Origin of the sequence: Halobacteriovorax sp. HLS (genome assembly GCF_004006665.1) — a bacterium.
Taxonomy (GTDB): Bacteria; Bdellovibrionota; Bacteriovoracia; order Bacteriovoracales; family Bacteriovoracaceae; genus Halobacteriovorax.
In genome coordinates this window covers 57453-115123 of the sequence record NZ_QOCL01000003.1, presented here as the reverse complement: position 1 = coordinate 115123, position 57671 = coordinate 57453, and the positions used below count along the sequence as shown (strand labels likewise).

The window sequence follows — 57671 nt, the reverse complement described above, 5'->3', positions numbered from 1 at the left end:
TCTAGACTTTCTCTAGAGAGCTTTTCATGGCTAAAAGAAATTTATGAAACTCCAGAAGGAAAGAAGAAACTTGAAATTGCGGCCAACCTCTTAGAGTTTTCGGCCGAGCTTGGGACAAACTTGGCCCAACTATCTCTTGCTTGGTGTCTTAAGAATCCAAATGTAAGCACCATTATCTTAGGAGCAAGCAGACTTGAGCAAATTGAAGATAATATTAAAGCACTTGATGTAATAGACTTGTTAACAGATGAAGTGATGGAAAAGATTGAAGAGATAACAAACAATCGACCAGAGCCTCACATTGACTGGAAAGAGCACTAGTGAAAAAAGTAAATTCTCAAGAGTTTGACGACTCCATCAAGTCAATTCAAGGACCTTACCTTTTAAAGTTTGGCTCTAAATCTTGTGGCCCATGTAACACCATGGGCCCAGTCCTCGAAAAACTTTCTCAACAAAATCCTGAGTTCAATATCTTAGAAGTAGATACTGATGAATCACCTGAACTTGCGGCGCTTTTTAATATTCGCTCAATTCCGGCACTTCACTTCTGTAAAGATCGAGAAATAATCTACTCTCTTAACGGCATTACACCTTTTAGAGATCTTCAATATATTATAGACAATATTGAAAGTGAGTACTTCAAAGAGCATGGAGAATTTGAGAGCACTCCAGAAAAAAAGAGCTACTTTAACGCCATTCTTACTTGCTCAATTCTAGCATTTATTGTGCTACTTATGGTTATCTAGTGAAGTTTTTAGTCTTTGGAGCAAGTGGACTCGTGGGAAAAGAGCTTTCGTCTCAACTCGCAAACAAGCATGACACTTACCTCGCCCTAAGAAACTCTCACGAGAGCTCTTCTAATATACGTATCGTTGATTTTGAAAAAGAAAATATATTACCACCAGAGAAGTTTGATGGGGTTTATTGCTGTCTTGGAACAACAATTAAGAAAGCAGGATCTAAGGAAGCTTTTCGACGTGTTGACTTGGACTACGTCTTAAAATGCTATAAATTTGCAAAAGAGGCCCAAGCTAGCTTCTTCTGTGTCATAAGTTCTCTAGGCGCAAATAAAGACTCTTCGCTCTTCTATAATAGTATTAAAGGCGAGATGGAAGAGCTCTTAAACGATACTACCATGAAGACTATTATCGTTAGACCAAGCCTTCTGGTTGGGGAACGTTAGGAATTTAGATTTGGTGAATACCTAGGAATAAAACTCTTTGCACCGCTAGGAATTTTATTTCCTAAAGGGCTAAGAAAATATGCACCCGTCAAAGCAAGTATTGTCGCCGAGACAATGATAGAACTTACTTTGACGGGAAACACCTCTAATCCTTTAGAGTATATTATAAAATAGCACTTTTCTTTCCCTTAGATGCTTTTAGACTATAGTAAAGCGCAATATTAGGAAGCTCCATATTTTGATAAATTTTAAAAAGAAGCTCATAAATTTTGGATTCTTCAGACTCTTTGGCAAATCGAACTAACTCTTTTACCGCTACCCCAAATTCTTGCAGAGCAATCTTAACTAAGACAAAGTGTAACTTAGAGATATGACAATCTACATTCAGCTTTATTGATTCTTTAATATAATATTCACTAAGCTTTAAAATTCTATTTTGTTTTTTGAGGTCTTTTTCATTTAAGGCCCTTTTAAAATAGAAAATTCCCATTGCAAGATGAATAAGCTGCTCACTTTCACTACCCAATTCATCACAATTAAGTGCGTGATCAAACATATCGTGAGCATTGTGGGATACTTCTGTTTCGTCACTAAGCATTTTAATTCCTAGAACTAATGCTTCATTTGAACTTAGATATTGATGATGAACGGACTTCCACTTAAGAGTCACGCTACGATTCTCTAACACAGAATCAAAATGAGTGACTTTACTATTGCAAAGAATACCAAAGTACTTATTAATATTCTCAGTATAAAATCTTTGAACAGAAGTATTTCTCATAAAGGCCCCCACCTGAAGCCATTATGCTTTAAACTTGAGTACTTTGTTGATTTTTTATAAGTGTTTAAAAATAGGAATTCAGGTGGCACATTTCTGTGCACACCAATTTAGATCAGCTGCCTAGAACTATTGACAGTCTCGTATTTCTTCAAGCAAAGATGCATCATATTCTTTTACTAGAGCTTTAACTTTGTCTACAGCAATTCGACTATGCTTGATAACGTTTACAAGTCTACAGAAGTTTTCACTTCCAGCGACTCTAAGTAGTGACCAAGAAGTTACGTCGAACTTTGTGCTGTAGAAAACTTTGTACAATAGTTCTCTATATTCTAATTTTACTTGCTGCCCCGTTTTCTTTACAAGGGCCTCTCCTAACTCATTGTCGTGGATTGAGAAATTCCAAGTTAACTGATCACCAGAACCTAAATCAAGAGTTCCTTCCCATGTCTTAATTACGGCCCCTTTTCTAGAGAGCTTAACTAATTTTCCAGAACGATAGCCATTTGAGTAATTATAATTAAGCAACGCATATGTCGCACCAGCTAGTATTACTAAAATGAGTATACAAAACGAAATGATCTTCTTTTTCACTATTGCTCCGAAATTGAGGTATTTAAGTATTTTAAACAATAAAAATAGTAAGGTAAACCCGATATTTAGGTAAAATGAAGCTTATATTGGCCTTCATAAATTGATGAAATTGCAAAATCAGTTATAATTTAGTCTAAATTAGTTATGAGGATACTACATTGCAATCTCAAGAAGTGGGGCTAGCTATTATTGAACAGAAGATCCCTATCTTGGGACTAGCATTAATAGCGTCATTAATATTTGGGAAATTCTCAAAAAAACTAAAAATTCCAAAAGTTACTGCATTTATATTCACTGGTATTTTACTTGGTCCGACAGGCATAAACCTACTTTCCACAAAACTCGCAGACAGTATTCACTTTCTCTCAGATATTGCGATGGGACTTATCCTCTTTAATATTGGCGGGGATTTTGACCGAGATCTTATAAAAAAACTTGGTGGGAAAAGCATCAAAGAAATTGCAACTGCAGGAGCATTTACTTTTATTCTGGTCTTTAGTCTTACATTTGTAAGCTATAGTTTAATTACCAAGGACTTTCAGCTAGCACTTATTATTTCAATCTTCCTCTCTTTTGTGTCTCTAGAGTGCGCTCCGCCAACAACATTACTTGTGATGAAGGAGTATAATGCCAAAGGACCTTTGCAACGCTCCATTTTAACTTATCTTGGGCTTGCAACAGTTGTTGCTCTAATTGGTACACAGGTTATAGAAGTTGTTTTAAAAGTTTTACATATATGGCCAAATGAAAGTAGCTCAACTCCGCTTATCCAACTAGGGATGTTGGTATGGTCTCTACTTGGCTCTGTTATCCTAGGCTTTCTACTAGGTTTTTTTCTTTCGTATTGGGAACAGAAAGAAAAGAAATCATCTGAATTTCTCATGCTAGTTGGTTCAACTATACTCTTTGGACAAACCCTATCCTACTATTTAAAGACGGATCCTCTCATTATCTCCACTGTCATAGGCTTCACAGTGGTAAATGCATCTAATTCTGGAAAAGAAATTCATAAAGGTATAAATGAAATGGGGCTTTCAATTTATGCCATCTTCTTTGTTTTAGCAGGTGTTCATATCAATTTGCGAGAGTTCACACCGACAGTCCTTTTAATGGCCGTTGTCTACATCGTTTGCAGAACAGCGGGATTCTACTTCGGTTCGAAAATAACTGGAAAGGTTGTTAGTTCATTCGAGTCAAAATCAAAATACTTTGGTCTCTGTACCCTTTCCCATGCGGGAATTGCTCTTGCAATTGTAACTAAGATTATGCCTATTGAGACGCAAAGTGCACAACTCATAGTAACAATCATCATGAGTTCTATTTTTGTCTTTGAGATCATGGGACCTCTTCTTTTAAAACACAATCTTGTTTTGGCCGGAGAAATTAAGGAAACGACAGCGGGTGGAAAGAGTTTTACTAAAAAGGCCGATCTAAGCGTGGGTCAAATTATTGATAATCTCCAAGAAAATCTCAACATAAAGTCTTCTGAGGAATCCTTAATCGATACAACTATAAAGTCGCTAGTAAAGACAGATATAACCTCAGTTAAAGTCAGTGCTAATATTGAAAATGTAGAAAAGTTTGTCTATCAAAATAGCTCACCTTTCTATTCAATAATAGATGATGATCAAACCTTTTTAGGCGTGATTGACCTTAAGCAATTAGTAGAGATATCTAAAGAGGAAGATAATAGTTTTATCACAGCTAAATCACTTATTAGTGAATATCCGGTTATTTATCATGATATGAGTAGAAATGAAGCTCTCGCAGTTTTTCAAGAGCACTTGTACCAGAGTCTTCCAGTGGTAAATAGAACAACGAGAAAGATCTTAGGAATTATAAATCAAAAAGACTTACTTAAAGATATTAGTGACAACTCTCCGAGTGAAATAATCAACTAAAAGCCTTAACATATTCAAAATATTTTCCGATAATAGAGCAAAGGAATTATTGTGAATAAAGAAAATGATACAGAAAGTTCAGTAGAAAGCTCTACGACTACAGAAGCTCCTAAGGCCACGGCCACAAGACATGATCTTCAATTTCCTAGAAGGTTCTTTCATCTTTCAATGGGAACTGGAGCAGGAATCATTTACTATATGTTTCTTACTCACCAAGCAGCAGTTTCAATTCTAGGGACAGCAGCTTGTTTAGTATATATTGTAGAACAGCTCAGACTTAACTACCCTGAACATGCTTCGACTTTTTCAATCCTCACTAAGTATTTATTACGAGCAGAAGAGCAGCTTAAAGAATCTGCAGGAATGCCTTTTGTAATGGGTCTTTTACTAACATTACTAAGTTTTCCAAAGGTCGTGGCCTTAACATCTATTTTCACTTTGGCCATAGCAGACCCAATGTCGGCCGTTATCGGAATTAGATTTGGAAAAAATAGAATTGTAAAAGGAAAGAGTCTTGAAGGCTCTGCCGCATTTTTTATCTCTACTTTTTTAATTATCTTTGGAGTATTTGGATTTCTATTTGATAACGATATGTCGCTAGTAACACTCTTAGCAATTATTGTTTCACTAGTTATGACAGCTTTTGAGATGCTACCGATAAAGTTAGATGATAACTTAACGATCCCAATTGTAATGGGATTGATTACTTGGTTTTGTACAGGCTTTTTAGGTATTCCAACAGTCTAGTGATCAGTGGCTTTCGAGGAAAAATCTTAATCCACAAAGAAGCATTATCTTCTTTGATTAATTTAACCTTCTTGCTTGAAACAAGGGCCTTTAATTCATTTTCAAGATCCTCACTTGTTAAGGATTTATTCTTCATTAGAAAATCATTATCCAGATCCAAATATATTTTTTCCAGACTCATTGGCTCTAGAAAAGATAATGTTTCTAATAATTTTTCTCTTAATTTCACTTCTACACTCTACTCTTTATGTTTTTATTCTATTACTATTGTTTCATGAAAACTGATAGAAAGAAAATAAATATCGATTTCCCATTTGACTATAAACTCATAAAGAGAAATGGTTCAAAGCTAGTAATTCTACTACATGGGTTTGCCCAGAGTGCTCAGGAAATATCCACAGAGCTACTAGAGTCTATCCCAGAGGGTTTTGATGTCTTAATTCCCAATGGACCATTCCCAATTCCTAAAATTACACCAGAGAAGGTAATAGAGCGTTATGCCTGGTATTTTTACAATAGACACTCGAACTCATACAAGATTGATTATAATTTTTCGGCATCACTTATTAGTAAACTGATTGATGAACTTGATTATAAGGATACTGAGAAGCTCATTATAGGATATTCTCAGGGTGGATATCTCAGTCCATTCTTGGCCCAAGAGCTTACTAATGTAAGTCTAGTCCTAGGACTATGCTGTACTATAAAGTGGCAATTTCTCCCAGAAAAGTTAAATTTTCCATTAATTCAGATTCACGGAAAAGAAGACTTAATGGTTGATTACAAGAATTCTTTTGAGCACTATTCAATTATTAAACAGAGACTACCTAATTCAAGCTACATAGTAGTGGAAGATGAAGGTCATAGGCTCAAAGATCCATTTAAGCGAGAAATTGAAAAAATTTTGTTAAATCAATAATTTAAGTCTGACTGACATATAAAAGTGGCGAGTTTTAGATATATTCACATTCTATAAAATTTGATGAAAAAACCTTTTTTTTAAAGGCTAACTATCTGAAACACATACAAAACCGACCTTTTTACCCCAATGCTAATTTACATCATTTTTCAGTTTGCTATTATTTAGGCACCGAAAGGGATTAGATAACTTCTTCGATTTTGTTGCTGTACGTTCGTTCTCTAAGCATGTAAGCCGCTCACAAAATCTCAGAAAAGCCGGATATGGCACGATCAAGCATATTAAATGATCTTGCTACCGTTATTGGAGACGGTGATGGTTTTTTCAACTTCATGGATTAGAAAGTCTATTTGTTTTATTTTTATTTTATCTGCTATGACATCTTGTAATGAACAAGAGTTCTACGAGAAGAAATTTCTTGATGGAGCTGGTGTTGCCGACAAGGACATACCTACAGAAATAGAAATACCAACGGACAATATTACAAACCCTGCTGACATTATACCTACTCCACCAGTTGTGGATAATGGCGGAAATAATGGTGGTGGAACTACAACTCCTACTGACCCAGTTGTTGATAACGGTGGAAACAATGGTGGTGGAACTACAACTCCTACTGACCCAGTTGTTGATAACGGTGGAAACAATGGTGGTGGAACTACAACTCCTACTGATCCAGTTGTTGATAACGGTGGTGACAATGGTGGTGGAACGACAACTCCTACTGATCCAGTAGTACCTGTTGAGCCAGTTGGACCAGTGCTTAAGCCTGTAGTTGAAAACTTTAAACAAGAGGCGGCCAAAGAAGGTAAAGTTGATATTCTTTGGGTTGTTGATGACTCAGGTTCTATGGGTGATGAACAAAAGGCCCTCGCTTATAACTTTGATGTATTCATTCATGAATTCTTAGAAAAGAAGATTGATTTTAAAATGGCCGTAACGACTACGGATGCAACTAGTAGCAAAGATGGTAAGTGGTCATGTGATCCAAGACTTCTTGATGCCGCTGCAGCAAAGACTAATGAAGCTAATTTTGTAAAGAACTTTAGTAACTGTATTAAAGTTGGAACTAGAGGTTCAGGTAGGGAAAAAGGTCTTCATACTTCAAAGTCATTTATCGAGAGATATGACGGACAATGGATGAGAGATGATGCTTACCTAGTCGTTGTTTATGTGAGTGATGAAGAAGATCAATCTGAAAAGCTAGTTAGTGAGTATGTAAACTTTCTTAAGAGCAAGAAGAATAAGACTGGTCTAATTAAGCTCTATAGTATTGTTACTAAAGAAAGTACTAAGTATAGATGGGAAACTATTGGTACAAGATACTTAGAAGCAAGTGCTAATACTGGTGGACAGACTGCGCATATCAAAAAGGACTTCTATAAAATCCTACGTGAGATGGGTGGAAAAATTGTAAACCTACTCGATAGCTTTGCACTTTCTCAACAACCTATTGATGACAAAGTAAATGTAAAAGTTAATGGTTCAGAACTAGCAAGTGGATACTCATATGATTCACAATCGCGCTCTATTAAATTCCTTGACGGTCATATACCTACAGAGGGAGCAAATATAGAGATTAGTTATTCAATTGTAGCACAGGAGCTTAATTAATGTATTTTTCTAGGGGTAGGATTACAACATTTTTAGTATCGACGCTTCTTATGGGAGCGTCAATATTAGAAACAAAAGCTGATGAGAAAGATCTATATAAGTTCCTTTGGCTTGATCCGGATAAGAAAGTATATGTTCTTCAAAACAAACTATATAAGAAAGAAAGAACAATATACACTCAACTAGGATACCTTGCCGGTCTTAGTGGTGAGTATCAAGACACAATGGGTTTTAACTTCAAAGCAGGTTACTACTTCAATGAAGAATTTGCAGTAGAGATGTTCTACAATAGTTACTCAAACTCTAATAATGATGCTTATGAAAACCTTCAAAGAATTAACCAAAGTGTTCCGTTCATTAGAAGAATAAATAGCAGTTACGGAGCAATGGGAGTTTGGTCACCATTCTATGGAAAAATCAATACTTTCAATAAAATTATTTACTTCGATTGGAACTTTGGTCTTGGTTTAGCAAAGATTAATGCTGAATCAAATAAGGACACAGTCTCTGATCCAAACGCATCGTCTACATTTAACTCTGAATCATATGTTGGTGGTGTTGCCAAAACTGGACTAAGAGTACATGCAACGAAGAAACTTTTCATAGGAATTGACCTGCAAAGAACATTTTATCAAGCGCCTGGACCAACAATAAATGGTGCAACAGCAAGCGATAAAATGCGTGGAACATCTGATTTAATTCTTTCAATTGGTTACAGCTTCTAGGAAAAATGATGAAGAATATAATGATACTACTTACATTCATGCTATCTTTTTCTAGTCTAGCTGACTTTAGAAAGGCCGAAAGAGAATTTAATTCGAAGAGAAAGTCTAACTTAGTTATCTTCAATGAATTATTTAAATCTAAATATTACTTCTCAGCGGTACCGTTCGCTGCTGAACATATTATTGAGTCACAGAAAATAACTGAGGATTTTGAAGAGCAATTAGAAGTTCTCTTACTTAAAACAGGTACCAACACTCTAGCAGGACTTCCAAACAAAGACCTTCTAAAGCATAACTCTGCAACGTTACAATTAGTTTACGCGCTTAAGATGTTTAGAGAAAAAAGATATAAGAACGCCAGAATCGTAGCGGAGAGAATATCTCTAAAGAACAAATTCGCTCCAGAAGCGCTATATATTGCAGGTACTAGTAGAGAATTATTAAATGATTTATCTAGAGCTCAAGATCGTTTTAACAAGTGTATTAAAATATCTGAAAAGTTCATGGGTAATGCAGATAAAGAAAAATTAAAAAGATACTATTCAGTTATCAATGAATCATGTGTAATTCACAATGCTAGAATTCTTTATAAGCAAAAGCTATATGCTAAAGCAATCGAGATGTATAATTCAATTCCAAAGTCATCATACCGTTGGCCATACACATTAATTGAAAAGGCCTGGGCAAATTACTATCTAGAGGATTTTAATAGATCACTTGGACTAGTTGTTACTTATAAGTCTCCTCTACTGAGCAGCTACTTCTTTCCAGAGGCGGAAGTACTAAATGCACTAAGTTACTATAGACTATGCTTATACAGCGATACTCTTTCTACCATCGATCAATACTATAAAGTATACAAATCAAGAAGTGATTCATTAAAAAGTGTCATTCTTCCTAACAAAGACTCTCATGACTACTTCATTAAGCTTGCTTTTGGCTCACTTAAAGAAACAGAGAAGATTAACCCATACGTTAGAAATCTAATCACGCAAATTAGAAAGAAAATAAAGTTTAGTGTTGACCTTGTAAGCTATAAGAAAGCAAAGAATGAACTTAAGTACCTAAAAAAACGTAAGCAAACTGCTTTTTCAAAGAAGCTAACAAGAAGTGTTGAGCACTCAATCCACTGGAGAACGCAACAGCTTAATCACTACGTTAAAAAACAGATGTTTATCTTCATAAATGACATTCATAAGTATTCGTATGAGATGTTTAATATAAAATTGGAAGTAATGTCTAAACAAAGAGACCTTATATACCGAAATAAAGAACTAATATCTAATCGTAGCAGAGGTAGCTTAGAAAATGTAAACAGAAAAATAGACGAACATTTTTGGAACTTTGAAGGATCTTTCTGGGCCGATGAATTAGGTGACTACTCTTACGGTCTAAAATCGAATTGCAAAACTGTAAAAGTGAGCAAGAGGTAAAAATGAAAATTATAATGGTTCTACTGTTCTCAGTAAGTATATTTGCAGCAGATAAGAATGTCATTGTTGAGTATAAGAAATATGAAAGCTTTGATTTAGGAAATCTGGAAGTTGAAGGTCAAATCTTGGCCCCAGGTGATTTATCTGTAAAAGAAAGAGATCGTAAAGTTTTCGAAAGAGCACTTTATGAAAGAATGGATTTTGATAAAGAATCAACACAAGATATCAGAAATTTAAGATAAGGGGTATATATGGAAAATCAAGTAGCACAAGCAGTTTCAGATCCATCATTCTTACAAACACTTGCTGTTTTTATGGATGAAGGTGGAATCTTTATGTGGATTATTCTAGCAACTTGGACTTTTGGTATTGCTATCGCATTAGAGAGAATCAAATCTTTATTCACATATGATATTGATGGATCATCACTAATGAATATGATCAAAAAACATGTTCTAAATAATGATGTTCAAAAGGCAATTCAGTCTTGTTCAAATACAAACGCACTCTTACCAATGGTTTTAAAGTCAGGACTTAAAAGAGCGAACCAAGAAAAAGATCAGATTCAAGATGCTGTAGACTCAACAATATTAGAAGTAGCACCAAAGATTGAAAAAAGAATGAGTTACTTAGGTCTCGTTGCAAACGTTTCAACCCTCATCGGTCTACTAGGAACGATTTATGGTCTTATCGAATCTTTCGCGGCCGTAGCCAATGCAGATCCTTCTTCAAAGGCAAAACTACTAGCATTAGGTATTTCAAAAGCGATGAACACTACTGCATTTGGACTAATATCAGCGATTAGTATCATGGTTATACATAATATTCTTTCTAACAAAAGTGACAAGATTATATCTGAAGTAGAAGAATACTCACTAAAGTTGGTAGACCTTCTAGGAACTAAAAAGAGACAAATGCCTCCTGTTCCAGCTGTTCCAGAGACACCTAAAGCGGCCTAATACTAGATACTAGGGGTAGTATTATGAGAAAGAGAATTGAAAGAAAAGAAATTCCAAAGTTAAATCTCATTCCAATTCTGGATGCTGTATTCATCTTTATATTCTTCCTATTGATGAGTGCTCAATTCGTTGAAATCTATGAAATCGGAAGTGATGCTCCAGCTATAGCAACAGTAGATACAGAAAAATCTGACAAGCGTCCTCTTAATCTTACTCTTGCGATAAGCTCTACGAGTATAGTAATCAAAACTGGTGTAGACGGTGTTGTTAATACAACAATACCTAAAATCGGCAACGAATATAATCTGGAAAAGCTAAAATCAGTTTTAACTAAGATCAAATTAGAAAATATTGATGAGCGTTCAATTATTCTAAGTCCAACGAAGAACACTAACTACAAAGAAGTTGTTCGTATAATGGATGCGGTTACTGCAATAGATAGCAAGATGTCACCTCTTGTTGCTAAGTCAAAAAAGGGAAAAGTTATTAAAACTCATACCCTATTTGATCAAATTATTTTCGAAACAGTAATATAGGAGAATGACATGTCATCTAGAAATAGAAGAAAGTCAGTATTAAATAGAAAAAAGAAAGAGCTTGATATTGATATCACTTCTCTACTTGATATTCTTGTTATTCTTTTAGTTTTCCTACTAAAAAGCTATAACCCAAGTGATCTAAAGCTAGAAGTTAAAGACAATCTAGAAATGCCTGAATCTATTAGCAAGAAGTTGGGAAATATGTCAGTAACTATACAAGTATCTAAGGATAGAAAAGTATTTGTAAACAACAAGGAAATTGGAAGAATTTCTAAGGGTTCTGGAAATGTTGCATTCTTAGAAAAAGAACTTAAGAAATTCAGAGACCAAGATTTAGAGGAATATAAGAAGTTTAAATCCAGAGCAATCTCTTCGCTAGATAAAGAGGCCCTTGAAAAGAAACAAAAATCCCAAAAGCAAGTAAATATTGTTATGGATAAGAACCTTTCTTATGAAGTCATGCAACAAGTTATGCACTCGTCAGCAACTGCTGGTTATCCAAAGTTTAAATTTATTGTAATGGGGAAAAACTAGAGTGAAAATCTTTGTATTATTCATATTCATTCTTTCGATGACAACACACGCCTCAAGTGATGTAGCGAAGAGAAATAAGCTTTTACATATGATTAACAAAGAAATCAAAACGATAAAACAAATAAAGAACAGAGGTCCAAACTTAGAGTTTAGATTACTAGAGCTGTATACAGAAAACCTAAAAATCATAAAAGAAGTCGAGAATTCAAAGTTCTTAAAAAATAAGAACCCAAAATTAAAGAAGAGATCTTTCTTCACTCAGTCGATTAAACTAAATAAGAAAGTTGAATCCCTAGGTCTCTATATAACGAAGAGATGGAAAAATTATAGATCAAATGCATCGATCTACTACACTCTTGCCCTCAATGAGAGAGACTTTAATTCAAGTAAAAAGACTGAATACTACCTAATTAAATCACTAAGAACAGCACCAAATGGATCACCTATTGTACATAGTATTAAAACAACTCTTGCGGAGATGTATTACAACGATAAGAAATACTCTAAGGCCGTAAGATTTTACAAAGATGTAATCATTAATATGGGTGATGAATGGTACGCAAAGCACCACTATAATTATGCATGGTGCCTACTGAAAACTAAACGCCTTGCTAGTGGACTTGATCACATGCTTAAAGCTTTTGCGTATAGTAAAAATCCTCGTTATGTAAGCGTAGAGTCCCAAGTTCTTGATGCTATTAGTATATTCTATATTCAGAATGATAAAATACCTCAAGGTACAGAATTCTATATAACGAAGGTTGATGAGCCTGCTGAATATATGACGAAGTTTGCGACAAGAGCACAAACAACAAAGAAATATGAAGAGGTAAATACAATTCTAGACGCTGGTGTACAAAATGCGATCACAAAGAAACAAAATAGTGAACTTGTTCACTATTACAACTATGAACTTGAGTTTTACAGAACCTACAAGAAGCTTAACAAACACTTAGCTGTTTCTAAAAAGTTAACAGAACTTTACATGAAAAATCACTTAAAAGGTGAAGATCTAGATGAATCAATACAGAAGATAAAGAGTTATGTTGGATTTTTACAAATACAACTATCTAAGAACTTAAAAATTAATATTGGTGATTATGATCAGAACTTACTTGCAAGCGCGCTTAGCTATTTTGATCACTTGATGATCATTGATTCTAAGAGCAAAGATCAATACTTATACTTCCAAGGTGAAACTCTATTTTCTGTTGGTGAGTTCAAAAGGGCATATGGAAAATATGCCAGAGCTTTAGAAGATATGAAAAAGAGAAAAGTTCTAGAACAAAAGATCGCTAAGAAAAACAAAGTTGCTCCTAAATACTCCTGGGACGATGTTTTTGCTAAAAAGGTTATCAATGCACTCCTAGCAAGTTTACAAAAGTTCGAAGAGTATAATTTGAGTAATGTTAAGTATAAAACTTATGTATATAGTAACCATGTAAATCTATGGCCAAAGGACGAAAAATCTAGACTTATCTACCCTAAACTATTCAGTATCTACTTTACTAAGAAGTCGTATGACAAATCAATTGTAGTTATAAAGGAATATCATAAGAATTTCCCTAAAGATGTTAAAGCTCAAAAAGGTATGTTTGCGAAGGTTTTTGACCACTATGTGGCCATTAAAGATATTCCAACTATTGCAAGCTTGATACAGGAGTTCAACAAAGGTTTCTTAAGTTACGAACCTCAATACATCAAGAAGGCCACAATCATTCTTGCAAATTTACTATTTAATAAGATTGATAAACAAATTGAACTTGGTGACACTAAGTCTGCCCTAGCAGAATATAACAAAATTCTTGAAAATAAGAATTATCCAAATAAAATTCATACTCAAGCAACTTTTAGAAGCGCTCTAATCTATGTGAAAGCATTAAATACAAAACAATCCTACAAGCTCATTACTAAGAGCTACAAAATGGATAAAACCAATGAGATGTTCAAGCAAGTTGATGTAATTGACAATATTATTAATGAATTCGCCCTGGCGCAGGATTTCAACAGAGCATTATCTCTAAGCTATAGAACTTTACACAAATTCTGCAAAGATACTTACAAAACAAAAACAGATATGTTCAAAAAATCAATTCACTATTCTTTAATTGAAAATAATATGAGAGCAGTAGATAAAATCAATAAGCTAGCTCAAAAATGTAAGATTAATTCAAAGTCTGCAAATCCAATAGTAAAAGATCATCTGAATATAATGGCCCTTGAAGGAAAGATAGCCAAACTTCAAACCCTTAAAAAGATATACCCTACAGTTGTTTCTTCAAAGATCATTGCCAAAGCAGCAGAGAATAAATATTGGTACTATAGAGGCGAAGGAAATAATTCAAAGTCACAAGAAATGTTTAAAATAATGAAAGACAATTACTCTACAAGTATAATTAGCATAGAACAATATGAACAATTAGATAGAGAGTTAAATAAGCTTAGCTTTAATTTTACAACAGACAAATTTGATGGTGAACTATTTAATTCAGAAATTGAAAAAACGCTAAATTCACTTAAAGAAATAACTAAGAAATCACAAGATATACAAAAACATAAACATCCGATAATTACGCCTAGAGTTAGTATACTTATATCTAAGCAGTACGACAAAGCAACAAAGAGTATCTCTTCATTTAAGCCTTTTGGTTTTAATAAGCAAGAAACTGATATGTTTAAACAGCAGATATCTCCACTTATAGCAACTTTAGACAAAGAGAAGAGTGAGTTCTCGCAAGCTGCTGTTGACACTATTCGCGCTAATACAATTTTCTCATATGACAATCACTCTCATGGCAAGAGTACTAAGACGAAAGCAAATATTTTGAAGAGATATCCTGCTTCAATGCTTTCACTATCTTTAGACCTACAGGGGGCCCAGTAATGAAATTTATTTGTGTCCTAGCAATACTTTCAATAATGACTTCTTGTGGTTCACATAGAATCAACAATTCTCAAAAGAGCAAGAGCGATACCTTCTCCGATGAAACATTTATGCGCTATGGTCATGCTCGTTTAGATAAATTAGATAAGCTTAATCCTCTAGAGAGTGCTCTGGCCAACTGTTATAAGGGTAAGTTTAACTCTGGACTTTCAAGTCTTAAAAAGAGTTTAAATGCTAATAGATCTAATTCTAAGTACTGGCTCTACCTTGGAAACTGTTACAATCTTTACGGTAGTACTCATAAGGCCAACTACTACTATGATTTTGCTTTATCAGGTCCAAAAGAAGTACAAGCTGCAATCTTAAATAATAGAGCACTTCTTGCAATGAAGGGTCTAAATTACAACGAGGCCAACGAGCTATTGCAAAAGGCAATTAAACTTGCTCCAGGTGTAAAAGTTCCTAAGTACAACTTGGCCCAGCTTTATATTAAGTTTAATCATACTCAAAGTGCTAGAGACCTTCTTAGAGAATATCAAAGCTCTTCTACTGATAAAGATGTAATCTTTTCGATGATGTCAATTGAGTTAATCGAAGGAAACCTAAAAGAAGCAAAGAAGTGGGAAGAGAAGTTTTCAAATAATGACCTAAGAAGAGAAGATATTTCACTTTATAGATCACTTCTATATTTTGAAATGAAAGAATTTAAAAAAGCAAAGGATGCTCTTGGACTTCAACGTCCAACTATAATCGAAGAGATAAAAGCTGCTTCTATTGAATTACAAGATAGAATTAACTCTGAACTGAAAAGAATTCAAGAAGAGTTAGACAGCAAGGATGCTAAGGTTAGAAAAGGGGTAAATAGTGTTGCTGTCAAAAACTAAAGAGACAAACAGATTACAACTAATTGGTCATGAGCAAACCTTTGTACTTTCAAAGAAAAAGCTCTTAATTGGTAGTAGCGAGAAATGCGATATTATCATTAATGATAGTGGAATTTCTTCCTATCATGCCATATTAATTCTAAACAATGACGGTGGGGCCAAGCTACTCGATCTTGATAGTAATAATGGTACATATATTAATAATGAAAAAATAGAAAATGGTGTTATCTATCCTGGTGATAATATCCAATTTGCAACTCAAGTATTCAATGTAGATGAAGTTATACAAGAACTTCAACGGAATGAAACGATCATTGAAGATGAGGATAAGGATGTTCAACAAATCCAGGAACAGGAGATGAAAAATCCTACCCCGGTTCTCCCTCCTGTTCCTGGCCTTGTTATAATTGACGGTGAATATTGCGATATTACTTTTAACGAAGAAGATTTTACTCCAATCAATGATTTAAATCATTTAGATGGATTTAATAAAGACCTATATATTGATACTATTGAGCAAGAGAAGTTTATCCCGATTGCAAGAAAGAATGATGGAAAAGCTGTCCAAGTGACTGTGCTTTCAATGGGAACCGTTCTGTCTGTAGACTACTTCCCTCTTAAAAAGAGTGAGATACGTGTTTCTTCTGACCAGAGAAAGAAAAATACTATTGTACTTAATAGTTATGACTCTAAAGATAATGCAACTTTTATCAATATTTCAGACTCAGCTGTTGAGGTTCATCCAATAGAGGGACATGAACTTAAAAGTATTAGCTCAGGTGCAATAATTGAAAAAAGTCACTCTTTAGATAATAACGAAGTAATGAGCTATAATTATAAGACTGTTCAGGTCTTAGTTAAAATTACCGATGCTCCTCCTTCATTAAGAACGACTCCATTCTTTGGAAGAGATAGAGAATTCAAGAAACAAACGGCAAAAGTATTTTCAGCGGTAATGAGCTTAATGCTTTTACTCCTATTTATTGATCTTCCACAACAGGAAGAAGAAAAGAAAGTTGCTATTATTTATCGTCCAGCTGTTAAGGCCAAGACAAAAAATAATACCAAGACTTCAGAAAACCCAAGTAAGGTCGAAGTGGATACAGGTGTAAAAAAAGAGCAACAGGATAATAAGAAACCACAATTTGCTAAAAAGAACCCTAATCCATCAAAACAAAAATCAAAACCGAGCAAGAGTGCTCCTAAGAAACAGCAGAAAGTTGCTCAAAAGTCAGCTCCTGTAAAGAGTCCAGTAAAACTTAAATCTTATGCATTTAAGATGAATAAATCTATGGCAAGCTACTTTGGAAATAATGGAGCGAAAACGGCCCAAAAAGTTAATAAAAACACTGCCACATCGGCAATGGGGACAGCAACGGCCAAAAGTGCAGCAGCAAGTAATTTAAAGGCCTCATCTAATAACTCTGTAACAGGACTTGGAAAAGACTTTAAAGGAAGTTTTGATTCATCGTCTGGTTCTAAAGGTCTGGCGAGTAAATCAGGTATTGATACAACATATACGGATCAAAAAGCTGTAGTTCTTGGTTCTATGGACCCTGAGTTATTAAGAAAAATCCTAAGAGAGTATCTTCCACAGTTCAAACACTGCTATCAACAAGAGCTCGAATATAGCAATGAGCACGCAAAAGGTGTAATGGATCTATTATTTAGAATTAATAAAGATGGTAGAGCAAATAGAATAAGTATCAAAACGAAAGGCAGTAAGTTTTCTAAGAAGGGAACTGATTGTATGAGTAATGTATTAAAGCTAATTCAATTTCCTAAGCCTAAAGGTGGTGGTATTGTTGATGTGAAACAACCACTTAACTTCCTTTCTCAAAAATCAAAAATATAAAATAGAATGGAGCACACACTTTTGTGTGCTCTATCTTTTTGAAATCAAAAAAAATCAATTAAACTATATCGTGTATCGTTTTTTTAAGAGAGCTATCTGATTCGATTGTAGCAATTATCTTATTAATACCGTAAATAACAGAAGTGTGATCACGGTTAAATAATGTCGCAATACGGGCAAGACTTAGACCGTTTCTCTCTCTAAGGATATACATGCACAGATGCCTAGCAAAGGCGCACTCTTTCTTTCTATTTCTAGAAAAGATTTCTTCGAATTCAACTTTGTAGAGTTCACATACTCTAAGAATAATTTTCTTTGAATTAATTTGTGAATCCAGAACAGGACCTAATAACTTCAACTCTTCGAGAGCTGTTTTAATATCTACAGCTTTACCAAAAGTATCGCTATAACTTTTGAGTTTAAGAACGGCACTTTCTAGTCCATAAACATGATAGTGAAAGCAATCTGCTAGCAACTCTTTTACGTCGTTAGAGAGCTCAAACCTGTTGAGTATTACAAGATTATCGATGATCTTAAGGGCAAGATCTCTATCAATCTTACATATCTTTTCAACTAAAGCACCACCCACTCTTGAAGAGTACTTTGGTATGGCCATTTTCATATTCTTTGGCAGGATAGATCCGGCCATTACAATTTTGACTCCCGATCTTTTTAAATAATCAAATCTTCTACAAAACTCATTTTGAATTCCTGAATCACTAGTGATTTCATCGATATCATCTATGAAGACAACCGAAGGAATTGACTCTTCTTTTGGTGAGGGTCCGTAAATGAATTCTTTTCCATGAAAGTATCTAATAGGAGAATCATACTTGGCAAATAACTCATTCGCACATGCATAAAGTAGATGACTCTTACCTAAACCGCTTAGAGCATTAATATAAATAACAGAAGCACCGTCATTTGGGCTTTCAAAAAGTCTTCTTACACATTCTCTGGCCCTTTGATTAGACTCTCCAGAAATGAAATTTTTGAACGTTTTTGATCTATCGACACTTAACGGCAAAGTATTAGCTCTAGACTTATTAACGGGCTTTGGAGATCTAGCAGAACTAATACGACGAACTTTATTAAGAGTTGACACATTAAGAGAGTCATTTGAGACAAAAGTTAGTAAATCGAGCTGCTTAGAAGCTGAAGAACTAGTGACAGGTCTCACCCTTGGAAGTTTTGTTATAGTCGTTTTCTTACTCATCTATTCCTTAAAATTCAGTATTTTGAGATGTTGAGTTTAATGACTTAAATGTTTTCGTCAAATAATTATTTAATTTTCTTTTTCTCTCAGTGTCATTTTGCTATCAGTGTCGAATCGTCATTAGTTAAATATATGTAATTACGATACTTCCCTTGGCCATAGATTGGCATAGTAATAATTAAGCAGATCTCATGATGAGATCAAAAGGAGTACAGTATGAAGAGTCTAATTCTATTACTTGCTTTACTAACAGTATGTTCATGCACAACAAATAAAGCACTAAAAAAGGCCACCTCTACAGATTGGGCCCCTACTTCGATGGCGTTTCACTCTAATATGTCGATAATGCCCAGTAGATAAGTTTAATTAACTCTAGCACTGAGAAGACCTCAATCAGCACGACGCCTTTATTATTAAGTCGAAATCTTAAGGGTCTAGTTACGTAGACAGAGATAAATGTTAATAATATTGAACAACTCAGAAATAGAACTAACGTCCACGCTTGTGTTACTGAACTAACCGCCAATGTTGAAATATTTAAATATAGTAAGAAAAAGAATAAGAAGTAGATTGAACTAAACATAGTACTTCTCTTAAAGAGGTAGAATTGCTTCTTTTTTCTTAATTCAAGTTCAGACTTTTCCATTTTGCTCGATATGTTTCACTTTCTTTGATAGGTTAATAGAATGATTATATCAAAGAATTTAAAAAATATCGTAGTTTTGACAGGGGCAGGAATATCTGCAGAGTCTGGTATCGATACCTTTAGAGACCAAAATGGCCTATGGGAAAATCACGATATTATGGATGTTGCTTCTCCTCAGGGTTTTGAAAGAAATGCCCAATTAGTATATGAGTTTTATAATCAAAGACGAAAACAACTTTTGAGTGATACCGTAGCTCCAAATGCTGCACACATAGCTCTAAAAAAGCTTGAAGATAATTTTGATGGCGAATTTTCAATAATTACACAAAATGTAGATGACTTACATGAAAGATGTGGAACTAAAAGTGTAATACACATGCATGGAGAACTTCTTAAAATGAGATGTGTAAAAACAAAGGAAGTTTTCACAACTAAGAGTAATTTTGATGAGTTTACAAACTGTCCTTGCTGCCTTGAAAGTGGAAACCTTCGTCCACATATTGTCTGGTTTGGAGAAATTCCTTTTCAACTAGGAAAAATAGAGCAGTTACTATCCCAGTGCGATCTCTTTATATCCATTGGTACGTCTGGCAGTGTCTACCCTGCTGCCATGTTTGTACAACTTGCTAAGAGTAATAAGAACTGTCTTACAATCGAGCAGAACTTATCTGAAACCCAAGTCTCTGAAAATTTTGATACCTTAATTCATGGTAGCTCATCAATCGAGATACCTAAGCTTGTCGAAGAAATTCTTAAAAATAATAACTCGTAGGATTTTTTAAATGATTAAAACTTTAGCTCTTCTTATTACATTTTTATTTTCTTTTGCAAATGCAGAACTAGAAGAGCAAAAAATCAACTACCTTCTAGATGAAGTTGAAAAATCTGGTCTAACATTTTCTAGGAATAATGAAACTCACTCTGCCAAAGAGGCCAGAGCTCATTTAAAATTTAAATATCATAGTGCGAAAGGCTTCTTTTTTTCTTCATCATCAATTACTGCAAGAAACTTTATAGACAAAATTGCCTCAAGCTCTAGTACTACTGGAGAGCTCTACTATATTATCTCAAAAGATGGTAAGAAAATTCCGACTAAAGAGTGGCTAGACGAGAAACTTAAAAAGTTTGCTCCTCCAAAAAAGAAATAAAAAGATCACTATACTTTTTCACTTTAGCTGCTCCAACACCGTGTAGATCGCTAAACTCCTGAGCATTTGCTGGCCTCTTTTTAATCATTTCAACCAAAGTAATATCGTGAAGAACCTTAAACGCTGGAATACGCCTCTTCTTGGCAAGTCTTTGTCTAAAGTCCTTTAAATTTTTAAATAGCTCTTGCTCACTACTATCAAGACTAGGAAATGTTTTTTGAATAATGAACTTCTTCTTCGGAGCTGTCTTAGTTTTGGCCTTGGCCTTCTTTCTTGTTCTACTCTTACGAACAGTTGTTTTCTTGGCAACAGTTGGTCGTGAAAGTGCTGAACGCATAAAGACTTTTTCGCTATTTTCAATAACCTTTAAACTTTCTTGAGTAAGCTTTATAGCTTGTCCCCTATCGAAGTCTACAGTTATAAAGCCTGAAGCAAGTGCAATTCTATGAATATCTCTCCACTGATTTGGACTAAGATTGCTTCCTTGTCCAAAGTGAGTAGAACTAATAAATTCTTGAAGTCTTAAACTTTCATCACCTACAAGGAACTTAAAAATAGAGTCAAGCGCAAGTTTTTGACCACTCTTATATATTGAACTTAAATAGAGCATCATCTCATCAGTGATATCGACAAGATCTTCATTCTCCAGAGAGCCTTCACAAATATCACAATTACCGCAATACTCGGGGTAGCGCTCGTCGAGAAAGTGCAGGATAACTTGGCGACGACACAGAGTAGATTCGCATAGACCATACATAAGATCTATATGGTGCTCTTCTACTTTTCTCTGGACTGCATCTCTTGTTCCTTTACGAACCAGGTGTCTAAGGACAGCGGCATCTCTTTTTCCGTATAACATGAGAGCGCTAGCATTGAGGCCATCTCTTCCAGCTCTACCAGTTTCTTGATAATAAGACTCAAGACTCTTTGGTAAATCCATATGAGCGACAAACCGAACGTCTGGCTTATCAATCCCCATACCAAAGGCGATGGTTGCAACGATTATGACACCCTCTTCTAAAAGAAACTCATTCTGTGCTGCCTTTCTTACAGAACTACTCATTCCCGCATGGTAGCCATGAGCATTGAAACCATTTTCTATAAGAAACTGAGTTGTCTCTTCCACTTTTCTTCTTGAGAGACAGTAAACAATTCCAGAATCGTTAATATCGAATCTTTCTAGAAAGTTTAATAATTGTGACTGAGGGTCTTTATCTTTAAGATCTATTTCGTATGATATATTAGGTCGATCAAAACTACTTAGGAAAACTCTTGCTTGAGTAATATCTAACTCTTTAACTATTTGTTTTCGAGAGTCTATATCTGCAGTTGCCGTAAGCGCAATCCTAGGGACTTCAGGAAATGCCTTCTTTAAAACAGAGAGCTTCATATACTCAGGTCTGAAGTCTGGTCCCCACTTTGAAACACAATGTGCTTCATCAATCGCAATAACTGAAATAGTAAGGCCTTGTAACAGCTCTAGAGTTCCGCTTTTTAAAAGTCTCTCAGGAGCTAAATATAGGATATCAATTTGTCCGTCTTTCAGTTGCTGTCGAATCTCACGAGACTCAGTAATTGATAATGTGCTATTTAAGAAGGCGGCATTCACTCCTAATTCATTGAGCGTCGAGACTTGGTCTTCCATCAAAGAAATCAGTGGAGATATTACAATACCAACTCCCTCTCTCACCAGAGCAGGAATTTGGTAACAAAGTGACTTTCCCCCACCTGTAGGCATTAAGGCAAGTACATCCCTGCCATCTAAAATCTCATGAATAATTTTTTCTTGATGACCACGAAAGTCATGATGTCCAAATATATTCTTTAGAATGGTCTTTGCATCTTCTCTATACTTATCTGAATTATAAAAAGAAAAGCTGAGGTTTTCTTGCCCTGAATTAAGTTCCATACAAGAATGGTATCACTTAATTAATCTCTCTAAAAGAATGTTATACATTCTTTCTGGCATAGCATGGTCAAATTTGACGCCCAGCTTACTAATACCGTACTTTATTGCACCGTCTGTGTAAGGAACATCCTTAACATAGACAACTTCGGCCTCCATAGGAACATCCATCTTGGTCTCACCAATATTTTGAATAAGGACAACATCTCCTTTATTAAAGCACTTCTTGTCTTTAGCTTTGATTACAAAAGAAGCTCCGCTCTGACTGATATCGAATAGTCGGAAGCTGTAGACCTTTTGGCCTAAGAGATCATCTACAACTCTTTCTACATTGCCATAAATTGCCGAATTATGACCATAGTGTGTTCTTTGATAATTTCTTAGCTCTAACAGCCTTACTTCATCTGGAAGGTGAACTGTTACTAAGAAATCATTAACATTTACTATTGGGCTTTTAAAGAGCAGAGATCTCTCATCTAATCTTCCATAAAGAAGCTCGTCTGAGTTAAATCTATACTTCTTTTCCATATCTTTAAGACAGAAGGTAACAGTCTTATCTAGAAAATTCACATCATGAACGACACTTGGGAATAAGCTTCTACGTCCATTAATATTTTGCCATAGTAATATGGCCTTAAAGTTCTCATTTGCTCTCAAGAAAGTCTGAGAAATAATTTTACTTTCTTTTTCCCATATTAAATCTAACAAAACTCACCTCTTCAAAATTACAAACTATATTGTACACAATTTTGAAGTTAAATGAATTTTATTTCACCTAAGATGCAATATTTGATTGATTTTGAGAATAGGCAAGAGAAATAACTCTCTCATAGAGTTCAGAATCGAGAACTTTAATTTTAGAGATTTCCATTATAAGTACGTATTCCTCTGAAGAGACTTGAAGGGTTGAGCCTGCACTAAGGAATCCCCAGCGAGGTTGATCTCCACATGAGTAATAAACAGTATCAATACCAAAAGAGAGTTTATTAGCGAGGGAAAGTTTTTCCCAAGAAGAGTTCTCTAAGAAGTAATTATAGGAATCATCAGATAGCTCTCCAAAGTAATCACTCCAAATATCTTCTTGAAGTATTTCAGTTTGTTTTCCATCTGCGGAGAGATTTTTATTCCAACTTATAAGATGAACTAAAACAATAGCACTGGCCCATAACTGCCAGTAAGTCCCCTGTGGTGATGTTAAAGTGAAATAGCTCGCAAGACATAAGCTTGCACATATAAGTGTAACACGTGAGAATTTAGACATCCTCATGAGTGCATTCACGAATAGAAAAGAGAAAGCTAAATGAAAGAACACAAACCATGTATCCATACGACCTCACCTATGAGCCAACTTCAAAACTTTGAAGCTATATACTTAAGTATATCTAAAATCGTGACAATTGATATAGGGAAACCTTCTTGATTAGCGACTATGACACTTCTGTACTTAAATTTCGACATATTATTCAATGCAACGGCAATTAAGTCCTGCTCTAGGAGTTTATGAGGGTCTTTTGTCATAAATTCCCTAATCGCGACAAGTTTAAGATCGTCAAAGGTTAGAAATTTTCTAATAAGGTCACGTTCTGAAACGATTCCTCTCATTTCTGTTTCATACTCCATGACAAGTATACTTCCCTTTCGTTTCTCAACCATAGACTTTACGGCTTCATAAAAAGGAGTTTCGGCATCACAATAGTGAGCATCTCTAAACATGATTTTTCTTAAAGGTGTCTCAAAGATTCGAGGAGATATTTCTTCTTCTAGGCTCTCATCTTCCTCATTGTAGTGGATAAACTCTTGGAGATAAACTCCATCTCTACTCCACTCAATCTTTGTTCCGTGAACTTCTAAATCACTATGAAAGTGATCTAAAAAGTAATAGAGTAAGTCATTTACGCCAATCATTGCATGACCATCAGACTTCTTAATCGGCAAGTGACGAAACTCTTTAGCACACATCAATTTAATAATATCTAAGACAGTATTATCTTCACTAAGTGTTAACGGATTAGCAGTCATAATACTTGAAACAGGATTATCTTTAACTAATTCAAAGTTTAACACTGCTTTATGGAGCATATCTTTTTCAGTGATAATTCCTTCAAGCTTTGATGAAGTTCCGATGAGTAGTGCTCCGGCCTGAGAAGAGTTTAAGCTCTCCAAAGCTTTTTCAATACTACAGTCCCCAGGAACAAATGTAGCATCGGCCAAATCTAGCTCTTTTACAGGAACTGAAAAGTCATCAGCACTTACAACGGTATAATCTCTTTGCTCACTTTCTAACATACTTATCTTTCAATAATTGCAGTCACACCCATACCACCTGCTGTACATACAGAAATGAGACCTCGAGTACCATTACTCTGTTCTAACATTTTTGCTAAGGAAGTTATAATCCTCGCCCCAGTCGCTGCAAATGGATGCCCTAGAGCAACACTTCCACCTTTGACATTGAGCTTAGAACGATCAATTTCTCCAAGAGCACCATCAAGTCCAAGTTTTGTTTTACAAAAATCCTCACTCTCCCATGCTTTCATAGTACATAGAACCTGAGCAGCAAAAGCTTCATGAATTTCATAAAAATCAAAGTCTTGAAGAGTAAGACCTGCTTGCTTTAATAGCTTAGGTACAGCATAGGCCGGCGCCATCAAAAGACCTTCATCATCAACATAGTTTACTGCTGCAGATTGTGAATATGATAAATATGCCATAACGTTTAGGTTATTTTCTTTCGCGTAATCTTCGCTACATAGAAAAACACAAGATGCGCCATCTGAAAGCGGAGAACTATTACCCGCGCTCAAGGTTCCTTTATCAGATTTATCAAATGCTGTTCTTAGTGAATTAAATTTTTCTAAAGTCGTCTCTGCGCGAACAATATTATCTTTCTTAATTCCTGCACACTCAGTAATAAGATCATCATAGAAACCTTCATCATAGGCCTTCTGAGCATTTTGATGTGAATCATAAGCAAGCTTATCTTGTTCAAAGCGAGAAATATTCCAAGTCTTCGCCATATCTTCACAACTTTGTCCCATCGACTTTCCAGTTCTTGGTTCCTTAATTGCTGGTAATTTCGGTAAAAGCTCTTTTGGAGAAAACCCCTTAAACGCTGAAAGTTTTTGTTGAAAAGTTTTAGCACCATTAAGCTTTAACAGACGGTCTGAGAATTTCTTCTGAAACTCAATTGGAACATCGCTATTAGTATCAACTCCACCTGCAATAGCACAATCGATTTGCCCCAGAGCAATTTTATTTCCTAAAATGATTGCGGCCTCTAGAGAAGTTCCACAGGCCTTTTGAATATCAAAGGCCGGAGTACTAAAAGATAGACCACTTTCAATAACACATTCACGAGCGAGAGAAAAATCCGCGGCATGCTTAGAAACGGCGCCAAGTGATACTTCTCCAACTTCCTTACCTTGTAGTGATAACTTTTCGACCAAACTCTTCATCGCAGTTGTCATTAATTGCTTATTCGATAGCCCCATATAGGCCGAACCACTTCTACAAAATGGAATTCGAGAACCGGCAATGATACAAACCTTTTTAATTTCAGACACTTAAAACTCCTAAAAAATATATAAATAATTATTACTTAATACTAATTTAATTCAATCTAAAGCCGAAAAGTCTAGTATGAAACTACTCGCAAATGAAACATCAAATGAAGAGAGCTGGAAATACAAAGTTGCCCAAATTGGGCTAGGCTTTGCTAGTTTAATTCTCTTTCTAAGGTTCATCAGCGATATGGCCTTAATTGGTACTGGTGTTAGTTCAAATTATATCACTCTTTTGGCCAGTGCTTTATATAGTGGATTATTTTTTCTAGTAAAGAAAACTCGCTCCTACAATACTCCAGTATTCTTTGGAATTGTCTGTGCCTTTCCAATTATATTTCTTAAGGCAGAAATGACAGGAGGCCTTAACTCTCCTATTATGTCATGGTTTCCTGTACTGCCGATTATTTCAACTTTTATACTATCAAAGAAACAAACTTACATAACTGCAAGTTTATCTATTTTTACAATTGCTCTACTTACTTCAAAAGTTTTTGGTCCAATTTTTGACTTTGAAATAGTTGAACTCCCCGCTTTTTCAAAGGTAGTAATGTACTGCTCTATAGTCACACTCAGTACTTTCATCTGCCTAATACATGAAGAAAAAAGAAAGAAAATGCTCTCTCAAATAGAGAGACAGAAGTTAAATATGCTTAGCTCATCTCGCTACACGGAACTTGGAGAAATTGCCGCAGGAATTGCTCATGAGATCAATAATCCATTAACTGTACTTAGAGTAAAGGCCAAGAAGATAAAGAATAATTGCCAAGAAGGTGTACGGCTAGAAGAAATAGAAAACTCAGCTGATAAAATTCTTTTAATGACAGAACGTATTCACAAGATCATCAAGTCGATGAAGAATCTATCTAAAAATCCATTTGAAGAATCAGTAATAAGAAAAGAAAAGTATAGTGACATTCTGGATAATGTAACGACTCTATGTGAAGCTAAAGTGAAGTACTCAAATATCGTTTTAGAGTTTAATAAAACTAATCAACAAGTAATGAACTCATTAATCCCTTCCCAACTAGGCCACGTATTTCTAAATCTGATCAACAACGCTTGCGATGCAATCGGTCAGAAAAAGGAGAAATGGATAAGAATAAATGCTTCTATTGAGGGAAAATCCATACACTTTACGATTACTGATAGCGGAAATGGTATTGAAGGCGATGACCAAGATAAAATATTCAACCCATTTTACACGAGCAAAGATGTCGGGCAAGGAACTGGACTTGGTTTAAGCATTAGTCGAAATATTATCGAGTCTCTCGGTGGTAGCTTCTACTTAGACACTAATAATCAAAATACAAGCTTTAAGATTACCATTCCATATGAAGAGTACGATCAAAAGGACCCATCTCTAGCCGCATAAGCTAATAAATGTCATAAAATATTATAATATTGTCAATTCCAACTCCTCTTTTGGCCGTTAATATTAATTAACAAACAATGAGGAGGTCCAAATGAAATGTACTATATCTTTTAGAAACTTAGAACACACTGATGCTCTTGATCAAAAAATAAATGAAAAATCAAAGAAACTTGAAAAGTTCCTAGGACCGGATGCAAAAGTTGAATGGGTTTGTTGGGTTGAAAATTCTGACCAATTTGCAGAAGTAAAAGTGAATGACGGAAAGAATAAATTCATAGCTAAGGCCAACTCAAATAGCCTATATAGCTCCCTAGACTTAGTTCTTGGTAAAATTACAAGTCAAATAGGACATAAGCATTAATTCTTAATATTAATTTAACTAAACCCTAATTCACCCTTGAAGTAAGATTGATATGCTCTAGTTAGCTTTAAATCTTACTCTGGGTGGAATATGAAATTAATAGAATCTATATTTGAAATTCTCTGTCAGACATTGGCGACGATCATTATTTACATTGTTGATGAGGAACGAGACCATTTCTTCATAAGTAACTCAAAAGAGTTAGAGACTTTTTCAATAATTAATCAAGATTAACACTTGATGGAAAGTCCGTTCCTATAAAATCGACACCCATTTCAACAAAGTGAGCTAACTCACTTAACTCATTTACATTCCATACTGTGACTTTGTAGTTATTGTGTTTGCAAAGGTCCACTAAGGCCTGATCAACTGTTGAAGTGGATATTGAAATACCATCAGCTCTTGCATCTTCAATTATATTTACAGCATTTATCGGAAGTCCATAAATCAAACAAGCAGTTCTAATTTTAGGATCAAGTTCTTTAATCTTTTTAACGATTCTATGATTGAAAGACTTCACAATGACTTTGGAGTAAAGGTCTATTTCACTTGACGAGATGAGCTCTACTAAGAGCTTTTCACAACCAAGAGACTTTACTTCAATAAATAGTGTAAAACTAAACTCGTTGAGTAGCTCTAATACCTCTTCTAAAAAAGGTATCTTCTCACCCATTCCAGCATCTAGCTCTCTTAGCTCAGAGCTAGACATCTCTTTAACGACCCCTTGTGAATTTGTCGTTCGATCCACTGTATCGTCATGAATAACAACTAAGCGATTATCTTTTGAAAGATGGATATCTATTTCTATTGCTTTAACACCGAGTTCAAGAGCATAACGAATTCCTAAAATCGTATTCTCTGGTCTTTCACCCTTAGCTCCACGGTGGCCTAAAATAACGGTATCAGCTCTCATATTATCTCCTCGATTAGACAACTACTCTACCTTAAGTCATTAGGAAATGAAACTTAGCTAATCGAAATTTTTTCAAGAGATTCTACTATTTTTCTATAACTTGGTAAGCTGAATTCTGCATATAATTTATTAAAGATCTCCATCTTCTTATCGCTCGACAAAAGGTCATCTGATTTCATCTCTAATATATGGTAAGCGTACTTTTCAACGACAATAAAGGCTATCGCCATTGGAGAAATATTGGTTGTAAAATTCTGAGCGAATCCCACACCGGAAGTCGTCCCGTGGTGCTGTTTTATGAGTAAATCGACACCCCCAGGAGTTCTTGGAAAGGACTGAATTAGACTGGCCGCTTTATTTGCATGATTAAGTACAAGTTCACTCGTTTGTAGATCCAACTCCTTGACTTGCTGATTTGAGAATATTTTAAGGTGCTGTTCTTCTTTTATGAAAATATCGTGAAAGAAACTAAAGAAAGTCATTTTTTCAATTTGAAGATCAAGTTGATCGCCAGAGCCCCACTCCATTAAAGGTGCAAGTTCACAGCACAGGGCAGAAATAAGGTAGTTTCTCTTGTAAGCATAAGAAGATGGGTTCGACAACAACTCCTCTAGCATACTTTTTAAATTACGACTTCCCCTCACAGACTTGACCATGGAGGCAATAGATGCATTTGCCAATCTAATAGTGTGCTCCGTAACACCAATAGCATCGATTAAATTTTGACTGATGCCATATGTCTCAGAGTTAATCTCATGGATACTTTTAGAACTCTGCCCTACCTTAACAATCTTTTCAAGAGATTGCTGTAGAAGATGATTCAAAAGATTGGGATGATCTTCTTTTTTTACGTAGAATGATCTAACTCGATTATTTTGATACTTTTCTATAACCTCTCGATCAATTGATTCTTGTGAATTAATTCGCTTAAGGAACCTCTCTCCGTCAACTGAAACAATTTTAATATAGAAATCACATGGGGCATGATCTATAAGAAAGAAGTTTTCAATTGCCAAGGAAACATAATCTGGCAATTTAAAATGCTGTATTTGCTCAGGTGTGATCTCCAAAACTTTGATCACAGTACGGTACAATTCCTCTATTCTAAATCTATCAGGTAAACTATCAAAGTGCTGTCCGACAAATTCAAACTCTCCTAGAACAATTATTGGAGGTCCTTTTTCAAGATCATAAACCAAGTTCATTAAAAGCTTAGCTGCCTGAATATCCCTCATATTAAGTTCGAACGAATTACGAACAATAACTAAGTCAACGGACTCAGTATTTAGAATTTGCTCGACACTATCAAAGTCAAATTCAGTGATAATATTTGCATCAAATTCGTTGCCTAAACCTTGAGTTAGAAGATCAAGTACCCGCTCATCTGATTCTATTATTAAGAAGTTATACATAGAACTATTATAAACTATTTTTCATGTAATAAACTATTCATTTTAATGGATAAGTTGTTTAAAATAGGATCATGAAAATATCACAAACTGTCCTAGGCCTCAAAAAGAACTATCCTCACTTAATAACTGCTGTTGTTTTTCTATCAGGATTTCTTTTCGATATTTTTACAATTGGTAGAGTCGATGACTTCCTAAATCTAGTGAGTCATTTGATTTATCTGTGCTTGAGTATTTATCTTTTTACAAAACTAAATACAACCTTTGAACATAAGAGACTTCTTTTTTTAAATAATTATTTAAATGATATTTTTCACTTCTTAGCTGGAGGTCTTCTTAGCGCCTTTACTATCTTCTTCATCTTGAGTAGTTCAATAACTCAATCTTTTATTTTTATACTATTTATTTTGGCCTTACTTGTTCTCAATGAAGCAGAAGTTTTCCAAAAGAGCAGTGACTGGGTAAAACTTCTTTTATTGCAGTTTTGCATTACTTCATTTTTTATAATCTACTTACCAGTAACATTTAAAGTGACGGGAACAATCATCTTCATTTTTGCCGTATTAATTTCATCACTACCAATGCCTCTTTTTTTAAAGAAAATAAGTAATGAATCATATAACCATTCAATCCTGTCTTCTGTTTTTATAACCCTCGCATTTACCGTTATGTATATTTGTAACTTCATTCCACCAGTTCCACTTAGTGTCAAAGAGATAGGTGTTTATCATAATGTTGAAAAGGTCGAGAATGTCTATAAGCTCTACAGCGAGACGAGCAGGCTAAAATTTTGGTCTCAAGGAGATCAAGACTTTGAAGCAAGAGAGAACGACAAAGTTTATGTCTATGCGAGAATTTTCGCTCCAAAAGGATTCAATGAGAAGATTTATGTCCAATGGGAAAAGTGGGATGGAGACTGGAAAAAAAGTGATAAGATTGCCCTAGATATATCTGGAGGCAATAGCTGGGGCTACAAGGCCTATTCCTATAAGAAGAATTACACTGAAGGAATATGGAGAGCTAAAATTATTAATGAAAGCGACAAGGAACTTGGGCGCATAAATTTTCAAATTACTAAAAGCAATGAAAACACTCCTAGGCAGTGGCATATTGCTACAAAGAAATAGTGTCACATAGGCCACAGTGGCATCTTGCCAATATGCGCAAAGCGTCTTCTGCCTGAAATCTAATACGTCCCCTTTGGCATATTTCTTGCTTAATTTATAAAATGGACAAAATGAAATACCAAATACTCATTTATATAATGCTACTTTGCCCTGTGCAAATCCTAGCATCTGTATCAAAGAAGATGGTCATTTCAACAAATATGGAACAACCTCGTGTTTCAATAACTAGAACTTTTTCCCTAAGTTTAAATAGAGTACGAACAATTAATTTTAAAAGTAAAAACCAAATCGAATTAAAAAGTCTCTCCTATGAAGACTCCAACGGACATATTATTTCTATTCAATTAAAAGATACAATTGGAGAGAATATAGTTTTTTCCAAGACTATTGGTAAAACCAGTATTAAGAATTTGAGTTTTACAGCTGTTTCGTTAGAGAATAAGAAAAATGCTCAAATTGAAATTGAGCTAATCCCCTAAGCTCGGTCCGAAGACCGAGGTTGTCTCTATATATCTTTCTTATTAATGAGAAAGCATAGAAATGCAAAGAGTAGAAGATAAGTAACTAAATAATGTCCCAAGAAGACAAGATTACTAAAATCGACACTCTTTCCTGTAAGGATAATATTAGTCAATGAGTCCATTGAGCCTAACCGAGGAAAGAGAAAGTGAAAGAAGCCCGTAAATATTCTTCCAAATCCAATAGCTTCTTGTCCTGAACTCGCTCCCAGAGAGTCAAAAGCTGCATTTGAACCAGTTATTAAGTACCTTAAAATAAAAGTTAAAATGAAAGCAAATAACTTTGGTACATAAAGAGATAGTATACAGGCGATAGTGATAATACTAAGCATATTTAAACTACTCGTTGCCAGAGCAAATATTATATTTAAAGAAATCAAATTTGTAGAACTTGAAGATGAAATTAGAATTGCAGTAAAGAGAATTGAAAAAAGAAAACAGAAAAAAGCAATAATCCAAGATCCAAAAATTCGTGAAGCTATATACTCTACTCTTCTAATAGGAAATGAAAGGATCTGATTAATTGAAGTTGATTCAAAGTCAGACTTAATACAATTCGTTCCCAATACTGTGGAAATTAAAGTCATAATAAACGCAATGATAGCAAATAATATAAGCAGTCCCTTATCTCCAATTAGGGCCGTGGCCCCATCAGTCTGGTTAAAAGACTCATTAAAGAATTTAATAACTAAGTGACCTCCTGTAATTATGAAGAAGATAAGTCCTACGAACATCAACAAGGCCTTACTTCTGTACTCTTTAATGATCGTATTTAATATTAATGCCTTAATTTGTATTATATTCACGCTAACCCCATGATTGTTTTTTCAAAGAACTGCTCTAGGCTGCTACCTTGAAGTAACTCTTCTTTTGACCCAAAAGCTGCTATTTTTCCTTTATTTAAAATAGCGAAAGAATCACAGATTTGATCCATCTCAGAGAGAATATGAGAGTTTATAAATATAGTCATAGACTCATCACTAGAAAGCTTAGCAAGTAGCTTTTTTAATTCGATCATTCCAATTGGATCAAGTCCTGAAAAGGGCTCATCTAAAATTAAAAGGGAATTTTCAGAAACTAATAATGTCGCTATTCCAGTTCTCTGTAGTTGTCCTTTTGAGATCGCATCAAGCTTCTTAGAAGCAATATCTGTAATCCCAACGAGATCAAGGGCCCTATCGATTCTCTGTTCTAGCTCCGAAGAACTTAGACCATTCATTTGCCCAAAAAATGAAACACAACCTCTTACTGAATAATTTGTATCAAAAGAAAATTTTTCAGGCAGATAGGCTACACCAGAACGAGAAGTAAAATCATTCACATTCTTACCATTCAAAAGTAACTCCCCAGACTTTAACCTAACCAGACCAAGTAGAGATTTTACAAAAGTTGTCTTACCTGCACCATTAGGACCAAGAAGAGCAAAGACTGAACCTGCCTTAACATGTAAACTAACATCATCAAGAGCAAGATCTTTTCCATAATATTTTTTTAAATTCTGTGCACTAATAATATTCATACTTACTCCTGCGACCCTATTTTAATTGGTCGTCCTTCATCGTTAATATGAACATAAGTGAAGACGGCTTCTGTCACTTTTGACCTTTCATCTTTAAACCTTTTTACAATATAAACTTCAATCTTAATTGCTATAGAAGTATTTCCAACTTTAACCGTATCAGCATAGCAGCAAACAATATCACCAACATTAACTGGAGCATGAAAGACCATTGAGTCAACGGCCACTGTAACGACTCTTCCGCCGCATCGCTTCATAGCATAGATACTACCAGCAATATCCATTTGGGACATAAGCCAACCACCAAATATATCACCATTCGGGTTAGTATCCCCAGGCATAGCTAGCGTTCTCAGTGATAATTCACCATTTATTTGTTCTTTTGTATTCATATAACCTCAATCGAAAAGACTAATTATCTATACTATGATATCAAAAGTTGTGAGTTTTTCTAATAAATGTGCATATTACTTTGATAAAGATATCAAAAAAGAAGGAGAGGAGATTTTTAGCCAAAACCTCCTTAGAGTTTTTGATGCCAAAGGTATTTCTCTTAAGGCCTATACTTTAGGTAATACCACTCATAACCCCCAACTAGAGTGGGTCGAGCTTAAATCTTACTTAGCAATCAAAACAAAATGCGACTGTCGACGATACAAAATAACCGAGTCGTGCGCTCACCTATGGTCACTCATCTTATCGGCAGAAAACGACTCGTTCTCTTCTAAGGCAAAAAATCTCTCCAAAATAGAATTCATTAGTAGTTTTGAAAAAGAGTTAGATCTACCAATTGTTGAGGCCCAATTTTCACAAGATATTCAGCAAAGAGAAACACTAGATCACTTATCAAAAGCAATTGAAGTAGATCACAATGATATTAAACTTATTTCTTCCATTGAAGACAATAAAGAAAGAAGCCTATACTTCAGATTATTTCCAAATTATGAAATGCAAACTGGCTTTCTTCGAATTGAGTTTGTTATTGATGATAAATCTCTAGTCCTAACTGATTCTGTAATAAGAGATTTAAAGAGTGAAGACAGAGCGATTGTGGAGATTTTAAGAAGATTAAACTCAGTACAATCTAAGACTTATTGGTCTCGAAAAAAAATTAAAACGAAGGGTTCCTACTGTGAGATCCCTGTTGAGAGTTTAGATATACTTCTACCAAGTATTGTCGCTAAAGGACTTGTGACTCAAGATCATGGAAGACTAGAGTTTAATCCCAAAGAAAAACTTATCTGCCATAATAAACTAGATCATACTAATTCTTGGAAATTTATCCCCTACTTTAAGTTCTATAAAACAACTGTCACAATCGATGAAATCACCTTAATTAATAACTTATCTCTAGCAATCTATAATGGTCGCATAATCAAGATTGAGTACCGTGGCCTTAAGGCATTTGTTAGTGAATACAAAAAAGGTAAAACAGAGTTTAAAAAAGAATCCTTATCCAATGAGGATATTCAAAACTTTGTTCATAAATACCCTCAACTCTCAAAAATAGATCTCCCTAAAGAACTGAAGATTACTAAGAAGAAGGTATCTCCAATCATTAAAATGAGTCTAGATCTTTCGGCCGGTGTCCAAGGAGTAGTGCTTTGGGCCCAATTCACCAGTGCCTTTAATGAACAGTGGCACTCTCCTCTCAGTCCTATGCCTCTAAAGCAGGATGATAATCGTTTTATTATAGAGAAGGATGAAGATAAAGAGATCGAAATTTATGAGAAATTATCTCACATTCTTAACATCAGAGTTAACCATAAAGACTTTACTAGAAAGGTTAAAATTGAAACAGACAACTTCAATGAAACCATCACAAAGCTAATTGAAATAGGTGTCGAAGTTTTTGCAAAGAATAAGAGAGTCTCTGTTCCAAATACTTCCAATATTTCGCTTAAGACAAAAGATGACTGGTTTGAAGTAAAATCATCTATCGAGTTTGATGAAGAGAGCTTATATACTCCACAAATTCTCGCCCTTGCCAAAAGTGGTCAAAACCTCGTTCCTCTTAAAAATGGAACCTTGGGCCTACTTCCAGAGGAATGGCTGAGAAAGCATCTTCATCTTGAGTATCTGGCAGATCAAAAAGATGAAAGATTTCTGATTGCCAAGGATCACTCGCTCTACTTAGATTTATTATTTGAAGAGAAACTACTTAAAACAGATAGACCTCAATATAGTGAGCTTATCTCAAAGTTAAAGAAAATAAAGCAAGCTCCATCTGTAGTGGTACCTAAAACATTCAAAGGCGTTCTTAGGGATTATCAACAAGATGGAGTGAATTGGTTAAACTTCCTAGACGAGCTAGGTCTAGGCGGATGCTTAGCGGATGAAATGGGTCTTGGTAAGACCGTACAGATTCTCGCTCATTTAGAAAGACTAAGAACACTCAAAAGATCGAAACACCTAATTGTTGTCCCAAAATCTCTTACCTATAACTGGCTTAGAGAATGTGAAAAATTTTGTCCCAAAATAAAAGTAAAAGTCTATGAAGGAACAAAAGAGCAAAGGGCCAGTCTTTTAAAAAAGAAGTTCGACTTACTTATTTGTACTTATGGAATCATTCGAAATGATATTCACGATTTAAAAGAAATTGAATTTGATACGATTATTTTAGACGAAGCACAACATATTAAAAATGAGAACTCCAGAACGGCAAGGTCTGTTCTACTATTAAATGCTAGGCAAAGGTTTATTGCAACCGGTACCCCTGTAGAAAATAGCCTCGCCGAGCTATTTAGCTTATTTAAATTCTTATCTCCTACAATATTTGGTCAAAAGAAAATATCCAGAGAAAACCTAACCGATGGAAATGAGTCAGTCGTTACCAACATTCTAAAGGGACTTAGACCACTCATCCTTAGAAGATTAAAGTCTGACGTTCTTAAAGATTTACCCGAAAAGACAGAATCTATCCTACAAGTGCAACTTAGCGCAGAACAAAGAAAGATCTACCAAGACTTAAAAGATCACTATCGTAGTAAGTTAATGGATAAGGTCGAAAAGTTTGGTATAAAGAAGAGTAAAATTCATATTTTAGAAGCACTACTTAGGCTTCGACAAGCGGCCTGTCACCCAGGTCTTATCAATCCAACTTATAAGGATAGTAAGAGTGCAAAATTGGATGCGCTAATGGAGAAGTTGAATATTATTTCTAAAACTGGTGAAAAGACACTCGTATTCAGTCAATTTACACAATTCCTAAAGCTACTCGAGGCAAGACTGATAAAAGAAGGCATCAAGTACAGCTATCTCGACGGTCAGACGAATAATCGACAGAGCGTTGTTGATGACTTTAAACAAAGTGACGAAAAAGTAGTATTTCTCATTTCTCTAAAGGCCGGTGGTTATGGGCTAAATCTAACTGAGGCCAATTACTGTTTTCTACTCGATCCTTGGTGGAACCCTGCTGTAGAAGGGCAGGCCATTGATAGAATACATAGAATTGGGCAATTCAAGAAAGTCTTTGCCTACAAACTACTTAGTGAAAATACCATAGAAGAAAAGATTATCATCCTTCAGAATAAGAAGAGAAAACTAATGGATGACTTACTATATTCTAATGACTCGGTGATTAAGGATATCGACTCATCGGACTTAACGTTCCTATTTTCATAATTTCCCCCTTTCTAAGATTCAAAAGTTTGATTAAAATAGACTATATTTAATTAAGGAACTATTTTGAAAATTAGTGATAAATTTATTCATCTTACTAAGGCACTCACCTATTCTATAGGATTCACTTTTCTCATGTCAGTCGGTCATCATATGACCGAGGCCAAAATACCAAAAAGACTATTTATTCTATTTGGAGGAGACTTCTTCAATGGTGGATACATTCAACTTCTTACATATATAGCATTTTTTTGGTCATTACTTGAAATATTTCATATGCTGAAAAATATTGCCAAAGAAAATAAATCTTTTAAAAAGAAGTTACTTCCAACTGAAGAAAGACACCTAATCCTACCTTCACAAATAAATGAAATCTATCTGAAGGCCTCAGAACTATCTCTAGAAAAGAAATCCCTTCTCTTTGAAATGGTAAAAAAAGCATGCTTAAAGTTTAGAGCAACAAAATCAATTCCTGAAATGATAGAGATTATTTCAATACAAACAGAAATCAATAAAGAAATCTCAGAATCCGATCAGTCAAATATTAAATATCTGACATGGGTTATTCCATCTATTGGTTTTGTGGGTACTGTACTTGGTATTTCCCAGGCCCTAATGATCGCAAATAGTGGTGATATGAATCTCATAACTGCGACTCTAGGTGTAGCTTTTGATACTACTCTCATTAGTCTAATCTTAAGCATTATTGTTATGTGGTATTATCATGAACTCATGAAAGAAACTGACTATCTTCATGCAAATCTTAAAAGTTATATTATTGAAAATTTAATCAATAGAATTGAAATCGAATAATGGCAAAACGTCGAGAAATTAATATTTTCAGCATCTCCTTTCTTGATTTACTATCAGGGGCACTTGGAGCTGTTATTATTCTATTTGTAGCAATACCGAAAGCGAAAGATATAGAACCGAAGAAGCTCGCTCCCCCTTCTCAAGATGTTAAGATGATAGCAAAGAATCAGGCATTAAAAGGTGAAGTCGAACAGCTTAAAGCACAAGTCCTAGAACTAGAGAAAAAAATAGAAAATACTGTAGCAGAGAAAAAGAAAGAGCTTGAAAAGATAGTAGAGAAAAAAGAAGCTAAGCCAAGTGAAACATCTACGGCCAATGGTGTTCAAGATGTTGACGTAGGCTTTAAATTTAAAGGAAAGAATATTGTATTCTTAATAGATGTCTCAGGCTCAATGGTTCAAGGTGGAAGAATTGGACAAGTAAAAGCAGGTTTAAAAATGCTTATTACTTCAATGTCAAAAGACTATAAAATCGATGTTATTCACTTTCCAGGAAAAAATGGTAATGCTTACTATGCTCACTGGACTTTTCTACAAAACCTAGCATCTGATCAAAAAGAAGAGGTCTATAAGTTTCTAGAAAACTTGAGGCCAAGAGGAAAGACACCTACTAGGAGTGCCTTAAGATACGCCCTGTCTCGCTACAGTGAAGCGACTGACATTGTTGTTCTATCAGATGGCTCACCTACAATTGATGGTGGAAAAGGATATGATGATATTCAAAATATACTAGATGAAGTAAAAGCAACAAATACTAGAGGTGTTAGAATTAGTGCCATCGGTGTTGGGGCACTATTCTTATCCAATCAAAACAGTAATCGCTACAAGTTCCTTCATGGCCTTGCCAAAGACAATAATGGCTTCTTCTTTGGCTTCTAACTTACTTCACTAAAAATTTCACTGGCCGAACTTCTCATAACTCTTTGCGTACCAAAGTACGAAATTACTGCACTCATTGCAGGAACTAACACTAAGGCGAAGAGAACTGTTTCAAGTTTAAAAATAAATATACTTTGGAAAATAAACTTTGAAAGCACAAATGAAATAGTCGTACTAGAAATTATTCCACATAGTGTAGCAAAAAAAGAAATGATAAGAAATTCTCTACTTATAATTTTATTCAATCTGCCTCTATTGAGACCAAGTACTTTGAATAGATTGATGTTCATTTTTCTTAACAAGATTTGATGACCAACAATTGAAAAAAGAACCATGATACCAACAATGAAAACGAGATAACTCATCGATTTAAGAATAAGGGACATACTCTCCATAATGATTTTCACCTTATCAATTATCCTTCTGATATCGACATATGAGACATTTGGAAATTTCTTAAATAACTCCATCTGTAACTTCTGATCTTCTAGAGTATTTGTCGAACGAATAGCACTTAGAAATGTCTTAGGGGCATCTTCAAGTACACCTTTTTGAAAGAGAATAAAGAAATTTGGACGAAAACTTGTCCATCTAACCTCTCTGATACCAACAATCTGAGTGGTCACAGGGATTCCTAAGATATCAAATTCTAGCGAGTCACCAATTCCAACCCCTAGCCTTTGAGCATATCGTTTCTCTAGTGTTACCTTGGCAACAGCGTCAAGCTCAGGGTTATATACTTCTTGCGGCCATTGTCCCTCAACAAGAGTTTCAGAAGGATCTAGCTGATCTCTATAACTGAGATTAACCCCACGATTACGCATACGAACTTCTCTTTCTTGCTCTCTGGTCATAACAGCTGTGAGCTTTGTTTCAACCGGGCGATCATTAATTTTTATTAGCCTAGACCTAACCATAGGAGACATAACGAGAAGATCATTGGAATTACTTAAAACACCTGTTAACTCATCAACTTGTTCTGGTTGAATATCAAAGAGAAATGCCGTTGGTCCATTTTCTTTAAGCGGTCTTTCGACCTCATGTAAGAGCACATCTTTAATTTGAGGAATTAAAGTCATCATCATCGAAGAGATCATTAAAGTTGAAAATATAAAAAGAGTAGAATTCTTATAACGAGTCAAAAATCCCCAAGCAAGCTTAGTTTCTAGCTTACCAGTATGTGATAAATAAGACAGCTTACTCAAAAGAATATTTCCAAACGAAAAAGTAAGGACAATTAATACTACTAATACAGCAGTGAACATTGATCCTATGATAAATGATTTACACAGATAAATCGCGGTAAGGTAAAAGAAAATAAAAACTGGTAGGAAATGGTACCATCTGGAGTGATTAACACTTGTATCATCTTCAAATGAAAACAAATTACCAAAGCTGGCCTTGGAGTATGGCAAAATAAGTGGTAATCCAATAAGTGTCGATCCAACAGTTCCAATAATAAACGGCGCTAGTAAAGACTCAATTGAGAAGTTGAACTGGAGGTTTAATCCAAGTAATTGATTCAAAGAACTAAGGACCTTAGGCAAGAAGATGGGAGTGATAGAAACACTTATTAAAGAGCCTATCAAACTCATTAAAAGTAATTGTCCAATGAAAACCTGCATGACCTTTGCATTACTCATCCCTAAGAATTTAGAGATAGAGATATCTTTCTTTCTTTTAAATAGAAAACTTCTATATAAATACATGAGACCCATGGTTGCTAAGAATAGGCCACTTAAGCTGACAAGTCCTAGAAAGTCATTGAGATACTTGAGGATTCTTCCTACCTGAGCAGAAGATTCCTTAGGTGTTAACACTTCAATACTTGTATCATTAAGTTTATCCTGAATTTGACTTTGCTGTGCAGAGTTTATAGGGGTCTGTAGCTTAAAGAAGTAAGAATACCAGGCGGTGCTTCCTTTTTGTAAAAGCTCTGCTCCCTTAAGTGCTTCATTAGATATATAAATACGTGGAGCAATTGAGCCCATTCTAAAGCTCTGTTGACCATCATCTTTTATAGTATCTCTTAGCGTAAAGGTCTTCTTTCCAAGTATAAATGTATCTCCAATATTAAGATTCATCTGTATTAATACTTCAGGATACACAAATGCATCATATGGATTAATAAATTCGAATTTTTCGGCGGAATTTAACTGAATCTCACCATAAAAAGGAAATTCTTCTCCAACAATTCGTACTGAAACCAACCTCGAATTATCTTTTGAACTGGCCATGGAAAAAAGACTAATATTCTTAGTCATCATATTTCCAGGTAACATATCAGAGACTAATTCAATTTTTTCTTTAGAAATATCGACTCTTGAATTAAGGGCAAGATCGGCACCAAGAATTCTCAGAGAGTTTTTATTTAACTCACTTAAAAATGACCCCTTAAATCCTTCAATAACTGAAAGTCCACTAAGCCCAATTATAATATTTATAATGAAAATAAGAACAAAGCGTGGAGAACTCTTCAGCTCTCTATACATCATTTTAAAAACCATCATTTATCACTTTGATTGAGGATACCTAATTCCAAAGAACTAGTATTATCACACTTCTTAGCTAGCTCAGTCTCATGGGTAACCAAAATCATAGACATGTCATTTTCTCGAACTAAGTTAAAGAGTAAGTCCATGATTTTCTCACCAGTCTCTTCATCTAAGCTTCCACTTGGCTCATCAGCAAGCAGTAATGCTGGCTTAATGGCCATTGCTCTAGCGATTGCGACTCTTTGCTTTTCACCACCACTTAGTTGGGCCGGAAAATGAGAAGCTCTATCAGATAGCCCTACTGCTTCTAATAATGCTAAGGAAGTTTGCACTGCATTCTTGTCTCCAAGAATTTCTAAAGGTAGAGAAACATTTTCGAGAGCATTCAAATGTTCAATCAAATGAAATTGTTGAAAAATAACACCAATAGATTGAGAACGAACTTTAGTAAGCTGCTCTTGAGTGTAATTTGTTATATCTTCGCCATTAAAAATGACACTACCAGCGTCTGACTTCTCTATCCCAGAAAGGATTGAAAGCAGCGTAGTCTTACCGCTTCCAGATTTCCCTAGAATTGCTAAAGTCTTTCCCTTTTCAATAGATAGATTTATATCTCGCAAGACATCTATCTTACGGTTTCCTTGCAAAAAACTTTTTTGCACACTCTTACACTCTAGGATCATAATAAAGGCCTCAAATACTTAACTAGATTTTTAGCAATAACTTCATGACCATTCTCATTAGGATGAATTCCATCAGAAATATTCAGGTCTTTATTGGCAGCAACCCCATCTAAAAGAAAAGGGATAAGAGTTAACTTATATTCTTTTTCAAGAGAGAGATACATCTTTTTAAATTCACTAGTATACTTAGGTCCATAATTTGGTGGTATATACATACCTGCCAAGACAACCTTTATTCCATTTTCTTGAGCAAGCTCAATTGTCTTTGACAAATTAATCTTAGAAGCTTTTAGGTCGATACCTCTTAGGCCATCATTTGCTCCTAAGGCCAAAACAAGAATGTCAGGCTTTCCCTTTAGAAACCATTTAAACCTTGAAAATGAGCTTGCAGTTGTGGAACCAGAAACAGACCCATTAAGAACTTCTATATCAATACTGTGATCAGATTTAAGTAGTTCTTTTAGAATTATGGGATAAGATTTTTCTTTAGCAACACCATAGCCCTCAGTCAAAGAATCCCCTATAAAGAGAATCTTCTTGGCAGCAAGAGTCGAAAAGCTAATAAAGAGTATAAGTAGAATTTTATATAGTTTTTTCATAGACCATCATTTTAAGGCCTCGTAAAATGAATGACAACTTATATAGAGGGCCAGATGGTCTTGTATAAACGATTTGTTCGTAGGTTGATACAAACTCTTGATATATCGTGTGATCTTCACGGGCCAAGAGCCTCATCTGTCTAATATCCATCAGCTTAAACTCGCTCCAGCTCAGCTTTCTTCGCTTAAATAAATTTATAAATAGTATGAGATTAACAAAATTTACTCTCCATAGAAGAAAAACGACAGACAAAGCTAAGACAGTAAGTACGGCTTTTGAAAAAATAACCTTTAAATCTTTAGATTTGATTTTTCTAACTATATCTTTTTGATACTGAAGGTCATAATTAAAGAAGAGCGTTCCAGACTTATAATAAATGGTCTTCATATATTGTAACCATTTCATAAAATTTGAGCTCTTATTCTGTCTCAGCTGATCAATATTTGTTGTTAGACCTGATAAGTAGCCGTAGAAAATATCGGACTCATACTCTATTCGATTTGGAGCTATATACGAGACAGGATCAAATCTCTTCCAATGGCCATTATCATCAATATACTCAACCCAAACATGTGCATCCTTTTGAGTGACTGTATAAAAGTCTCCTATCTCGTTATACTCTCCACCAAGGTATCCAGTGACAACCCTAGCTGGAATATCAAAGAGTCTAAATAAGATGGCACTCGCAGTTGTAAAGTGGCCACAAAATCCCCTTTTCCTATCAAAGAAGAATTCATCAAAACCCGTCTCTAATGAATAAGTTCCTGGAGCGAGTGTATAAGTGAAGTCCTTTTTAAATACTTCTCCCAAAAGAAGTTCAACTCGACTAGCTTTAGAAGAAACTTCTTTATTATCATCAAGAAATTTCCTTAGTCTCTCACTAATAAGTTGATCAACTTGTAGATTAATTTTACGAAAGTTTTTAAACTTTGAGAGTGATTCACGTTCAGATACAGTGGCCTTAAAGCGGATTTTTTGATCCATGACGGAAGTTCCTTGAAAAACTCCCCCCCTCTGTTTTCTTACAATAGCTTTGGAAGCCATCGAAATACTAGACGTATTATCAAGTGTGAAAAGAGGACCATTCCAGACACTCTGATAGCTTACCTCATATGACTTTATAGGTTCTTGATTACTTTTGTAGCGATAATTATCAGATACTTTCCCGCGAGACCAAGAAAAAGACTTATTTAAAGACAAGACCTGACCACGCCAATAAAGATCACTTCTTTTTATTGGAAATGAAATCTCAGCATTAAATAATGGATCAGTATTGGAGACTAACTTCTCAACATCACCAGGAACTAAGGTTTCACTAAAGCCAGTTTGTGCAAAATTCTTAGAGAAGAAAAAACCTCCAAATTGATAACGAGGAAAAACAATAAGAAGAACTATAATCAGTGGGGACGATTTAAGAGCTAGAGCAAGAATATTCTTAGCAATTACTTTGGCATGATTTTCACTTACACTCATATAGAGAATAAAGAAGCTTAAGAATAATGAAAACAAAATAACGCCTAAATAATAAAACTCTTCTACTTGCACACTTAATGAGAGTACGAAGAGCTGCAAAATAAAAATAAATGAGAAAATATCTCTTTTTTCATTAACCTCAAATAATTTAAGAAAACATAGGCTTGCAAGTAAAGTTGTTGCAGGAAGAGTTCCTTTCCATGTACCGATAAAGAAATAGATGACTGCTAAGCTAGATATCAAAAGTGGAATTCTTAGATTTTTTAAAAGTTCAATTTTACTATAGTGATAAAAGCTCAAAAGTGATGCTAAGCCCAAAAGGTACAAAAAGACCTCTATAGGAAATAAAGAGAAGAATAGGACAACCAATAAAGTGATAAAAGAGATATAGATCCGTATCATGCTATATTCCTATTAAATAGACAAAGAAACTTAATAGACTGTTTTAAAGTATCTTGATCACTTCCACTGAATAACAATTGGTCATCAACATAGAACTCTATCCCCTTTGATTCGTTATAATACTTAAAAAGAAGACTTGTGGCGGTAGATATTTGTTCTTCGCTACTACCTTTATAAAGGTCTACTCTGTAAGCATTATCGCAATGACTAGTATAGACTTTGCTCAGCAATCCTTTACCACTAGCATATGCCTTCCAATCAATATGTCTCCAAGAGTCAGTTTCAAGGGCCTTCTTGTGCTCCAAAAAATCCTCATTATTTTGACCGACTTTATCTACGGATTCATTACTAGAGTGATTTGATTGCATAACACTCATAAGCTCATTAGAATTGATCAGTTTTGGATAAATATATAATTTTCGATCAATGTCAAAGTATCTCCAGGCCCTAAATAATCCAAAAGGGAATGTGGTCGATAACTTAACACGATTAATATGATGAACTCCTCTCATTTGTTCACCGATATATATATCTACATACGCTTTATCAAAAGTAACTATTTCATCACGATAAATTTGGGTTTGATCATCGCAAACACGAAAGCTCTTATTTTCAAATTTATCAGATAGCTCTAGAGGTAATCTAAAAATAACATTCTGTGATACTTCCACTAAGTCTTCTTGAATAGGCAAAGTTGAAATACTCTGAAAAGAACTATTTGTGTAAATGGCACTCATAAAGATAATTGAAGAACTTATGAAGGTAATTAGATATGCGAAAGGGTGACCAAAAGTAATAGAGACCATAAATTCAATCAGAATGACAATACCAAAGATAACTCCATAGCGAGTTGGTAAAATATAGGTTCTATTGCTTCTTAGCTTCATCTATCTTACTGGCATACTATTTACAATATTAGTCACCTTACTTTGACCGTCCTTTAAACCTAAAGAACTATTTAATCTGTGAGAAATAATATACGGACAGACAAATTTTAAATCATCATGTGTCGCAAAATCTCTTCCTTCCAAGAAAGCACAGGCCTTCATCGCAAGATATAAATCTTGTCCTGCTCTAACGGACAACTTCTCTCCATCAACACACTCCTTACGAAGCCTTGCGAGAAAATCCATTAAAAACTCCATGAGCTCTTCTGAAACAGAAATACCTAACACTTTCGAGTGAATTAGTTTTAAGTCATCTAGATTCATAAAAGAGTGCATAGTATCAATCTGCTCTCTTACTTTTAGACCTTGAATAATTTTCTTTTCATACTCTCTGCTCGGTAGTCCTAATGTGAGCGCCATAAAGAATCGGTCAAGCTGGGATTCGGGTAATGGATTAGTACCTATTTGATTAATTGGGTTTTGAGTTGCGATAACAACAAAAGGGTCATCTAATTCATATTCACAATTATCGAAAGTAATATACTTCTCTTCCATTGCCTGCAAAAGTGCTGACTGAGTTTTAGAAGAAGCTCTATTGAGTTCATCGGCCAAAATTAATTGACTAAAAATCGGACCTCTATTGAAAACAAAAACGGACTCTTCTTTGTTAAAGATAGATGTTCCAATAATATCACTTGGTAACAGATCGTTAGTAAATTGAATTCTAGATAACTTCAATCCAAAGATATGAGATAGTAAGTAAACTAGAGTCGTCTTACCTACTCCAGGTATATCCTCAATGAGTAAGTGTCCCTTAGATATCAAAGCGATAAAGGCCAATTTAACTTGCAGATCCTTACCAAGAAATATACCACTACTTGAATCCATTGCATTTCTAAGACGTTGTTGTATATCCACTCATTACCCCTTTAATAGATCATCGAGAACTCATATACTTGCCAAAAACACACATTTTTTAGGCACAAAAAATATGAACGAACAATTTACGCCTCATTATTATGCCATAAATTGTGAGCTAAATGGTTGAAAATAACTAAATTTAACGTTTATAAACACCTGTCTAACAGCTGAGAGTATAATAACTATTCATTCAAAAAGCGGCACGTATGAGATTAGTTGAAAATGGAGAATCATTTGAGATTACTACTTATACTGCCATTTCTTGTTAATTGTGCTGGTCCATATACACCATTCGGCTCGGCCTATGCTCCTGCAAACTTATTTACTAAAGACAATACAACTCAATTCGCACCAGAGACCAACGAGATTAGTCCAGAATTAATTGGGGCTTCAATTAGCTATATTCCAAAATACCAGGCGCTTCACGCTTCAAAAGATTTTAAAATAATTATAAATGACATCAGAAAAATAAGCACAAACCCAAAAGTTACTTTCCTGTATAATGGACAAGATATATCAAAACTGATTGAGCAGGTTTCCACAAAAGTTATTTCTAAAAATAAAATTATTTATAAAATTGAAAATCTAACATTACCACCAAATGAAGATCATCACTTTGTAGTTCTCTATGGAAGAGATAATGATAATCAACTATTAGTTAAAAATTACCCTTATCCTAAATGCGATTACTCGAAAGAGACAAAACTTTCAAAAACGTCTATTCAAGAAAAGGCCAAAATAAAAAAAGCAATTGAGAGTATCACAAAGTCTTACAAGATTAACTCTGCACTAGTTGCTGGTCTTATAGCTCAAGAATCTAGTTTTAATCCAAAGGCCGTGAGTTGGGCCAAGGCGGTAGGTTTAACACAGGTGACTCCAGTGGCCGAGCAACAAATATTAACGGAAGATTCAGACTGGAGTATTTATCCTAATTGGGGAAGAATGCCAGCAAGCATTCTAAAGACATATATTCAAACAGGAAAAATTAACAAAGATAATGATTGGAAATTAAATCCAGAAACTTCAATTGAAGGTGGAATTAAGTACTTGAACTATCTTGAATACTTCTGGTCTCGTCCACAGAATAAAGAGGCCATTCCATTACATATGCGAAGTGGCGAACTATACACATCAATATTGTTAGCAAGCTATAACTCAGGACCGAGTAGAGTAAAGCGTAGATTACTTAGTCATGGAAAAGATTGGCTTAGGGCCCATGATTTGAATGAGGCCAAGAAATATATTGGAAACGTTAAAAGTTATTGTAGTCACTTTACAATTGAATAGGAGTCAGCTGTGAGGAAGAAACCATTTATTTTTAATTTTATAACACTCATCCTTCTAGCGAGTATCATTCTGGTTCCAGTGCAGATCATATTGCAAATGGGTGCCAGTGAAATAAATTGGCGTATTTTAATTAACCAGATAAGTCTATTCAATTGGATTATGATGAGTGCTGGACTCATCACTGCGATCTATTCATACTTTGCAGATAAGAGAGTGATCTTTTCATCTATAATTCTATTTGCGACAATTTTAATAAATAATTACTTAGTATATTCTTTTGCGACTAATATGCATAAGTCTCTTCCTATTCTCTCTTCGCTTCTATCTCTATTTATACTTTTTGCTATTTTCAAAAATAGAAATTTTAGATACACCGTTTTTAACCAAGAGAAGAGATGGTGGCTTATTCCAAAGAGACATAGAAAGACTTTACCAATTTGGATACAGATTGATGATGAAAAGTGCCTATTGGCACGAACTTATGATGTATCTAAGTCTGGGGCATTTGTCTCATCAATCAGCGGTATTCAAAGTTTTATTGAAAAAGGTATAAAAGTTGGCTCTAAGGTTCGTGTTCTAATTGGAGATAAAGACAATATAGAATTTCAATGCCTTGCAAGTGTAATAAGAAAGTCAAAGGCAGTTGGTGATTACCCTAGTGGGATTGGCCTACATTTTGATAAAGTTAAACTAAAGGAGAGATTTGCCCTTAATAAAATAATTACGACTCCGAGTATTCTTTAGTATTAATACTAAAGACAATAGCAGGGAGAACGATTAAGTCGCAGGCCAGAGCAATTGTTAAAACAAGAGCGCAGAGGATACCAAAATTAATATTTGGCATTAGGTTAGCGAACATGAAAAGCCCAAAACAAGACACTAGTATAAGAGTTGTCACTAATAAGGCCAAACCTGTTGACGTAAATACAGTAACCATAGATTCAAAGGTATTCATTCCCTTCTTTCTTAAAGTATTAAAGTGACTAAGAAAGTGAATTGTATCATCTACAGCAATACCTAGTGTTACACTTGCAACGATTGCACAACCAATATCAATAGGTTTATTCAAAATAGTTAAAGCACCTGCCCCAAAAATAACGGGAACAATATTAGGAATAATACTAAGAAGACCAAGCTTTATGTCTTTAAAAACAAGAATTAGTATCAAGGTTATTAAGACTAAGGCCATAGCAATAGAACTAAAGAATGTATAAACAACATAACTATTCATTCGATGAAATAAAACTGGCTTTCCTGTCGTTGAAATATTAAGGCCAAGCTCCTTAGCTTTTAACTCATAGGCTTCTACACCTTCAAGAGACCTTTTTGAGCTTTGTTTTGACCAAAGAACTGTCATTCTCATACGCCTTTGTTCTAGATCCATTCTATTATTCAAGTCTTCACCTACTGGCAAGGACATAGTATATAAGAATAACTCTTGCGCAATAATATCTCTCTTATCAGGAATCAAGTAGTGCTCACTTAAGCCTTGATTGAGAGACTGATTCATCTCTTTAATAATATTAATAACACTAATGACCTTATTTACATCATCCTGAGACTCAAGCCATGTTTGAAACTCATCAACCTTTTTTAAAAAAAGTGGATCCTTTATTCCATCTTTAATACCAGAATCTACAATTATTTCAGGACCACCAACTCCCCCATAAGCATTTAGGACGTATTGATTACTAATTGATATAGGATCATTTGAGACAAAATACTTGTACGGATTAGAATCAATTGTATTATTTACGGCTAACCAAGAAAATAGAATCGTTAAAGCTATAGATAAACTTATAACGAGCTTTCTATACTTTCGTATAAACCTCAGATAACTACGTACTTTCTGCTCAGGTAACATTTTCGCATTTAGATTTTCATGTGTTTTTTCATTATTAAATATCTTTAATAATGGAATAACCGTTAAATAGCTAAATAGCATCGCTTGAAAAGTTCCAATTCCCGCAAGAAGCCCTAGTTCTGCGACTGGTTTAATTTCACTTACAGTTAAAGAGAAAAAGCCAATCATTGTTGAGAGTGAAGTTAATATGACGGCCCAGAAATTCTTAGACAATGAGTAATAGCAAGAATGTAGCTTATCCCCTGTCTTGGAGAATTCATCATAGAAAGTTGCTAGTAAGTGGACAGAGTCAGCAATAGATATTGCAATAAGAACAGAAGGTAGAACAAAAGTTAAACTATTTATAGAAAGTCCCAAAAGTCCAATAAGGGCACAATTGGTGACCAGAGATAAGATAATGATAATCGTAGGAATGGCCACTCCAACAAAAGTACGGAAACAATAGATAAGATATAAAACAACGAGCAACATCAAAAGAGGGGCCATTGTTTCTAAATCACTAAAGGATACGGCTTGAAATCTATGACTTAGTGGCGGTTGTCCAAGAAGATGAAACTTCACCTTACCAATCGTTTCATATTTCTCAAGCATCTGTTCGACAGACTTTGTAATCAACTCATAGTCCGGAGCCTTATCTGGATTGTGCGCAATAAAACCAAAAATAGATGCACTCTTCCCATCTTTTGATATGAAGTAATTAGGTATTACCTTATGGGAAAGTGCCCTCTCTTTAGCAATCTTTAGGTATTCAGTGTCACCAAGGCGTTCAAAATCTAAGAACTCCTCAGTAATAATCTCATCTTCTTCGGCCCGACTCCAATAAAAGTTAACAAGAGACTGCACTCGAATGACCTCAGGAACCTTCCACATCTGCTCAGTTAAGTCATTAAGCAACTTAATTGATTTGGGGTTAAAGAAATCCTCATCTGTTTCAATGATTAGGTTTACGACCTCGTCATTACCAAAAGTTTTTTCAAAGTATTCAAGGGTTTTAATGTTTTGATCATTTGCCCGAAACCAGGCCTTTGCTGAGAAGTCTAACTTTATATCAGATAAAAAAGGAAGACTCATTAAAAAGAGAATGAGGGCAATACTTAAACACAAGTAATGTCTTGTTACAGCAAAGTTAACTATCTTGTGCTTTATCTTGTTTCCCATTTAAGTAATTTATATCCAGAAGCTAATAAAATCAAATATGCTGTAGATTTTTCTAAAGAAGTCCCTATTGATTGCTTATGCGCACATTCTCTGCAAAAATGCCAAATATGCTAAAAAAATACATCCAAACGATACGTGAACTATTCTTATTTTCAATACCATTAATAGCTGGCCAGTTAGGCCAAATGCTATTTGGTATCGGTGACATTGTGGTCGCGGGTAGATACTCAAATGACGTTGTTGCAGCACTAGGAATTGCAAATGGTCTTCTTGCACCTTTTCTCATGTTTGGACTTGGGGTTTGCTTTGCAATAGGACCTCTTGCGAGTAATTTTCGAGGAGAAAAAAGGGAAGAAACTCACCTTTTTGCCAATGCACACTATCTCATACTTATCGTTTCTGTTTTTATCATGATTTCGGTAACGATTCTGTACCAATTCTTAGAGGTATTTGAATTCACCTCCTCTTTAACGGCCTTAGTTAGGGACTATCTTTTCATATGTTCAATTAGTCTTGTTCCGGCTCTTCTTTTTCAAGTCTCAAAAGAGTATCTACAGGCATGGGATAAGACATTCTTTGCAAATGGATTAATTCTAGTATTCAACTTAGTAAATATTGTGATGAATTACATTCTTATTTTTGGAAAGTTTGGAGCTCCTGAACTTGGAATTAAAGGGGCTGCTTACGCAACTCTTATAACTAGAACTCTTCTGTTTATCGTTCTGTTCCTCTATACCAAAAAGAAGTTTAAAATTGAGTGGGACTGGCATCCAGAGCTATTCAAGCGTGCTGCCAAGCTTGGACTTCCAATAGGCTTTGGTACTCTTAGTGAAGTTCTTTTATTTTCCATCGTAACAGTTCTAGTTGGGAAAATGACTATCGTAGCATCTGCTTCACATAATATTGCCCTTAATTTAGCAAGCTTAACTTTTATGATTCCTCTTGCAATATCCAGCGCAGCTTCAGTAAAGGTCGGCATGGCCTTTGGCGCTAAGAGCAAGGAGTCTATTTTAAGATACTCTGCTTGTTCTGTATTAATGTCTGCAATTATCATGTGTTTCACTTGTTTAATGTATCTTCAGTTTCCACAATTTCTTGTACGTTTTGCAACTGATGATATTGAGCTCATAAAGTACAGTGCTTCACTACTTCTTTTTGTAGGTCTATTTCAAATCCCTGACGGTATTCAAGTTACCCTTTGGGGAGTTCTTAGAGGACTAGAGGAAACTAAATATCCGATGATTTTATCACTTATCTTAAATTGGTGCATTGGACTTCCTTTTGGCTACTGGCTGGCCACAGAAAAGAATATGGAGGCCGCAGGTCTTTGGGCCGGTCTCGCAACTGGACTGACCATAATGTCAGTGGGGCTCAGTTTTGTCTTTGTCTTGAAATATCAATCAGTTAAGCGAAAAATTGCATAGTATAACCCTTACATACCTTATGGACGAATTCCTTTTATCTAGTATAAGTTCAACTTAAATCTAGATAAAAGGACCTCTTATGAAGTATTCGATTCTCGCACTAGCAATATTGACACTAACATCTTGTGGTAAACACACTTTCGATACTCCTCAACCGAAAAGTGGAGACGGTTTTACTTCTCAACTTAATACAAAGAAAATTATCTTAATCTCCGCTCATGAAAATGCTGAAGATTATTATCCACAATCTTTTCACGATAGTTATTTAACTAAGATTGCAAACCAAGAAACTTTCAGTGACCAGGAAAGGAGCGATCTCAAATCAAAGCTAAACGAGCTACTTCGTAAAGATCATACTAGAGTCGCCGGAAAAAAAGATGAGTTAAAAAGGTGTGCAAAAGGTGCAGATCAATCTGAAACATGCTTTGCTCACTCGCTAGATACTTATAGAGACTACCAAATAGCAAGAACGTACCTATATGGAATGATTGATTTAAAAAGAAATGCTAACCTCGACTACTATCTAGATACTATCTATTGTCAGCAATCTTTTACAACTGCTGATTTGTCGAATCCGAGCTACCCTATCGCTCCGATGAAAAGACCAGACTACAACACTATAAATGCTGAACATGTTTGGCCAAGAAGTAAATTTGATGAAAGTAGTAAAGAGAGTGATTACTATAATTTCAAACTTTCTGATCTACACAATCTTTATCCTTCTTTTGTAAAAACGAATCAAGAAAGATGGAATTATGCTTTCAATGACTTCGAAGCTGGTGTGGATACACTTACGAATGACTTTTCACAATACTGCTCAACTTCAACAGCTAAGGCCTTTACTAAAGATGGTGTAAATTACTTTGAGGCCCCTGACGAAGTAAAGGGTGATATAGCTAGAGCAATGTTCTATATGGCGGCAAGACACTATTACTACAAAAAACCTGAAGCTATGAATATTGATAGTGTTCAAGAAGCGGCACTTAGAAGATGGCACAAACTAGACCCAGTATCAGAAGAAGAAAAGCTAAGAAATAACAAAGTTTTCGAAGTTCAACATAATAGAAATCCATTTGTTGATTACCCAGAGCTAGTTGATATTGTCTCAGATTTTTAGTCAAACTGGCCTTCTTAAGAAGGCCTTTTTATTTTAAGTAATCGTCGATACTATCCTGAAAATAGCCCTCGTGCTTAAGATCACTAATCGCTTTATTTATTTTTTTTAATAGATCTTCTCTTTTAGAATGTACTCGAATATGAATAGAGTCTTTCGAAAACTCTTTGGCTACGATAAGGTTACTTTTATTTCTCAAACTATATTCTTTAAATACATACTCATTAACGATAGCTGCATCAGCTCTATTGAGTTCAACAAACTGAAGAATACTATTCATATCATTTAGATAGGAAATCTTTTTAAATTTAGAGTCTCCCTTATAAGAAAATCCTCTCTTTAGTGCGAAGTGAATATTTGAAAGATTACTTAGTTCAATATGTTTATCCTTTCTAGTGACAATGACATCTCTAAGCTCCATAAAAGGCCGCGAGAATTTTTGAACTTCAATCTCTTTGGGAAATGTTCTCCAAGCAGGATTATCACAACAAGTTAAAAGAGATCCTCCCTCCCAAAATTTTTGCCTTAATCGAGACTTTGGTAATGGATATAATTTAAACTTTATATTTGCTCTAGAAAGAATCTTAGAAAAAAACTTATGATACAGGCCACCTTGATATTCACCTTTTTCAATAATAACTAATGGGGCAAGCGACTCAGCATAGAAAGGAACTTTCAAGGTCTCGGCCCCATAGGAGCTAAGACCAAGAAAGAAAAATAATAAAATGGCTTTAATTAAATTATTCATATCTTAATATTATCTCTTTTTAAGACAATTTCAAAATATTTTAAACTATTATTGAATAGCTTAAGGATATTAAATCTTTAACTTTCCTCTTTGCTGAAGCTCTTGGATTACTTGATCAAATTTCTCCAGTGGATATGCTCCTCTTATCGGAACTCCATTAATAATGAACCCTGGAGTCCCTTGCATTCCAAATTTTGCGGCCTCTTCCATATCGTCCTTAATTCTCTTTTCCAACTCAGAAGATTTGAGGTCTTTAGCTAGCTTAGACATATTTGCTCCAAGTTTCTTACTTAAAGACTTAAGAAACTTATCTCCATTTTTTAGCTGCCTTTGATTCTTGAATATTTCATCATGAAGTTTTACGGCCAACTTCTCATCTTGAATTCTTAAGGCCTCGTAGTATTTAGAAGCAATCATGGCATTAGGGTGAAAACTAAGAGGTAAATGCTTGTATACGAATTGTACCTTACCTTCATACTTCTTTAGAACTTGAGTTACCGTATTAAAACCTCTTGTACAAAATGGACATTCAAAATCACTATATTCAACTATAGTAATAGGCGCGCCTTTCTTTCCTCGAATAAGTTCATCTTTTCTTATTACCGGTTTTAAAGGGTTATTAAAGGCAGCTTCCAGTTGCTTTTGCTCTTCTAAGTTTCTTCTTTGTGCAAGTTCGGCCTGCCCTTTCTTGGCAGCATTTTGAAAGGCCGTAATAAACTTCTCAGGATTCTGTTCAATTAATTTAGTGATAATTTCAGGTTTATCATTTAACGTTCTAACTAAATTATCTTCAAAAGATTGATTAGAACTACATGAGGCCAGTAATGCCCCTGTCAGGGCCAAAAGTAAGTGTTTTGATTTCATATAATCTCCCGTGCTAGGTTTCTATTAAAGCACGAGAGTGAAAATTTCTGGTCGTCTTAATGTCAGTTTTGTGTCAACTTTGAGAGTGCTTAAACCTATAACCAATCCCTCTAACTGTCTCAATTAACTCATCACTTAACTTTTGTCTAATTTGAAGAACATGAGTATCAACAGTTCTAGTTGATGGATAATTTTCATACCCCCAAACCTTATTAAGAATCTCTTCTCTTGGGAATGCACGATTTGGACTCTCAGCAAGTAAAGTAAGAAAGTCAAATTCCATTTTTGTGAACTCTACTTCTTTACCATGCCACTTGATAACTCTTTGCCCTTTATCGATAGAGAGATCCCCTCTAACAATAACTTCATTTAATTCAACGACTTCACTAGGAGAATAATCTCTTAATTGAACTCTAATTCTTGCAACAAGCTCTCTAGGTTCAAAAGGTTTAGTCATATAATCATTTGCACCGGCCTCTAGTCCGATAACTTTATCAATCAAATCAGTTCTAGCAGTCAACATGATAACTGGTATTGAAATTCCGTCATTTCGTAATTCTTTTAAGAAGTCTACCCCTTGTCCATCAGGAAGCATCCAATCTAGAATAACGATCTCTTCTTCACCTGTTTTACTTCTCGCCTCTTCAAGAGATTGGGCCCATTTTACTTCATGGCCTTCATCTACAAGGTAACTATTTAGTGAAGATCCTAAACTGTCATCATCCTCTACTAATAATATTTTGCTCATAATTCACTATCTCCTCGAGTTACTTTAATTTTCTTTAAAATAAATTTGAAGGTCGTAGGGTTTTTAGAAAATTGAATTTCACTGCCCATTTCTTTGACAACCTGTTTTACAATATTAAGCCCAAGCCCTGTTCCTGAGCTCTTATTTCCTTTCGCAAACTCTTCAGACATGACACCCCAAGAATCAAATTGAACTTCCCCTTGATCAATAATTGAAAATTCAATGCTGTCTTTAATCTGCACGACCTTAAAAACAACTGGAGGCTTTCCGTGAAAGAAAGCATTATTTAATAAATTCTTTAAAAGAATTGAAACCCAGTATGAATCTAGCACAAATTCAAAATCCTCTTCAGGAAGTTCTAAAACTATATCGTCACCATGTAAGTCGATAAAAGGTAGCGCAATATCATATAAGAAATCGTTCATAGAACTAATCTTTTCAGGGTTCATATGAATGAGTTTCTTCCCTTTATTTGCCTTTAGATAATGTCGAGAAGTTTCAGTTAAGCGCTGCAACCTATAAACTTCTCCAGAAATACGTAAAAAAGTGTCCTGAACCTCAGGGTCCATCTTATCAAATCTCTTATTTAGTTTTTCAACTAACAGAAGCATACTAGTAATAGGTGTTCTAAATTCGTGTCCAAGAATTCTGAGAGCTAATCTTCTCTTTTCATCTTCATGCTTTTGATTCTTAATTCTAATTATCAGTAATCTAACGACGATGATACAGATGAATACAAGACCAAATAAAAAGATAACAGTCCCTTTATTTGCAATTGTTAAAATATGACCGACTCTATATTCCCAGCAAAGCTGACCATCTTTATAGAAACAATTTCTTCCAAATCTATAGTTATGTAAGAAATAAGGAGAATCTTTAAGGAAGCCTTCTAAATCTTCTCTTGCATAGAATCGATACTCTAGGATTGAAAAGAAAGATGGATACTTAATACGCGCAAGCAAATAGTCTTCTGTTAAGATAGTTCCTTGACCCGTTGAGATACGACGAAGTGTATCCGAATCCAGTTGCCCTAAAAAAGAAAACTTAGATCCTAAATCACCAATTGATTCATCAACAGAAGAGAGCTCTGTTATGTGAAAGAATTGTAAATGCTCAAGGGCCCAGCCTCTCGTTTTATTATAGTTCTTGTTTAAAAGAAATGCTAAATAGGCATAACTCTTTCCACTAGGATGAACATAAGGTGCATTTTTAAAAAACTGAGCTGGAAGCGAATCTAACTTTCCACATCTATACTCTTCCCAAATCCAAACCTTCTCAAAATTAACTCTGTTGATAAGAGTATTTAAACCTTTAAAACAATCATCACTTGAATAGTACTGAACACTCTTATCTGATCCAGGTTCAGGTAAAGTGTATATAGGATCAATAAGTTGAAACTGCTCTGGAGAATAGTACAGAGAATTAAAGTTAACTATTGTTTTAGGCGCAACTGACTTTTGAAAGCTAAGTTTAAGTTTCGTTATGTCTAAAATATCATCTGCCGTAGAAGTATAAGTTCCTTTCAAAAGTAAAGAAACGTAGCCTGTAGCAAATGCCATAGAAATAGCTGTAAAAATAAGTATTAAATACAGTTTCATGTATTCTTAGCACCTTTCGTGATTTCATGAACTTAAGTCATAACTCTATCATTTTTTACCTAAAATTCATCATCTTTTTTAAAAGATAATTGAAAAGAAACAATAAAGCCTATATAAGTTTAACTCACTGTAATTACAATTAAAAGGAACTCTATGCTAATTTTAGGTATCGATTTAGAAGGAATGAATGAAAACCTCGTTGAAAACGGAGTTAATTTAGCAGTAGATCGCGTTACTGAAATTGGAGCTGTCCTATGGGATACAAAGTATAATCAACCAATAAAAATTTATTCTGAACTAATCAATGAATCAGATCGGCTATCAATCTCAGAAGAGATCGAAGAGTTGACTGGCCTTAATGATGAGATCTTAAATAATTATGGACTAACAGGTGACGAAATAAGAATGGCCTTAGAAAGGCTTTCAATTTTCATGAAAAAGGCCGACTTCATCATGGCCCACAATGGACCTAATTACGATATCCCAATGCTAAGAGCTATGTTTGAGAGATATCGAGTACCATTTCCTGAAATGACTTGGATAGATTCTAAAACAGATATTGAATTCCCAAAAAGAATAATTGCAAACTCACTTTCAGCTCTTGAACATGCACATGGATTTATTAATCCTTTTCCTCACAGGGCCGTTACTGATGTTCTAGCGATGTTTAAAGTTGCAGCTAACTATGACTTTGATAGAATTGCGGCACTGGCCTCTTCACCGAAGGTTAAAATCATAGCAGAGCTGACTGCTCCAAACTGGAAGAATCAAAGAGATGTTGACGACTTTAATAAAGTGAAAAGTAAAGTTTCAAGAGCAAAGTTTTCATGGAACCCTGGCAACAAG

At 34.8% G+C, this 57671-nt stretch carries 57 protein-coding genes (2 of these 57 cut by a window edge); 31 read left to right on the top strand and 26 right to left on the bottom strand.

Annotated features, from left to right (window positions below; all coding sequences use genetic code 11):
* The 3 genes in view from DPQ89_RS05290 to DPQ89_RS05280 are tightly spaced (each overlapping or abutting the next) and all read left to right on the top strand, a layout consistent with a single transcriptional unit that may run on beyond the window.
* Positions 1 to 321: the final stretch of an aldo/keto reductase gene (locus DPQ89_RS05290; RefSeq protein WP_127716458.1), read on the top strand. 678 nt of this gene lie to the left of the window's left edge; 321 of the gene's 999 nt are visible here — the last part of the coding sequence; its start codon lies beyond the left edge, outside the window; the stop codon is at positions 319 to 321.
* Positions 321 to 746: a co-chaperone YbbN gene (locus DPQ89_RS05285; protein ID WP_164848269.1), complete on the top strand. Its 426-nt coding sequence runs from the start codon at positions 321 to 323 to the stop codon at positions 744 to 746. The genes DPQ89_RS05290 and DPQ89_RS05285 overlap by 1 nt, the downstream gene beginning before the upstream one ends.
* A complete protein-coding gene (locus DPQ89_RS05280) occupies positions 746 to 1183 on the top strand; it encodes an NAD(P)H-binding protein (protein WP_164848268.1) in 438 nt (145 codons plus the stop codon). The genes DPQ89_RS05285 and DPQ89_RS05280 overlap by 1 nt, the downstream gene beginning before the upstream one ends.
* 163 nt (positions 1184 to 1346) lie before the next feature.
* Here the strand turns inward: DPQ89_RS05280 and DPQ89_RS05275 are convergent, their stop codons facing one another.
* Together DPQ89_RS05275 and DPQ89_RS05270 are read right to left on the bottom strand one after the other, a co-directional pair.
* A complete protein-coding gene (locus DPQ89_RS05275; protein WP_127715872.1) occupies positions 1347 to 1964 on the bottom strand; it encodes a hypothetical protein in 618 nt (205 codons plus the stop codon).
* A gap of 126 nt (positions 1965 to 2090) precedes the next feature.
* Entirely contained in the window at positions 2091 to 2555 is a 465-nt protein-coding gene (locus tag DPQ89_RS05270; protein ID WP_127715871.1) for a hypothetical protein, read from the bottom strand.
* A gap of 158 nt (positions 2556 to 2713) precedes the next feature.
* Between DPQ89_RS05270 and DPQ89_RS05265 the strand changes: the two genes are divergently transcribed.
* Positions 2714 to 4456 (top strand): cation:proton antiporter, encoded by a 1743-nt coding sequence (locus DPQ89_RS05265; protein ID WP_127715870.1) that lies wholly within the window; start codon positions 2714 to 2716, stop codon positions 4454 to 4456.
* Between the two features lie 51 nt (positions 4457 to 4507).
* Positions 4508 to 5203 (top strand): diacylglycerol/polyprenol kinase family protein, encoded by a 696-nt coding sequence (locus DPQ89_RS05260; RefSeq protein ID WP_127715869.1) that lies wholly within the window; start codon positions 4508 to 4510, stop codon positions 5201 to 5203.
* On the opposite strand, the gene DPQ89_RS05255 is transcribed toward DPQ89_RS05260, so the two are convergent.
* Entirely contained in the window at positions 5160 to 5432 is a 273-nt protein-coding gene (locus DPQ89_RS05255) for a hypothetical protein (RefSeq protein ID WP_127715868.1), read from the bottom strand. The two genes, DPQ89_RS05260 and DPQ89_RS05255, sit on opposite strands and share 44 nt — an antisense overlap.
* Positions 5433 to 5477: 45 nt before the next feature.
* On the opposite strand from DPQ89_RS05255, the gene DPQ89_RS05250 reads away from it, so the two are divergent.
* The 11 genes from DPQ89_RS05250 (at position 5478) to DPQ89_RS05200 (ending at position 17549) form a co-directional block, all read left to right on the top strand.
* Entirely contained in the window at positions 5478 to 6122 is a 645-nt protein-coding gene (locus DPQ89_RS05250; RefSeq protein WP_164848267.1) for a hypothetical protein, read from the top strand.
* Between the two features lie 315 nt (positions 6123 to 6437).
* Positions 6438 to 7736 (top strand): VWA domain-containing protein, encoded by a 1299-nt coding sequence (locus tag DPQ89_RS18600; RefSeq protein WP_206611137.1) that lies wholly within the window; start codon positions 6438 to 6440, stop codon positions 7734 to 7736.
* Positions 7736 to 8461, top strand: a complete 726-nt coding sequence (locus DPQ89_RS05240) for an outer membrane beta-barrel domain-containing protein (RefSeq protein WP_127715866.1) — start codon at positions 7736 to 7738, stop codon at positions 8459 to 8461. Before DPQ89_RS18600 ends, DPQ89_RS05240 begins: the two co-directional genes overlap by 1 nt.
* Before the next feature lie 8 nt (positions 8462 to 8469).
* On the top strand, positions 8470 to 9894 hold the full coding sequence (locus DPQ89_RS05235) for a hypothetical protein (protein ID WP_127715865.1): 1425 nt from the start codon (positions 8470 to 8472) through the stop codon (positions 9892 to 9894).
* Between the two features lie 2 nt (positions 9895 to 9896).
* Positions 9897 to 10136, top strand: coding sequence for a hypothetical protein (locus tag DPQ89_RS05230; RefSeq protein ID WP_127715864.1), 240 nt, complete (start codon positions 9897 to 9899; stop codon positions 10134 to 10136).
* Between the two features lie 9 nt (positions 10137 to 10145).
* Positions 10146 to 10853: a MotA/TolQ/ExbB proton channel family protein gene (locus tag DPQ89_RS05225; RefSeq protein WP_127715863.1), complete on the top strand. Its 708-nt coding sequence runs from the start codon at positions 10146 to 10148 to the stop codon at positions 10851 to 10853.
* 23 nt (positions 10854 to 10876) lie between these two features.
* Entirely contained in the window at positions 10877 to 11389 is a 513-nt protein-coding gene (locus DPQ89_RS05220) for a biopolymer transporter ExbD (RefSeq protein ID WP_127715862.1), read from the top strand.
* Between the two features lie 9 nt (positions 11390 to 11398).
* On the top strand, positions 11399 to 11926 hold the full coding sequence (locus DPQ89_RS05215; RefSeq protein WP_127715861.1) for a biopolymer transporter ExbD: 528 nt from the start codon (positions 11399 to 11401) through the stop codon (positions 11924 to 11926).
* Position 11927: 1 nt separating this feature from the next.
* On the top strand, positions 11928 to 14810 hold the full coding sequence (locus DPQ89_RS05210; protein WP_127715860.1) for a lipopolysaccharide assembly protein LapB: 2883 nt from the start codon (positions 11928 to 11930) through the stop codon (positions 14808 to 14810).
* Positions 14810 to 15694, top strand: coding sequence for a lipopolysaccharide assembly protein LapB (locus tag DPQ89_RS05205; RefSeq protein ID WP_127715859.1), 885 nt, complete (start codon positions 14810 to 14812; stop codon positions 15692 to 15694). The genes DPQ89_RS05210 and DPQ89_RS05205 overlap by 1 nt, the downstream gene beginning before the upstream one ends.
* A complete protein-coding gene (locus DPQ89_RS05200; protein ID WP_164848266.1) occupies positions 15675 to 17549 on the top strand; it encodes an FHA domain-containing protein in 1875 nt (624 codons plus the stop codon). Before DPQ89_RS05205 ends, DPQ89_RS05200 begins: the two co-directional genes overlap by 20 nt.
* A gap of 58 nt (positions 17550 to 17607) precedes the next feature.
* On the opposite strand, the gene DPQ89_RS05195 is transcribed toward DPQ89_RS05200, so the two are convergent.
* Together DPQ89_RS05195 and DPQ89_RS05190 are read right to left on the bottom strand one after the other, a co-directional pair.
* A complete protein-coding gene (locus DPQ89_RS05195; protein WP_127715857.1) occupies positions 17608 to 18765 on the bottom strand; it encodes a DnaA ATPase domain-containing protein in 1158 nt (385 codons plus the stop codon).
* 331 nt (positions 18766 to 19096) lie between these two features.
* Positions 19097 to 19411: a hypothetical protein gene (locus DPQ89_RS05190; RefSeq protein WP_127715856.1), complete on the bottom strand. Its 315-nt coding sequence runs from the start codon at positions 19409 to 19411 to the stop codon at positions 19097 to 19099.
* A 40-nt stretch (positions 19412 to 19451) separates the two neighbouring features.
* Here DPQ89_RS05190 and DPQ89_RS05185 point away from each other — a divergent pair, with 40 nt between their 5' ends.
* Both DPQ89_RS05185 and DPQ89_RS05180 read left to right on the top strand, forming a co-directional pair.
* Positions 19452 to 20183, top strand: coding sequence for an NAD-dependent deacylase (locus DPQ89_RS05185; RefSeq protein WP_127715855.1), 732 nt, complete (start codon positions 19452 to 19454; stop codon positions 20181 to 20183).
* Positions 20184 to 20193: 10 nt separating this feature from the next.
* Positions 20194 to 20559, top strand: coding sequence for a DUF5329 family protein (locus DPQ89_RS05180; protein ID WP_127715854.1), 366 nt, complete (start codon positions 20194 to 20196; stop codon positions 20557 to 20559).
* Here DPQ89_RS05180 and recQ read toward each other — a convergent pair.
* The 5 genes from recQ to DPQ89_RS05155 all read right to left on the bottom strand — a co-directional run bounded on the left by recQ (position 20528) and on the right by DPQ89_RS05155 (position 26028).
* Complete coding sequence (recQ, locus tag DPQ89_RS05175; protein ID WP_127715853.1) at positions 20528 to 22468, bottom strand: DNA helicase RecQ; 1941 nt, start codon at positions 22466 to 22468, stop codon at positions 20528 to 20530. The genes DPQ89_RS05180 and recQ overlap by 32 nt on opposite strands.
* Positions 22469 to 22480: 12 nt before the next feature.
* Positions 22481 to 23173 carry a PilZ domain-containing protein gene (locus tag DPQ89_RS05170; RefSeq protein ID WP_127715852.1) on the bottom strand — a complete coding sequence of 231 codons (693 nt, stop codon included), beginning with the start codon at positions 23171 to 23173 and terminating at the stop codon, positions 22481 to 22483.
* Positions 23174 to 23240: 67 nt separating this feature from the next.
* Positions 23241 to 23792 (bottom strand): hypothetical protein, encoded by a 552-nt coding sequence (locus tag DPQ89_RS05165; RefSeq protein ID WP_127715851.1) that lies wholly within the window; start codon positions 23790 to 23792, stop codon positions 23241 to 23243.
* A 23-nt stretch (positions 23793 to 23815) separates the two neighbouring features.
* On the bottom strand, positions 23816 to 24751 hold the full coding sequence (locus DPQ89_RS05160; RefSeq protein WP_127715850.1) for a cyclic nucleotide-binding/CBS domain-containing protein: 936 nt from the start codon (positions 24749 to 24751) through the stop codon (positions 23816 to 23818).
* A gap of 2 nt (positions 24752 to 24753) precedes the next feature.
* The gene (locus DPQ89_RS05155) at positions 24754 to 26028 is read right to left on the bottom strand and encodes an acetyl-CoA C-acetyltransferase (RefSeq protein WP_127715849.1); all 1275 of its coding nucleotides are present in this window, start codon (positions 26026 to 26028) and stop codon (positions 24754 to 24756) included.
* Between the two features lie 76 nt (positions 26029 to 26104).
* Between DPQ89_RS05155 and DPQ89_RS05150 the strand changes: the two genes are divergently transcribed.
* The 3 genes from DPQ89_RS05150 (at position 26105) to DPQ89_RS18440 (ending at position 27995) form a co-directional block, all read left to right on the top strand.
* Positions 26105 to 27400, top strand: a complete 1296-nt coding sequence (locus DPQ89_RS05150; RefSeq protein ID WP_127715848.1) for a sensor histidine kinase — start codon at positions 26105 to 26107, stop codon at positions 27398 to 27400.
* 91 nt (positions 27401 to 27491) lie between these two features.
* A complete protein-coding gene (locus DPQ89_RS05145) occupies positions 27492 to 27761 on the top strand; it encodes an HPF/RaiA family ribosome-associated protein (protein ID WP_127715847.1) in 270 nt (89 codons plus the stop codon).
* Positions 27762 to 27851: 90 nt separating this feature from the next.
* Positions 27852 to 27995 (top strand): hypothetical protein, encoded by a 144-nt coding sequence (locus tag DPQ89_RS18440; protein WP_164848265.1) that lies wholly within the window; start codon positions 27852 to 27854, stop codon positions 27993 to 27995.
* Here the strand turns inward: DPQ89_RS18440 and DPQ89_RS05140 are convergent.
* The gene (locus DPQ89_RS05140; protein WP_127715846.1) at positions 27982 to 28674 is read right to left on the bottom strand and encodes a glycerophosphodiester phosphodiesterase family protein; all 693 of its coding nucleotides are present in this window, start codon (positions 28672 to 28674) and stop codon (positions 27982 to 27984) included. The genes DPQ89_RS18440 and DPQ89_RS05140 overlap by 14 nt on opposite strands.
* A 53-nt stretch (positions 28675 to 28727) precedes the next feature.
* On the bottom strand, positions 28728 to 30086 hold the full coding sequence (locus DPQ89_RS05135) for a hypothetical protein (RefSeq protein WP_127715845.1): 1359 nt from the start codon (positions 30084 to 30086) through the stop codon (positions 28728 to 28730).
* A 71-nt stretch (positions 30087 to 30157) separates the two neighbouring features.
* Between DPQ89_RS05135 and DPQ89_RS05130 the strand changes: the two genes are divergently transcribed.
* The gene (locus tag DPQ89_RS05130; protein WP_127715844.1) at positions 30158 to 31210 is read left to right on the top strand and encodes a DUF2914 domain-containing protein; all 1053 of its coding nucleotides are present in this window, start codon (positions 30158 to 30160) and stop codon (positions 31208 to 31210) included.
* Positions 31211 to 31320: 110 nt separating this feature from the next.
* A complete protein-coding gene (locus tag DPQ89_RS05125; protein ID WP_127715843.1) occupies positions 31321 to 31689 on the top strand; it encodes a hypothetical protein in 369 nt (122 codons plus the stop codon).
* Between the two features lie 26 nt (positions 31690 to 31715).
* On the opposite strand, the gene DPQ89_RS05120 is transcribed toward DPQ89_RS05125, so the two are convergent.
* The 3 genes from DPQ89_RS05120 to yciA are packed head-to-tail and all read right to left on the bottom strand — an operon-like array spanning position 31716 to position 33639.
* Positions 31716 to 32534 carry a hypothetical protein gene (locus DPQ89_RS05120; RefSeq protein ID WP_127715842.1) on the bottom strand — a complete coding sequence of 273 codons (819 nt, stop codon included), beginning with the start codon at positions 32532 to 32534 and terminating at the stop codon, positions 31716 to 31718.
* Positions 32531 to 33247, bottom strand: coding sequence for an ABC transporter ATP-binding protein (locus tag DPQ89_RS05115; RefSeq protein WP_127715841.1), 717 nt, complete (start codon positions 33245 to 33247; stop codon positions 32531 to 32533). The genes DPQ89_RS05120 and DPQ89_RS05115 overlap by 4 nt, the downstream gene beginning before the upstream one ends.
* A 2-nt stretch (positions 33248 to 33249) precedes the next feature.
* Positions 33250 to 33639 carry an acyl-CoA thioester hydrolase YciA gene (gene yciA, locus DPQ89_RS05110; RefSeq protein ID WP_127715840.1) on the bottom strand — a complete coding sequence of 130 codons (390 nt, stop codon included), beginning with the start codon at positions 33637 to 33639 and terminating at the stop codon, positions 33250 to 33252.
* A gap of 34 nt (positions 33640 to 33673) precedes the next feature.
* On the opposite strand from yciA, the gene DPQ89_RS05105 reads away from it, so the two are divergent.
* The 3 genes from DPQ89_RS05105 to DPQ89_RS05095 all read left to right on the top strand — a co-directional run bounded on the left by DPQ89_RS05105 (position 33674) and on the right by DPQ89_RS05095 (position 38559).
* Complete coding sequence (locus DPQ89_RS05105; protein ID WP_127715839.1) at positions 33674 to 36871, top strand: DEAD/DEAH box helicase; 3198 nt, start codon at positions 33674 to 33676, stop codon at positions 36869 to 36871.
* A 63-nt stretch (positions 36872 to 36934) separates the two neighbouring features.
* Positions 36935 to 37681: a MotA/TolQ/ExbB proton channel family protein gene (locus tag DPQ89_RS05100; RefSeq protein WP_127715838.1), complete on the top strand. Its 747-nt coding sequence runs from the start codon at positions 36935 to 36937 to the stop codon at positions 37679 to 37681.
* Positions 37681 to 38559 carry a VWA domain-containing protein gene (locus DPQ89_RS05095; protein WP_127715837.1) on the top strand — a complete coding sequence of 293 codons (879 nt, stop codon included), beginning with the start codon at positions 37681 to 37683 and terminating at the stop codon, positions 38557 to 38559. The genes DPQ89_RS05100 and DPQ89_RS05095 overlap by 1 nt, the downstream gene beginning before the upstream one ends.
* Here the strand turns inward: DPQ89_RS05095 and DPQ89_RS05090 are convergent.
* From DPQ89_RS05090 to DPQ89_RS05065, 6 genes are read right to left on the bottom strand one after another with little or no spacing between them, the layout of a single operon-like run.
* A complete protein-coding gene (locus DPQ89_RS05090; RefSeq protein WP_127715836.1) occupies positions 38556 to 41069 on the bottom strand; it encodes an ABC transporter permease in 2514 nt (837 codons plus the stop codon). The genes DPQ89_RS05095 and DPQ89_RS05090 overlap by 4 nt on opposite strands.
* The gene (locus DPQ89_RS05085; protein WP_241558790.1) at positions 41066 to 41716 is read right to left on the bottom strand and encodes an ABC transporter ATP-binding protein; all 651 of its coding nucleotides are present in this window, start codon (positions 41714 to 41716) and stop codon (positions 41066 to 41068) included. The genes DPQ89_RS05090 and DPQ89_RS05085 overlap by 4 nt, the downstream gene beginning before the upstream one ends.
* A gap of 17 nt (positions 41717 to 41733) precedes the next feature.
* On the bottom strand, positions 41734 to 42336 hold the full coding sequence (locus DPQ89_RS05080; RefSeq protein WP_127715834.1) for an arylesterase: 603 nt from the start codon (positions 42334 to 42336) through the stop codon (positions 41734 to 41736).
* Positions 42320 to 44212, bottom strand: coding sequence for a DUF3488 and transglutaminase-like domain-containing protein (locus tag DPQ89_RS05075; protein ID WP_127715833.1), 1893 nt, complete (start codon positions 44210 to 44212; stop codon positions 42320 to 42322). Before DPQ89_RS05075 ends, DPQ89_RS05080 begins: the two co-directional genes overlap by 17 nt.
* Positions 44209 to 45099: a hypothetical protein gene (locus DPQ89_RS05070; protein ID WP_127715832.1), complete on the bottom strand. Its 891-nt coding sequence runs from the start codon at positions 45097 to 45099 to the stop codon at positions 44209 to 44211. Before DPQ89_RS05070 ends, DPQ89_RS05075 begins: the two co-directional genes overlap by 4 nt.
* Positions 45100 to 46017 (bottom strand): MoxR family ATPase, encoded by a 918-nt coding sequence (locus DPQ89_RS05065; protein ID WP_241558788.1) that lies wholly within the window; start codon positions 46015 to 46017, stop codon positions 45100 to 45102.
* A gap of 237 nt (positions 46018 to 46254) precedes the next feature.
* On the opposite strand from DPQ89_RS05065, the gene DPQ89_RS05060 reads away from it, so the two are divergent.
* Together DPQ89_RS05060 and DPQ89_RS05055 are read left to right on the top strand one after the other, a co-directional pair.
* Positions 46255 to 47307, top strand: a complete 1053-nt coding sequence (locus DPQ89_RS05060) for a lytic transglycosylase domain-containing protein (protein WP_164848264.1) — start codon at positions 46255 to 46257, stop codon at positions 47305 to 47307.
* Between the two features lie 9 nt (positions 47308 to 47316).
* On the top strand, positions 47317 to 48051 hold the full coding sequence (locus DPQ89_RS05055; RefSeq protein WP_127715830.1) for a PilZ domain-containing protein: 735 nt from the start codon (positions 47317 to 47319) through the stop codon (positions 48049 to 48051).
* Here the strand turns inward: DPQ89_RS05055 and DPQ89_RS05050 are convergent.
* Positions 48029 to 50329, bottom strand: a complete 2301-nt coding sequence (locus tag DPQ89_RS05050) for an RND family transporter (protein ID WP_127715829.1) — start codon at positions 50327 to 50329, stop codon at positions 48029 to 48031. The two genes, DPQ89_RS05055 and DPQ89_RS05050, sit on opposite strands and share 23 nt — an antisense overlap.
* A gap of 77 nt (positions 50330 to 50406) precedes the next feature.
* Here DPQ89_RS05050 and DPQ89_RS05045 point away from each other — a divergent pair, with 77 nt between their 5' ends.
* A complete protein-coding gene (locus DPQ89_RS05045; RefSeq protein WP_127715828.1) occupies positions 50407 to 51753 on the top strand; it encodes an MATE family efflux transporter in 1347 nt (448 codons plus the stop codon).
* 79 nt (positions 51754 to 51832) lie between these two features.
* Complete coding sequence (locus tag DPQ89_RS05040) at positions 51833 to 52870, top strand: endonuclease I family protein (protein ID WP_127715827.1); 1038 nt, start codon at positions 51833 to 51835, stop codon at positions 52868 to 52870.
* Between the two features lie 28 nt (positions 52871 to 52898).
* Here DPQ89_RS05040 and DPQ89_RS05035 read toward each other — a convergent pair whose 3' ends face one another.
* The 4 genes from DPQ89_RS05035 to DPQ89_RS05020 all read right to left on the bottom strand — a co-directional run bounded on the left by DPQ89_RS05035 (position 52899) and on the right by DPQ89_RS05020 (position 56825).
* The gene (locus DPQ89_RS05035; protein WP_127715826.1) at positions 52899 to 53615 is read right to left on the bottom strand and encodes an ABC transporter substrate-binding protein; all 717 of its coding nucleotides are present in this window, start codon (positions 53613 to 53615) and stop codon (positions 52899 to 52901) included.
* 69 nt (positions 53616 to 53684) lie between these two features.
* Complete coding sequence (locus DPQ89_RS05030) at positions 53685 to 54479, bottom strand: thioredoxin domain-containing protein (RefSeq protein WP_127715825.1); 795 nt, start codon at positions 54477 to 54479, stop codon at positions 53685 to 53687.
* A gap of 73 nt (positions 54480 to 54552) precedes the next feature.
* Complete coding sequence (locus tag DPQ89_RS05025) at positions 54553 to 55227, bottom strand: response regulator transcription factor (RefSeq protein WP_127715824.1); 675 nt, start codon at positions 55225 to 55227, stop codon at positions 54553 to 54555.
* Positions 55224 to 56825, bottom strand: coding sequence for an ATP-binding protein (locus DPQ89_RS05020; protein ID WP_127715823.1), 1602 nt, complete (start codon positions 56823 to 56825; stop codon positions 55224 to 55226). The genes DPQ89_RS05025 and DPQ89_RS05020 overlap by 4 nt, the downstream gene beginning before the upstream one ends.
* 153 nt (positions 56826 to 56978) lie before the next feature.
* Here DPQ89_RS05020 and DPQ89_RS05015 point away from each other — a divergent pair, with 153 nt between their 5' ends.
* Positions 56979 to 57671 carry the 5' portion of a 3'-5' exonuclease gene (locus tag DPQ89_RS05015; RefSeq protein WP_127715822.1) on the top strand. It continues 78 nt past the right edge of the window, so only the first 693 of its 771 coding nucleotides appear in the window; its start codon is at positions 56979 to 56981; its stop codon lies beyond the right edge, outside the window.

Bases quoted from the DNA above. Each gene is read 5' to 3' on its own strand.
- DPQ89_RS05130 (WP_127715844.1), top strand. From the start codon at position 30,158: ATGAAAATATCACAAACTGTCCTAGGCCTCAAAAAGAACTATCCTCAC.
- DPQ89_RS05145 (WP_127715847.1), top strand. From the start codon at position 27,492: ATGAAATGTACTATATCTTTTAGAAACTTAGAACACACTGATGCTCTT.
- DPQ89_RS05070 (WP_127715832.1), bottom strand. From the start codon at position 45,099: ATGAAGCTAAGAAGCAATAGAACCTATATTTTACCAACTCGCTATGGA.
- DPQ89_RS05115 (WP_127715841.1), bottom strand. From the start codon at position 33,247: ATGAATATTATTAGTGCACAGAATTTAAAAAAATATTATGGAAAAGAT.
- DPQ89_RS05235 (WP_127715865.1), top strand. From the start codon at position 8,470: ATGAAGAATATAATGATACTACTTACATTCATGCTATCTTTTTCTAGT.
- DPQ89_RS05150 (WP_127715848.1), top strand. From the start codon at position 26,105: ATGAAACTACTCGCAAATGAAACATCAAATGAAGAGAGCTGGAAATAC.
- DPQ89_RS18600 (WP_206611137.1), top strand. From the start codon at position 6,438: ATGGTTTTTTCAACTTCATGGATTAGAAAGTCTATTTGTTTTATTTTT.
- DPQ89_RS05205 (WP_127715859.1), top strand. From the start codon at position 14,810: ATGAAATTTATTTGTGTCCTAGCAATACTTTCAATAATGACTTCTTGT.
- DPQ89_RS05035 (WP_127715826.1), bottom strand. From the start codon at position 53,615: ATGAATAATTTAATTAAAGCCATTTTATTATTTTTCTTTCTTGGTCTT.
- DPQ89_RS05135 (WP_127715845.1), bottom strand. From the start codon at position 30,086: ATGTATAACTTCTTAATAATAGAATCAGATGAGCGGGTACTTGATCTT.
- DPQ89_RS05180 (WP_127715854.1), top strand. From the start codon at position 20,194: ATGATTAAAACTTTAGCTCTTCTTATTACATTTTTATTTTCTTTTGCA.
- DPQ89_RS05090 (WP_127715836.1), bottom strand. From the start codon at position 41,069: ATGATGGTTTTTAAAATGATGTATAGAGAGCTGAAGAGTTCTCCACGC.
- recQ (WP_127715853.1), bottom strand. From the start codon at position 22,468: ATGGAACTTAATTCAGGGCAAGAAAACCTCAGCTTTTCTTTTTATAAT.
- DPQ89_RS05275 (WP_127715872.1), bottom strand. From the start codon at position 1,964: ATGAGAAATACTTCTGTTCAAAGATTTTATACTGAGAATATTAATAAG.
- DPQ89_RS05125 (WP_127715843.1), top strand. From the start codon at position 31,321: ATGAAATACCAAATACTCATTTATATAATGCTACTTTGCCCTGTGCAA.
- DPQ89_RS05030 (WP_127715825.1), bottom strand. From the start codon at position 54,479: ATGAAATCAAAACACTTACTTTTGGCCCTGACAGGGGCATTACTGGCC.
- DPQ89_RS05045 (WP_127715828.1), top strand. From the start codon at position 50,407: ATGCGCACATTCTCTGCAAAAATGCCAAATATGCTAAAAAAATACATC.
- DPQ89_RS05165 (WP_127715851.1), bottom strand. From the start codon at position 23,792: ATGGATACATGGTTTGTGTTCTTTCATTTAGCTTTCTCTTTTCTATTC.
- DPQ89_RS05105 (WP_127715839.1), top strand. From the start codon at position 33,674: ATGATATCAAAAGTTGTGAGTTTTTCTAATAAATGTGCATATTACTTT.
- DPQ89_RS05250 (WP_164848267.1), top strand. From the start codon at position 5,478: ATGAAAACTGATAGAAAGAAAATAAATATCGATTTCCCATTTGACTAT.
- DPQ89_RS05160 (WP_127715850.1), bottom strand. From the start codon at position 24,751: ATGTTAGAAAGTGAGCAAAGAGATTATACCGTTGTAAGTGCTGATGAC.
- DPQ89_RS05140 (WP_127715846.1), bottom strand. From the start codon at position 28,674: ATGAGAGCTGATACCGTTATTTTAGGCCACCGTGGAGCTAAGGGTGAA.
- DPQ89_RS05195 (WP_127715857.1), bottom strand. From the start codon at position 18,765: ATGAGTAAGAAAACGACTATAACAAAACTTCCAAGGGTGAGACCTGTC.
- DPQ89_RS05020 (WP_127715823.1), bottom strand. From the start codon at position 56,825: ATGAAACTGTATTTAATACTTATTTTTACAGCTATTTCTATGGCATTT.
- DPQ89_RS05185 (WP_127715855.1), top strand. From the start codon at position 19,452: ATGATTATATCAAAGAATTTAAAAAATATCGTAGTTTTGACAGGGGCA.
- DPQ89_RS05190 (WP_127715856.1), bottom strand. From the start codon at position 19,411: ATGGAAAAGTCTGAACTTGAATTAAGAAAAAAGAAGCAATTCTACCTC.
- DPQ89_RS05050 (WP_127715829.1), bottom strand. From the start codon at position 50,329: ATGGGAAACAAGATAAAGCACAAGATAGTTAACTTTGCTGTAACAAGA.
- DPQ89_RS18440 (WP_164848265.1), top strand. From the start codon at position 27,852: ATGAAATTAATAGAATCTATATTTGAAATTCTCTGTCAGACATTGGCG.
- DPQ89_RS05075 (WP_127715833.1), bottom strand. From the start codon at position 44,212: ATGATACGGATCTATATCTCTTTTATCACTTTATTGGTTGTCCTATTC.
- DPQ89_RS05095 (WP_127715837.1), top strand. From the start codon at position 37,681: ATGGCAAAACGTCGAGAAATTAATATTTTCAGCATCTCCTTTCTTGAT.
- DPQ89_RS05230 (WP_127715864.1), top strand. From the start codon at position 9,897: ATGAAAATTATAATGGTTCTACTGTTCTCAGTAAGTATATTTGCAGCA.
- DPQ89_RS05080 (WP_127715834.1), bottom strand. From the start codon at position 42,336: ATGAAAAAACTATATAAAATTCTACTTATACTCTTTATTAGCTTTTCG.
- DPQ89_RS05040 (WP_127715827.1), top strand. From the start codon at position 51,833: ATGAAGTATTCGATTCTCGCACTAGCAATATTGACACTAACATCTTGT.
- yciA (WP_127715840.1), bottom strand. From the start codon at position 33,639: ATGAATACAAAAGAACAAATAAATGGTGAATTATCACTGAGAACGCTA.
- DPQ89_RS05215 (WP_127715861.1), top strand. From the start codon at position 11,399: ATGTCATCTAGAAATAGAAGAAAGTCAGTATTAAATAGAAAAAAGAAA.
- DPQ89_RS05220 (WP_127715862.1), top strand. From the start codon at position 10,877: ATGAGAAAGAGAATTGAAAGAAAAGAAATTCCAAAGTTAAATCTCATT.
- DPQ89_RS05025 (WP_127715824.1), bottom strand. From the start codon at position 55,227: ATGAGCAAAATATTATTAGTAGAGGATGATGACAGTTTAGGATCTTCA.
- DPQ89_RS05240 (WP_127715866.1), top strand. From the start codon at position 7,736: ATGTATTTTTCTAGGGGTAGGATTACAACATTTTTAGTATCGACGCTT.
- DPQ89_RS05225 (WP_127715863.1), top strand. From the start codon at position 10,146: ATGGAAAATCAAGTAGCACAAGCAGTTTCAGATCCATCATTCTTACAA.